The sequence below is a fragment of the Streptomyces sp. NPDC001070 genome, assembly GCF_053598835.1.
Map to the genome: position 1 here is coordinate 56,420 of NZ_JBSFLB010000025.1, position 57,671 is coordinate 114,090.

Consider the following 57,671-nt stretch of genomic DNA (forward strand, 5'->3'; position numbering starts at 1 on the left):
GTACCCCAGTCCCGGACCGCAGCCGAACCCGCGGAGGAGACCTCCGCCCGCCCCACGGGCGGCCGCCGCAGCCTCGTCGCCGCCCTGTCGAGCGGTGTGCTCGGCGCCGCCGTCGTGCTGCTCGCCGCGGGCAGGACCTGGCAGAAGGGCACCGCCCCGTTCGCCGGCGGCGGGCCGGTCGGCGTCTCCGGCAACCAGGTCACCGGGGTGCCGGGCGCGCTCGCGCTGGTGGGGCTCGCCGCCCTGGTGGCGGTCTTCGCCGTACGCGGCGCGTCCCGGCTGGTCGTCGGCGTGCTGCTGGCGCTGTGCGGGGCCGGGGCCCTGGCGGCGGCGCTGACGGCGCTCGGCGACACCACGGCCCTGGACGCCGCCGCGGCGGCCGCCAGCGGCCTGAAGCACACCACCGTCACGGCGGTCTCCACCAGCGCCTGGCCGCTGGTCTCGGCGGCCGGCGGCGCGCTGATCCTGCTCGCCGGCGTCGTCGCCGTCCTGCGCGCGCGGACCTGGCCGGGCATGTCGAGCCGGTACGACCGCGACACCCCCAGGGCGGCGCGCCCCGGCTCCGCCCCCCGCGTCACGGCGGAGGAGCGCCCCGAGGAGCTGTGGAAGGCGCTGGACCGCGGGGAGGACCCCACCGAGGCGCTCTGACGCGCCGGGCCACCCCCCGCGCGCGGAGCGTGAGCGCAACGGGGGAGAATGGCGCGTGACGCGCGCCATCGCGCGGGCGAACGACCTAACGAACCTTTTGTAGAACGACTTGGGAGCACTCATGGCGGGCAACAGCCACGGACACACCCCTGCCGCCTGGACCGGCGTGATCATCGCCTTCATCGGCTTCTGCGTCGCGGCTGCCTTCGTCGTCCTGGCGGAGCCGATCGGTATGTTCGCCGGCCTGGCCGTCGCCGCCCTGGGCGGTCTGGTCGGTCTCGGCATGCGCGCCGCGGGCCTGGGCAAGCCGATGCCGGAGAAGCAGCGCGCCTGACGCCTGCACGCAACGGGCCCCGGAGCCGCCCCGGCACACGCGCCGGCGGCGGCTCCGCCTTTTCCGCCCACCCCGGCTGTCCCCCGCGGGCGCGGCGCGGGACAATCACCCCGTGACCGAGACCGCCACCAGGCCGAAGCCGAGTGCTCTCGCCGCCCCGCTGGGCGTACTCGGCGGTGTCGCCGCCGCGTTCGCGTACGTGGGCACCTTCGACCCGAACCAGGCCGGGCACTACCCGGTCTGCCCCCTGCTGCACTACACGGGCCTGTACTGCCCGGGCTGCGGCGGGCTGCGGAGCGCGTACGCGGTCGTGCACGGCGACTTCGGCGCGGCGCTCGGGCTGAACGCGCTGGCCGTCGTGGGCTATGTGCTCTTCGCCGTGCTGTGGACCCTCTGGCTCACGCGGGCGCTGCGCGGCAGGCCCTTCGCGCTGCAGTTGCGGGCCGTCCACTGGTGGGCGATCGCGGGCGTCGTCCTGCTCTTCACCGTTGTCCGGAACCTTCCGTTCGGGGCCGCGCTGGCGCCCTGACCGGCACCGGGAGGGTGCCCGGAGTGTCCATCTGGTGAGCGTACGTTCCGCCGGATGCGGGTCCTCCGGCCCCCGGCGGTTACCATCGCAGTGCTGGTGGAACATCTCACTGGCTTGATCGTTTCGCTTTGGGAAGGGGTCCTCTCGCGTGAGTGTGCTCGACGAGATCATCGACGGAGTCCGCGAGGACCTCGCCGAGCGGCAGGCCCGGGTCTCCCTCGACGAGCTCAAGGAGCGGGCTGCGAAGGCGCGCGACGCCAAGGACGGCGTGGCCGCCCTCCGGGGGGACAGCGTCAAGGTCATCTGCGAGGTCAAGCGGTCCAGCCCTTCCAAGGGCGCCCTCGCCGCCATCGCGGACCCCGCGGGCCTGGCCGCGGACTACGAGGCGGGCGGCGCCGCCGTCATCTCGGTCCTGACCGAGCAGCGCCGCTTCGGCGGATCGCTCGCCGACCTGGAGGCCGTCCGGGCCAAGGTCGACATCCCCGTGCTGCGCAAGGACTTCATCGTCACCGCCTACCAGCTCTGGGAGGCCCGCGCCTACGGCGCCGACCTGGCGCTGCTGATCGTCGCGGCGCTGGAGCAGGACGCGCTGGTCTCCCTCATCGAGCGGGCCGAGTCCATCGGGCTGACCCCGCTGGTCGAGGTGCACGACGAGGAGGAGGCGGCCCGGGCCGTCGACGCGGGCGCCCGGATCATCGGCGTCAACGCGCGCAACCTCAAGACCCTCGAGGTCGACCGGGGCAACTTCGCGCGCGTCGCCCCGGAGATCCCGGACCACATCGTCAAGATCGCCGAGTCCGGTGTCCGCGGCCCGCACGACCTCATCGCCTACGCCAACGACGGTGCCGACGCGGTCCTCGTCGGCGAGTCCCTGGTGACCGGCCGCGACCCCAAGGCCGCCGTGGCCGACCTCGTCGCCGCCGGCGCGCACCCCGCGCTGCGGCACGGACGGGGCTGACCGGCGCCATGACCACGTACGCGCGACTGGCCCGGGGCTGCCGTCCCCGTGGCTGCCGCGCGCCCGCGCGGCGCGTTCTCGGGCGCCGCGTGCGGTACCACATCGGCTGCGAGCCGGGTCAGATCAACGGGCGCCGATGGCGCCGGGCGCCTGCCGTCGCATAGCCGCTCCCGGCCTCCGGCCGGAGGTGACCGCACGGTGTCGTCGAATCGTCCGAGCAGTCGCTCACCGGCGTCACTCGCCGATTCGCCGACTCGCCACGCAGTCGTGCACCGCATCCGGAGGCCCCGCGCGACCCGCACCGCGGGTGGTGGGGGAGTACGTGACGACAGGGACCCGGCCGCGCCGTCCGCATGACCGGGGCGCGGGTGCGCCCACCGGCGTCCCGCCGGTGACCCCACCGCGCCCCATCCCGGTCGCTGACGCGCGCGCCTGCAGCGGGCGGCGCCGAGCGCGTCGCCGGCGCCGTAACGTGACCATTGGTACGCGAGATTCTGGGGGCCGCCGACGCGCCCCCGAAGGAGCCGAGAACGTCATGTCCGAAGACTTCTTCATTCCCGATCCCGAGGGCCGGGTGCCCAGCGCCGAGGGCTACTTCGGCCGGTTCGGCGGCAAGTTCATCCCGGAGGCGCTGGTCGCCGCCGTGGACGAGGTCGCCGTGGAGTACGACAAGGCGAAGTCCGATCCCGCCTTCGCCGCCGAGCTGAACGACCTGCTGGTGCACTACACCGGCCGTCCGAGCCCGCTCACCGAGGTGCCGCGGTTCGCGGAGCACGCCGGCGGGGCACGGGTCTTCCTCAAGCGCGAGGACCTCAACCACACCGGCTCGCACAAGATCAACAACGTGCTGGGCCAGGCGCTGCTCACCAAGCGCATGGGCAAGACCCGGGTCATCGCCGAGACCGGTGCCGGCCAGCACGGGGTGGCCACGGCCACCGCCTGCGCCCTGTTCGGCCTGGAGTGCACCATCTACATGGGCGAGATCGACACCGAGCGCCAGGCGCTCAACGTCGCCCGCATGCGCATCCTCGGTGCCGAGGTCATCCCCGTGAAGTCCGGCAGCCGCACCCTGAAGGACGCGATCAACGAGGCGTTCCGCGACTGGGTCGCCAACGTGGACCGCACGCACTACCTCTTCGGCACGGTCGCCGGCCCGCACCCCTTCCCCGCGATGGTGCGCGACTTCCACCGCGTGATCGGTGTCGAGGCGCGCCGCCAGATCCTGGAGCGCGCGGGCCGGCTGCCCGACGCGGTCGCCGCCTGCGTGGGCGGCGGGTCCAACGCGATCGGCCTGTTCCACGCCTTCATCCCGGACGAGGGGGTGCGCCTGGTGGGCCTTGAGGCGGCCGGCCACGGTGTGGAGTCCGGCGAGCACGCGGCGACGCTCACCGTCGGCGAGCCCGGCATCCTGCACGGCTCCCGTTCCTACGTCCTGCAGGACGACGAGGGCCAGATCACCGAGCCCTACTCGATCTCGGCCGGCCTGGACTACCCCGGCATCGGCCCCGAGCACGCCTACCTCAAGGAGACCGGACGCGCCGAGTACCGCCCGGTCACCGACGACGAGGCGATGCAGGCGCTGCGCCTGCTCTCCCGCACCGAGGGCATCATCCCGGCCATCGAGAGCGCCCACGCCCTCGCCGGCGCGCTGGAGCTCGGCCGGGAGCTCGGCGAGGACGGCCTGATCCTGGTCAACCTCTCCGGGCGCGGCGACAAGGACATGGACACGGCCGCCCGCTACTTCGGGCTGTACGACGAGGCTGAAGGAGCGCAGCGGTGAGCGGGCAGATCGAGCTGCTGGACCGGACCCTGGCCGGTGCCAGGGCCGAGGGCCGCGCCGCCCTGGTGGCGTACCTCCCGGCGGGCTTCCCGACCGTCGAGGGCGGCATCGAGGCCGCCAAGGCGGCCCTGGAGGGCGGCGCCGACGTCGTCGAGATCGGCCTGCCGCACAGCGACCCCGTGCTGGACGGCCCGGTCATCCAGACCGCGGACGACATCGCGCTGCGCGGCGGTGTGCGCATCAAGGACGTGCTGCGCACCGTGCGGGAGGCGCACGCCGCGACCGGGAAGCCGATCCTGGTCATGACGTACTGGAACCCGGTCGACCGGTACGGCACCGAGCGCTTCGCCGCCGAGCTGGCCGAGGCCGGCGGCGCGGGCTGCATCCTGCCGGACCTTCCGGTGGAGGAGTCCGAGGTGTGGCGGAAGGCCGCCGAGCAGCACGGCCTGGCCACGGTCTTCGTGGTCGCCCCGAGCAGCAGGGACGAGCGGCTGGCGAAGATCACGGCGGCGGGCTCCGGCTTCGTCTACGCGGCCTCGCTGATGGGCGTCACCGGCACTCGCGAGAGCGTCGGCGCCGAGGCTGCCGACCTCGTGCGGCGCACCCGCGCCACCACCGCGCTGCCGGTCTGCGTCGGCCTGGGCGTCTCCAACGCCGCGCAGGCGGCCGAGGTGGCGGGCTTCGCGGACGGGGTGATCGTCGGCTCGGCCTTCGTCAAGCGGCTGCTGGACGCGCCGGACCTGGAGCAGGGTCTCGCAGGGGTGCGGGAGCTGGCGGCGGACCTCGCCGAGGGCGTCCGCCGGTAGGAACCGCTCACTCTTACGGGGGAATCACAGGCCGGGGGTACGCGCGAGCGTGCCCCCGGTTCGTTGTCCCAGGGTGTGAGCGAGAAGAACCGTGAAGGAAAGTCCAACGCCCGGGAGCGGCTGCAGCAGCAGCGCGCGCAGGAGCAGCGCCGGCAGAAACGCAAGAGGACGCTGATCGTCGCGGGCTCCGTGGTCGGCGTCCTGGTGATCGGCGCCGTCATCGGGGTCGTGGTCTCCAACAGCGGCGGCGGTTCCGGCGCCCCCTCCGCCGCCCCGGCGGGCGCGACCGGCAAGGACAAGCTGGCTCTCCCGAACGGCGCGAGCGACGCCCCCTCCACGCTGACGGTGTACGAGGACTTCCGCTGCCCGGCCTGCGCGGCCTACGAGCGCGAGCTCCGCGACACCGTCCACAGCCTCCAGGACCAGGGCCAGCTCAAGGTCGACTACCACCTCGTCCGGCTCATCGACGGGAACCTGGGCGGCACCGGCTCCCTCCGCGCCGGGAACGCCGCGGCCTGCGCCCAGGACGAGGGCAAGTTCCGCGACTACCACGACGTCCTGTACCGGAACCAGCCGCAGGAGAACGACGACCGGTTCGCCGACAACGCCTACCTGCTGGAGCTGGCGGGCAAGGTGCCGGGCCTGAAGACGCCCGCCTTCACCGCCTGCGTGAACGACGGGAAGTACGACGACTGGGTGAACGCCAACAACGAGGCCTTCAACGCCGCGGGCTTCAACTCCACGCCGACCTTCCTGCTCAACGGCGGTGAGAGCCTCCTGCGGAAGGGGCAGCCCAACCTGACGGCGGACCGGCTGAAGCAGCTGGTCGCCGAGGCCAACAAGGGCAAGAAGCCGGGCACCGCCACACCGGGGGCCACACCGCCGGGCACTTCGGGGTCCGCGAGCGTACCCGGATCGGCGGGCGGATCCGCCTCCGCGGGGGGCTCCCCGGCGGTCTCGCCGAGCAGCTGAGACCCGCGCCCGTTATCCAGCCGTTGCCGGGCGGGTGCCCGTCGTACCCGCCCGGCACGGTAGCGTCGGGAGTGCCATGGAACTCGCATTCATTCCCAGCCCGTCGCGCGGGGTCATCCACCTCGGCCCCATTCCTCTGCGCGGCTATGCCTTCTGCATCATCATCGGTGTCTTCGTGGCCGTGTGGCTCGGCGGCAGGCGATGGGTCGCCCGCGGCGGACTGAAGACCACGGTCGCGGACATCGCCGTATGGGCGGTGCCCTTCGGCCTGGTCGGCGGACGCCTCTATCACGTGATCACCAGTTACGAGCTCTACTTCGGGGAGGGCAAGAACTGGGTCAACGCGTTCAAGATCTGGGAGGGCGGCCTCGGCATCTGGGGCGCCATCGCCCTCGGTGCCCTCGGCGCCTGGATCGGCTGCCGCCGCCGCGGGATCTCGCTGCCCGCGTACGCCGACGCCGTGGCACCCGGCATCGCCTTCGCCCAGGCCATCGGCCGCTGGGGCAACTGGTTCAACCAGGAGCTGTACGGGCGCCCGACCGATCTGCCCTGGGGCCTGAAGATCGACAGCGCCCACCGGCCGGCCGACAGCCTGGACGTCGCGACGTACCACCCGACGTTCCTGTACGAGTCCCTGTGGTGCGTCGGGGTGGCCCTGCTGGTCATCTGGGCCGACCGGCGCTTCAAGCTCGGCCACGGCCGCGCCTTCGCGCTCTATGTCGCGGCGTACACCGTCGGGCGCTTCTGGATCGAGTACCTGCGGGTCGACGACGCCCACCACTTCCTCGGCCTCCGTCTCAACGACTGGACGTCGATCCTGGTCTTCGTCGCCGCCGTGGCCTACATCGTCGTCTCGGCGAAGCTGCGGCCGGGCCGTGAGGAGGTCGTGGAACCCGCGGCCGCCGAGGCCGCCGCGGAGGCGGACCAGGACACGTCCGACGAGGACGCGGGCACCGGGACCGACAGCGGGACGAAGTCCGGGACGGAGACCGAGCCCGCGGCCGGGGAAGAGGAACCCGAGCCGGAGGAGGACGAGGCCGGCGTGCCCGTCGACGCCGAGGCCAAGTCCGCCAAGAACCTCTGACGCGCTCGTCGCGCAGCCCCGCGGCCGCCGTTCACCACCCCGGTGACGGCGGCCGCGGGCGTTGTGGCGTGGGCGCGTTTTCGCAGGTAGGGCAGGCTTTCCTTGCTGGAAACGCAGGGAATTCGGGCGTACGGTCGAGGCGTTCGAGGGAGGGACGCGGGGAAGTCCCCCCGGGGGAAGGAGCACGTGGATCATGCCGGCAGCCGTGGAGCGAGGCGCACTGGGCACACCTGCGGGCGAAGCTCTGGTGGAGGAGGAGCAGGGCGCGCCCTACCACGTGGCGCATCACTCCCACCGGGACGTGAGCGGCGGCTGGCTGCGACCGGCGGTGTTCGGGGCGATGGACGGCCTTGTGTCGAATCTCGCACTGATGACCGGCGTCGCGGGCGGCAATGTCGCCCCGTCCACCATAGTGATCACCGGTTTGGCCGGTCTGGCCGCCGGGGCGTTCTCGATGGCCGCCGGTGAGTACACCTCCGTCGCCTCCCAGCGGGAGCTGGTCCAGGCGGAGCTGGACATCGAGCGGCTGGAACTGCGCCGCAACCCGAAGGACGAGCTGCGCGAACTGGCGGCGCTGTACGTCGCCCGCGGGGTGGAGCCGGAGCTGGCCATGGAGGTGGCCCGGCAGATGTCCAAGGACCCGGACCAGGCCCTGGAGATCCACGCCCGCGAGGAGCTGGGCGTCGACCCCACCGATCTGCCGTCGCCGCTGGTCGCGGCCGGTTCCTCGTTCCTGTCCTTCGCCGTCGGCGCCCTGCTGCCGGTGCTCCCGTACCTGTTCGGCGCGACCGTGGTCTGGCCCGCGGTGATCGTCGCGCTGATCGGTCTCTTCCTCTGCGGTGCCGCTGTGGCGCGTGTGACGGCTCGCAGCTGGTGGTTCAGCGGACTTCGGCAGCTCGTCTTGGGCGGAGCCGCCGCCGGGGTTACCTTCGTTCTGGGCGCGCTTTTCGGTACCGCCGTCGGTTGAGCCGGGTAAGGGCCACAAGCCACTTGTTACTCGCTCGTTTCAGCGCGGCCAACACAGGGCATCAGTCTGTGGCGCCGTGGGCAGTGTCGCCTGCGTCTCACGTGAGCGATGCTGGCCCATACTGCCTGCTCGTAGCGCTGTTCAGTCCACATGATGGAATCCGCTATCCACTTTTCGGCCATCGGGCCATCATGTAACCTGCACGAAATCGCAGAGGGCCAACGTCGTCCCTAGTGCGCATGTCATATGCCAGATGACGACGACGGGAGAGCCGATGCGTTCCGCGTCCACGCACCCCCAGGCCACCTCCTCCCGGTGGGCCCACATGGACGGGCGTCCCGCCCGTCAGGGGATGTACGACCCTCGCGACGAGCACGACGCCTGTGGCGTCGGTTTCGTGGCCACCCTCACCGGCGAGGCGGACCACGCGCTCGTGGAGCAGGCCCTGACCGTGCTGCGCAACCTGGAGCACCGCGGGGCCACCGGCTCCGAGCCGGACTCCGGCGACGGCGCGGGCATCCTGATGCAGGTCCCGGACGCGTTCCTGAGGGCGGTCGCCGGCTTCGAGCTCCCCGCCGCGGGCCACTACGCCGTCGGCACGGCCTTCCTGCCCGTCGAGGACGAGGACCGCAAGAAGGCCGTCGAGTCCATCGAGCGGCTCGCCGCCGAGGAGGGCCTCACCGTCCTGGGCTGGCGCGAGGTGCCGATCGGCCCCGACATCCTGGGCGCCACCGCGCGCTCGACGATGCCGTACTTCTCCCAGCTCTTCGTCGCGGACGCCGCGATCACCGGTGGGACGAGGTCCGGGATCGACCTCGACCGCCCGGCCTTCGTGCTCCGCAAGCGCGCCGAGCGCGAGGCCGACGTCTACTTCCCGTCGCTGTCGGCCCGGACGATCGTCTACAAGGGCATGCTGACCACCGGCCAGCTGGAGCCCTTCTTCCCGGACCTGTCGGACGACCGCATCGCCACCGCGATCGCCCTGGTGCACTCCCGGTTCTCCACCAACACCTTCCCGAGCTGGCCGCTGGCGCACCCCTACCGCTTCGTCGCCCACAACGGTGAGATCAACACCGTCAGGGGCAACCGCAACTGGATGCGCGCCCGCGAGTCGCAGCTCGCCTCGGGCCTCTTCGGCGGCGACCTGGAGCGGATCTTCCCGGTCTGCACGCCGGACGCCTCCGACACGGCGACCTTCGACGAGGTGCTGGAGCTGCTCCACCTCGGCGGCCGCTCGCTGCCGCACAGCGTGCTGATGATGATCCCCGAGGCGTGGGAGAACCACGACTCGATGGATCCGGCCCGGCGCGCCTTCTACCAGTACCACTCCACCCTGATGGAGCCCTGGGACGGCCCGGCCTGCGTCACCTTCACCGACGGCTCCGTCGTCGGCGCGGTCCTGGACCGCAACGGTCTGCGCCCGGGCCGCTACTGGGTCACCGACGACGGCCTGGTCGTGCTCGCCTCCGAGTCCGGGGTGCTGGACGACATCCCCGCCGACAAGGTGGTCCGCAAGGGCCGGCTGCAGCCGGGCAGGATGTTCCTGGTCGACACGGTCGAGCACCGGATCATCGAGGACGACGAGATCAAGGCGCAGCTCGCCGCCGAGCACCCGTACGCGGAGTGGCTGGACGCGGGCCTGATCCATCTCAACGACCTGCCCGAGCGCGAGCACATCGTGCACACCCACGCCTCGGTCACCCGCCGCCAGCAGACCTTCGGTTACACCGAGGAGGAGCTGCGGATCATCCTGGCGCCGATGGCCAAGACCGGCGGCGAGCCGCTCGGCTCCATGGGCACCGACTCGCCGATCGCGGCGCTGTCCGAGCGGCCCCGGCTGCTCTTCGACTACTTCACCCAGCTGTTCGCCCAGGTCACCAACCCGCCGCTGGACGCCATCCGGGAGGAGCTGGTCACCTCGCTGATCAGCGCCGTCGGCCCGTCCGGCAACCTGCTGGAGCCCTCCCCGGCGTCCTGTCGCAACATCACCCTGCCCTTCCCGGTGATCGACAACGACGAGCTGGCCAAGCTCATCCACATCAACGCCGACGGCGACCTGCCCGGCCTGAAGGCGGCGACGCTGTCCGGTCTCTACCGGGTCTCCGGCGGCGGCGAGGCCCTGGCCGCACGGCTCACCGAGATCTGCGCCGAGGCCGACGCCGCCATAGAGGACGGCGCCCGCCTGATCGTGCTCTCCGACCGGCACTCGGACGCCGAGCACGCGCCGATCCCGTCGCTGCTGCTCACCTCGGCCGTCCACCACCACCTGATCCGCACCAAGCAGCGCACCCAGGTGGGCCTGCTGGTCGAGGCGGGCGACGTCCGCGAGGTGCACCACGTCGCGCTGCTCATCGGCTACGGCGCCGCGGCCGTCAACCCGTACCTGGCGATGGAGTCGGTCGAGGACCTGCTCCGCGCCGGCACCTTCATCGAGGGCCTGGAGCCCGAGACGGCCATCAAGAACCTGATCAAGGCGCTGGGCAAGGGCGTGCTCAAGGTGATGTCCAAGATGGGCATCTCCACCGTCGCCTCCTACCGCGGCGCGCAGGTCTTCGAGGCCATCGGCCTGGACACCGACTTCGTCGACACCTACTTCCACGGCACCACGACCAAGATCGGCGGCGCCGGCATCGACGTGGTCGCCAAGGAGGTCGCCGCCCGGCACGCCAAGGCCTACCCCGCCTCCGGCATCGCCCCGGCGCACCGGCGGCTGGAGATCGGCGGGGAGTACCAGTGGCGCCGCGAGGGCGAGCCGCACCTGTTCGACCCCGAGACGGTCTTCCGGCTGCAGCACGCCACCCGCTCCCGCCGCTACGACATCTTCAAGCAGTACACGGACCGGGTGAACGAGCAGTCCGAGCGTCTGATGACGCTCCGCGGCCTGTTCGCCTTCAGGGACGGCGCACGCGCGCCGATCCCCGTCGACGAGGTCGAGCCGGTCTCCGAGATCGTCAAGCGCTTCTCCACCGGCGCGATGTCGTACGGCTCCATCTCGCGCGAGGCGCACGAGACGCTGGCCATCGCCATGAACCAGCTGGGCGGCAAGTCCAACACCGGCGAGGGCGGCGAGGACCCGGACCGCCTGTACGACCCGGCGCGCCGCTCCGCGATCAAGCAGGTCGCCTCCGGCCGCTTCGGCGTGACCTCCGAGTACCTGGTCAACGCGGACGACATCCAGATCAAGATGGCCCAGGGCGCCAAGCCCGGCGAGGGCGGCCAGCTGCCCGGCCACAAGGTCTATCCGTGGATCGGCAGGACCCGGCACAGCACCCCCGGTGTCGGCCTGATCTCGCCGCCGCCGCACCACGACATCTACTCGATCGAGGACCTGGCGCAGCTGATCCACGACCTCAAGAACGCCAACCCGGTCGCCCGCATCCACGTGAAGCTGGTCTCCGAGGTCGGCGTCGGCACGGTCGCGGCGGGCGTCTCCAAGGCCCACGCCGACGTCGTCCTGATCTCCGGACACGACGGCGGCACCGGCGCCTCCCCGCTGACCTCGCTGAAGCACGCGGGCGGCCCCTGGGAGCTGGGTCTGGCCGAGACGCAGCAGACGCTGCTGCTCAACGGTCTGCGCGACCGCATCGTCGTGCAGACCGACGGCCAGCTGAAGACCGGCCGCGACGTCGTCATCGCCGCCCTGCTGGGCGCCGAGGAGTTCGGCTTCGCGACCGCCCCGCTGGTGGTCTCCGGCTGCGTGATGATGCGCGTCTGCCACCTGGACACCTGCCCGGTCGGCATCGCCACCCAGAACCCGGTGCTGCGCGACCGCTTCTCCGGCAAGGCCGAGTACGTGGTGAACTTCTTCGAGTTCATCGCCCAGGAGGTCCGCGAGATCCTGGCCGAGCTGGGCTTCCGCTCGATCGAGGAGGCCGTCGGCCACGCCGAGCTGATCGACACCACCGCGGCCGTCGACCACTGGAAGGCGCAGGGCCTCGACCTGACCCCGCTCTTCCACGTGCCGGAGCTGCCCGAGGGCGCGGCCATGCACCGCACCACCGACCAGGACCACGGCCTGGAGAAGGCGCTCGACAACGAGCTCATCGCGCTCGCCAAGGACGCCCTCGACAACGGCGACCCGGTCCGCGCCCAGGTCAGGATCCGCAACGTCAACCGCACGGTCGGCACGATGCTCGGCCACGAGGTGACCAAGAAGTACGGTGGCGCCGGGCTCCCCGACGACACCGTCGACATCACCCTGACCGGTTCCGCGGGCCAGTCGTTCGGCGCCTTCCTCCCCAAGGGCATCACGCTCCGCCTGGAGGGCGACGCCAACGACTACGTCGGCAAGGGCCTGTCCGGCGGCCGGGTGATCGTCCGTCCCGACCGGGGCGCCGACCACCTCGCCGAGTACTCGACCATCGCCGGCAACACCATCGCGTACGGGGCCACCGGCGGTGAGCTCTTCCTGCGCGGCACCACCGGCGAGCGCTTCTGCGTCCGCAACTCCGGCGCCACCGTGGTGTCCGAGGGCGTGGGCGACCACGGCTGCGAGTACATGACCGGCGGCCGGGCGCTGGTACTCGGCCCGACCGGCCGCAACTTCGCGGCCGGCATGTCCGGAGGCATCGCGTACGTCCTCGACCTCGACCCGGACAACGTCAACACCGGCATGGTGAACGTCGAGGAGCTGGACGCCGACGACATCAAGTGGCTGCACGACGTGGTGCGCCGCCACCAGGAGGAGACCGGCTCGACCGTCGCCGAGAAGCTCCTCGCCGACTGGGGCCACACCCTCACCCGCTTCGGCAAGGTCATGCCGAGGGACTACAAGGCAGTGCTCGCCGCCAAGAACGCCGCCGAGCAGGCCGGGCTCTCCGAGTCCGAGACCACCGCGAAGATGATGGAGGCGGCAAATGGCTGACCCGAAGGGCTTCCTCACCACGCCCCGCGAGACCGCTCCGACCCGCCCGGTCGAGGAGCGCAAGCGGGACTGGAACGAGGTCTACGTTCCGGGCGGGCTGCTGCCGATCATCACCAAGCAGGCCGGGCGCTGCATGGACTGCGGCATCCCCTTCTGCCACAACGGCTGTCCGCTGGGGAACCTGATCCCCGAGTGGAACGACTACGCCTACCGCGAGGACTGGAAGGCCGCCAGCGAGCGCCTGCACGCGACCAACAACTTCCCGGAGTTCACCGGGCGCCTCTGCCCCGCGCCCTGCGAGTCCGCCTGCGTGCTCGGCATCAACCAGCCGGCGGTGACCATCAAGAACGTCGAGGTCACCATCATCGACAAGGCCTGGGACAGCGGCGACGTCACCCCGCAGCCCCCGGACCGGCTCTCCGGCAAGACCGTGGCCGTGATCGGCTCCGGCCCGGCGGGCCTGGCCGCCGCCCAGCAGCTGACCCGGGCCGGCCACACGGTCGCGGTGTACGAGCGGGCCGACCGCATCGGCGGTCTGCTGCGCTACGGCATCCCCGAGTTCAAGATGGAGAAGCGGCACATCAACCGCCGCATCGAGCAGATGCGCGCGGAGGGCACCAAGTTCCGCACCGGTGTCGAGATCGGCCGCGACCTGGACGGCGCCAAGCTGCGCAAGCGGTACGACGCGGTGGTCATCGCCGCGGGCGCCACCCAGTGGCGCGACCTGCCGGTCGAGGGGCGCGAGCTCAAGGGCATCTACCAGGCCATGGAGTACCTGCCGCTGGCCAACAAGGTGCAGGAGGGCGACTTCGTCACCCCGCCGGTCTCCGCCGAGGGCAAGCACGTGGTCGTCATCGGCGGCGGCGACACCGGCGCGGACTGCGTGGGCACCGCCCACCGCCAGGGCGCCCTGTCGGTCACCCAGCTGGAGATCATGCCGCGGCCCTCCGACGACCGTCCGGCGCACCAGCCCTGGCCGACCATGCCGATGACGTACAAGGTCACCTCGGCCCACGAGGAGGGCGGCGAGCGGGTCTACGCCGTCAACACCGTGAAGTTCGAGGGCACCGCCCCCGAAGAGGGGGAGACGGTCGGCCACGTCAAGGCGCTGCACCTGGTCGAGGTGAGGTTCGAGGACGGCAAGTTCGTCCCCCAGCCGGGCACCGAGAAGGTCATCCCGGCCGACCTGGTCACCCTCGCCATGGGCTTCACCGGCACCGACCAGAACAACGGCCTGGTCGAGCAGCTGGGCCTGGAGCTGGACGCCCGCGGCAACGTCGCGCGCGACAAGGACTTCACCACCAACGTGGACGGTGTCTTCGTCGCCGGTGACGCGGGCCGCGGCCAGTCGCTGATCGTGTGGGCCATCGCCGAGGGCCGCTCCGCGGCCCGCGCCGTGGACCGCTACCTCACCGGCACCAGCATCCTGCCGGCCCCGATCCGCCCGACGGACCGCCCGCTGACTGTCTGACGGGCCGTCACCACCCCGGAGCGTTCCCGTACAAGGGCGTACGGAACGGAACGCGGCGCCTGCCCTCACCCGACCGGGGGCAGGCGCCGCACTGCCATGTCGCGGAATTCTCCCCGCGCGTCCTCGGTGCAGGCGCCCACCAAGCCCCGCGTGCAGGGGCGTTCGGCGTCCCTGAACGAGGTCGGGAAGCGACCGTCGACCGTGATTGTCAGCGCCGCGCTGCACCACCTCGATCCGGTACCCGCGCCCGGTGGGGGACGGCGCCGGGCCGGTGGCCAGGAAGCGCTGTCCGCCCCGGTACGCCGGGTCGCGCCGCCCACCAGCAGCAGAAGGGCCGGCGCGAGCCCGGCAGGCCGCGGGCCCCTCCGCCGCACGGGGCGGAGGGGCCGGGCATCACGCGGCCGACGCCCGACGGCTGTGCGCCGCCTGGCGCCCCATCACCCGGGAACTGGCGGCGTACTCCGCCCGGCACCACCGCCGCATCCGCCCTGGACGGGGAGCACTGGTGGGCGGGGTGTGCTGGTGGATGTGGGGCGACTGGCCCGGGCAGCGGGGAGACCCCGGCCCGGCTCGCGTACAGCCCGCACGGCGAACCCGCGGGGGAGGTGCTGCGCCGCTGGTGGCGCACGTGAACGTGGCAATTGGGTCGAAACGCTGACATTGTGTCGTCATGACGGCTCTCGCCCCCGGCGCATCCGAGGACACGATGGATTTCGCCGACGCCGACCGGGGATTCCTCGGTGCCCTCACCCCCGGCCGCGTCACCGACGGCGACGGCCGGGTGGTCTGGGACGGCGACGCGTACTCCTTCCTGCACGGCCCGTGCCCCGACACGGCGCACCCCGGCCTGTGGCGGCAGAGCCGGCTCGCCGCCAAACAGGGACTGTTCGAGGTCGTTGAAGGGGTCTACCAGGTACGCGGCCTGGACCTGTCGAACATGACCCTCGTCGAGGGGGACCGCGGAGTCGTCGTGATCGACCCCCTCCGCTCCGCCGAGTGCGCGGCCGCCGCCCTCGCCCTCTACCGCGAGCACCGCGGGGACCGGCCCGTCACCGCCCTCATCTACACCCACTCGCATGTCGACCACTTCGGCGGCGCCCGCGGCGTCCTGCCGCACGGCCACGACCCGGTACCGGTCCTCGCGCCGGCCGGCTTCCTCGACCACGCCGCCAGCGAGAACGTCGACGCCGGGGTGGCGATGGCCCGTCGCTCCGTCTACATGTACGGCTCCGAACTGCCCAAGGGCCCGGCCGGGCAGATCGGCTGCGGCCTCGGCCAGACCGTCTCCACCGGCAGCGTCACCCTGATCCGCCCCACCGTCCACGTCACCCGTACCGGCCAGGACGAGACGATCGACGGGGTCAGGATCATCTTCCAGCTCACCCCCGGGGCCGAGGCGCCCGCCGAGATGAACTTCCACTTCCCCGCCAAGCGGGTCCTGTGCATGGCCGAGAACGCCACCCACACCATGCACAACATCCTCACCCTGCGCGGCGCCCAGGTCCGCGACGCCCGGCTGTGGGCCCACTACCTCAACGAGGCCCTCGTCCTCTTCGGCAACGCCTCCGACGTCGTCATCGCCTCCCACCACTGGCCCACCTGGGGGCGGGAGAACATCCACCGGCTGCTGTCGCACCAGCGCGACCTGTACGCCTACCTCCACGACCAGACCCTGCGGCTGATCAACCGGGGCCTCACAGGCAACGAGATCGCCGAGGAGCTGACCCTGCCGCCCGCACTGGAACGGCTCAACTCCAACCGCGGCTACTACGGCTCCCTCAGCCACAATGTGAAGGCCGTCTACCAGCGCTACATGGGCTGGTTCGACGGCAATCCGGCCCACCTGTGGCCGCACCCCCCGGTGGAGGAGGCCCGCCGCTACGTGGACTGCCTCGGCGGCACCGACGCCACCGTCGCCAAGGCCCGGGAGTACGCCGACAGCGGCGACCTGCGGTTCGCCGTCACGCTGCTCAACCACGCCGTCTTCGCCGACCCCGGCCACGCCCCCGCGGCGGAGGAACTGGCGGTCCTGTACGAACGCCTGGGGCACGGCTGCGAGAACGGACCCTGGCGCAACTTCTACCTGATGGGCGCGCAGGAGCTGCGGCAGGGCGTCACCCGGACCCCGGTCGTGATCGGCAACCCCGAACTGACCGCCGCCCTGACGGTCGATCAGCTCATCGACGCCCTCGCCATCCGCGTCAACGGCCCCAAGGCCTGGGACACCCACCTCACCATCGACTGGCGCCTCACCGACGAGCACCGCACCTGGCACCTGACCCTCTCCAACGGCGCCCTCACCTACTTCTCCACCCAGGACGGGCGCCCCGCGGTCCGGCACGCCGACCTGACGCTCACCCTCACTCGGCCCGAGCTGCACCGTCTCCTCGCCGGGGGGCGCTTCGAGGGCGTCGAGCACGAGGGGGACCTCAAGGTGGTCGCCATCCTCGTCGGGCTGCTGGACGGCGCCGTCCAGGACTTCCCGATCGTCACCCCGTGAAGGGCCGTGGAAGGCATTGACGGGGTGACGGGCGTGAAGGCGCGCGCCGTGATGCTCCGTTTGGCCTGATCCGCGCGTTGGCCGGCCCTCCCGCTCCGCGCCCCGCATAGCCTGACCGCCATGGTCGAACACCGCACTGTAGAAGCGAACGGGATCCGGCTCCACATCGCGGAGGAGGGCCGGGGGCCGCTCGTCCTGCTGCTGCACGGCTTCCCCGAGTGCTGGTACTCCTGGCGGCACCAGTTCGCGCCGCTGGCCGCCGCCGGCTACCGCGTCGCCGCACCCGACCAGCGCGGCTACGCCCGTAGCGAGCGGCCCGGGGCCGTCGACGCGTACACCGTCCTCGATCTGGTCGGCGACGTCATCGGGCTGATCCACGCCCTCGGCGAGAGCCGGGCCGTCGTCGTCGGTCACGACTGGGGCGCCCCCGTCGCCTGGCACACCGCGCTGCTGAGGCCCGACGTCGTGCGCGCGGTCGCGGGCCTCAGCGTCCCGCCGGCGCCGCGCAGCGGCGACACCCCGCCCCTGCGGTCCATGCGGGAGCTGTACGACGGGCGGTTCTACTGGAACTACTTCGAGCGGCCCGGCGTCGCCGACGCCGAGTTCACCGCCGACCCGCGCACCACTTTCCGCCGATTCCTGTACGGCGCCTCCGGCGACAACCCGGCCAACGACCCGGTCCCGGCCCAGCCCCTCGTCCCGCCCGGCGGCGGCTTCCTCGACCTGGTCGACGAACCCAAGGAACTGCCCGGCTGGCTGACCGAGGAGGACCTCGACACCTTCGCCGCCGAGTACGCCGAGGCCGGATTCACCGGCGGCCTCAACTGGTACCGCAACCTCGACCGCAACTGGCGGCTGACCGCTCCCTGGGCCGGCGCCGCCCTCCAGGTTCCCGGCCTGTACGTCACCGGCGACCGCGACCTGGTCTACGCCTTCCCGGGGATGTCCGAGCTGATCCCGGTACTGCGGCAGCTCCACCCGGCGCTGCGCGAACCGGTCGTGCTGCCCGGCTGCGGCCACTGGACCCAGCAGGAGCGCCCGGCGGAGGTCAATGCGGTGCTGCTGGAGTTCCTGAGCGAGGTCGCGCCCGCCACCGGCTGATCACGTGTCGCACTCCAGCACGGTGCGGCACAGTCCGCACCGTGCCTTCACCCGGCCCCGCACCGGCACCCGGATCCGCTGGTGGCACGTGGGGCAGGGGAAGGAGACGCGTTGCGGGTCGCCGCCCTCGAAGGCGTAGCCGGCGGCCGGGTACGCGATGCCGCGCCGCCGGTCGTGGGCGTAGCGTCGGCGGCCCGCCCAGCCGCAGCCGACCATCGGCGGATGGCGCAGATCGGCCTCGGCGACGGTGAGCCCGGCCCGGTACGCCTCGCGTGCCCGGGGACTGGTGAGCCACGGCTCGATGTCGTCACCGAAGGCCTGCGCGCGCTTCGCCAGGACGTAGCCGAACTCCTCCGGGGTGAGATAGCCCAGCTTGGATGCGGCCATCGTCAGCCGCTCGCCGCGCAACGCGGGCTCCTCCCGGTACGAGTCCAGCAGCAGCCAGCCCGCGCCCAGGTAGGTCGTGGCGGTGTCGGTGAGGATCTCGTTCTCCCGCACCCCGGGGAACTCCAGGCCGAGCCGGTGCAGATAGACGTGCATGACCTCGTGCGCCAGCACCGCGCCCACATCCCGCCGATCGTCGCGGAAGCGCGCGTGCAGTTCCACGAAGTACTCGGGTCCGGCGGCCAGTTCGACATTGCCCGCGTGCACCATGTCCCGGAAGCTGACCACCATGCGGGCCTCCGGCAGGCGGAAGTGCTGCACGATGGCGCGGGCCACCCGCTGGGCGCCCAGATGGAGGTCCTCGTCCGGCGGGAACTCGACCGCCTCCGGACGCACGCTCGCCGGGAACCGGCTCACCGTGTCGTACGACATCCGCCGGTAGAGCGCGGTCAGGGCGGCCCGGACCTTCTCCAGGTGCGGGAAGCCGTGCTCGATCGGGCTGGACGACGGCTCGGTCACGGCGACTCCCCCAAGCGGTGCGACGCCTTCGAGCCTACGCGTCGACCCACGCCGTTGTCGCCGTGCGTTCCGGCCCCGTGCCGCTCGCCGCCCCGGCCACCGGCACGCCCAGCGCGCCCAGCCGCTCCGCTGCCCCCGGCGCGGTGCCGCCCTCCGGCTGGTACACGCTGACCAGCAGCCGCCCACCGGGCTCCACGAGCTCTGCGAGCAGCCTGCGGACCAGGTCGCCCAGTCGTCGCCCGGGCACGCAGTCGACGAGAACGTGCACGAAGGTGAACCGCCTCCCGTCGGCCGGCCGCCAGTCCACCGCGTTGCCCACGGATATGCGCTCCGCCCACCGCGGCAGCCGGTGCCGGGCCAGTTCCACCAGCCGCGGGGCGAAGTCCACACCGTAGGGCTCGATCACCCTGCCCCGCTCCGCCGCCCACTCCCGCACCGACTCCATCAGCAGCCCGTTGGCACAGCCGACGTCGAGGAACGTGCCGTCCTTGTGCAGTGCCTCGACCACCATCGAGCGCCGCGCCCGCCACTCATCGGGCCGCCTGCCGAAGCCCGAGCCTCCCTCCGCGGTGGTCGCCCGCAGGTAGGCGGGTTCCAGCAGCCGCAGATTGTCCGCGTAGTACGAGGCGTCGTCCTGCTCGCGGAAGGAGCGGGCCGCGTCCAGCACGGCCTGCCGTTCGAGGCCGTACGGGAGCATCCCGGCGATCGCGTCGGCGTCGGCCGCGATCAGGTCCGCGTCGGCGGCGTGCGGGCGCCGGCCGCGGTAGCGGTCGCCGTCCAGCCACACGTACAGCCGCTGTTCCCGCGGTTCGTACGCGAAGGGGTGCACGCGTTGCCGGTAGTACCCCGCGGTCTCCAGCGGCACCCGCGCGCTGGTGTCGAGCACCCAGTCCTCCCCGGGCAGGACCTCGCCGGACGGCAGGCGCATCACGTCGTCCTCACAGAGCACCGCGCCGGGCCGACCGCCCGGCAGGAACGGCACGAAAGTGACCCGCCGCACGGAAGCGGGGTCGGGGTCCTCGTCGATCAGGTCGTACGTCTTCAGCCAGGCGTCCCTCGGCGCGGTCGACTGCCAGGCCGTGAACAGGGGCGTCGCACCGTCGCCGTCGAGGACCACCACCCCGAAGGGGCGGTCGAAGGCGATCCGCTCGATCCGTTCGGGTCCGGCGGACAGGAACACCGGCGACGCGGTCGCCGAGGCGGCCTCCACGCCCTCCTCGGCGATCCTCAGCACCGTCTCCTGCACGACCTCGCCGAGGGCCAGTGGAGCGCCGCCGGAGATCCCCGACAGGTCCGCGGGGCCGCCGGACCCGATGGCGAGGCCCAGCCGCGCGAGCTGCGGCGTCACGTCGATCCGGGTGCGCAGCGACAACCGGGGGAGCAGCAGCCTCACCTCGTCGGCGTCGACCGGCAGCCGTTCCGCCTCCGGCGCCCACGCGGCCGGCAGGACGGACACGGGCTCGCGCCCCGGCTCGCCGAGCACGAACCGCACCCGGACCGCCGGGCCGGCCCCCTCCGCGCGGCAGCGCAGCTCGACCACTCGCGTCCGGCCGCCGGAGGCGTCGGGCACGGTCCACGCGTCGGCGGCCGGCACCTCCGCGGACATCGTGGCCACCGGACGCGTGCGACCGGAGGCGTCGGTGAACGGCAGATCCCGGGTCGCGACGCCGTCGAAGGGCTTCTCCCAGCGGGCCTTGAGCGCCAGGGCGCTGACGAGCAGCAGCGCCGTGCGCGCCGTCGGCCCGACGGGCAACCGGTCGATCAGCCCGCCGGTGGCCTCGCGCACCCACGCATCGATCCCGGCACCGTCGAGGTCACCGAAGCCGACGTCCGGCAACGACGAGCGGTACGCCTGCGCCACCGGCACGCGCGACCACACGCCCGTGGCCACCGTCAGCGCGTCCGTCCCCGCCAGCTCCGCCGCCGCGTCCGAGAAGACCGCGGCCGCCTCCGGCCCCGCGACCCCCAGCAGTCCGCGAAGCTCTTCCGCCGTGCCGCCGCGCGCCCCCGCCGCGAGCGCGGTCAGCGCCAGCCACAGACCGGCCGGCGAGCACGTGAAGTCGCCGCCCTCGTCACCCGCGTCCTTCCCGGCCTCGTGCAGCCACCGCGCCGCGAGGGCCCGGATCGCCGCGGCATGCCCCGTCAAGGCGGTCCCCACCATGCCGTCCCCCCGCCTCGGCCGGATCCGTTCGCCCCCGGAACGACGGCCCGGGCGCGGCGTCGCGGCACACCCCGCGCCGACTGATGAAGACCGTACAAGTGACCACCGACATCCGGCTCCTGCCTTTCCCATGGGACAGGTCCGCATCGTGCGTGCCGGGCCGCGCACCGCGCGTTGTCGCGCTCCGCCCGGACGGCGCTCATTCCGCGACGGCCGGCCCCAGGTGCTGTCCGTAGCAGAGGCAGAACGGATGCCCGGCCGGGTCGGCGAAGACCCGGAAGCCGCTGCGCTTCCCGCCGCTGTCGTGGAGGAAGGTCGCGCCGAGCGCGACGACCTCCTCGTGGGCCCGTTCCACGTCGGTGCGGGTGGGGACGTCGAAGTCGAGGTGGAACTGCTGGGGGTGCTCGGGATCGGGCCAGCGCGGCTGCCGGTGGAAGGGCACCTCCTGGAAGGCGATCCGGGTGCCGTTCGGGGCCGTCAGGGTCACCCACGAGGGATCCGCGGCATCGAGCTCCCAGCCGAGGATCCCCTGGTAGAAGGCGCCCAGCGCCGTCGGGTCAGGGCAGTCGATCACGGTGCACTGCAAGGTGGCGATCATCCGCCGAGCCTGCCCGGTGTCCTCCTCGGGACGCAAGGCACACCGCCCGGACCATACTTTCGGCTGATACGGAACCGGACGGCCGGGGGAGGCCCGGGCACCCCCGGACTCCGTAGCGTGGACACGTGGCCGGACCGCCCGTCGCCGGCGTTCCGGCCACGGCATCCGTCCCGTCCCGCCCGAAGGACCCCCGCCCATGTCCGGCGCCTGTGCCGCCTCAGCCGCAACCATTCGGACCGCCTCCGTCCGGACCGCCGCCGTCGTCGCCTGCTGTGCGGCGTTCGCGATCGTCCTCGCGGTGCTCGCGGCCCGGGCGGCCGGTGCCCCCGGTATCTTCGGCGTCCCCGGGCCCGCGCTGACCGGCGCGCTCCTCCTGGCGGCGGGAGTCGGCGGCGTCCGCTACGCCGTCCGCCCCCGGTGAGGGCGATGAGGATGACCCACCGCCGCATCAACGTCCTGGCCCTCGTCCTCCTCGCCATGGCCGCCGCCGCGACGGTCTGGGCGGTCACCCACGCGGGGCAGGGCGACGCCGCCGCCATCGTTTACGGCAGCACGCCCGCACGCGCCGCCGACCCGGCGGGGCACACCCCCGTGCGCATCGACATCCCGAGCGCCGGCGTCCACGCCCGCGTCGTCGACCTCGGACTCACCGACGACGCCACCGTCCAGACGCCCGCGACCGAGCAGGGCCGCTACGCCGGGTGGTACGACCGCAGTGCCGCGCCCGGCGACACCGGCACCTCCGTGATCCTCGGCCACAGCGACGGACGGCACGACCGCGCGGTCTTCCACGACCTCGACGAGGTGCGCCCCGAGGACACCGTCGTCGTCACCCGCCGCGACGGCAGCCGCGCCCGCTTCACCGTCACGCGGGTCGAGAAGGCGCCGCGGCACACCTCCCCCACCGAAGCCCCGGGCATGGGCGGCGACACGCCCACCCTGCGGCTGGTCACCTGCGCGGCCGACCGGCACCACGGCGGCCGGGCCGCCGGGACGCTGATCGTGCACGCGGCCGCCGCCCGCGTCTCCTGAGTTGCGACCCCCGGACCTCCGAACGGGACGCATGCGACGCTGCGTTCGCCCCGGCGGAGTGCGTCCGGGCCCGCTCGCGCAGCGCCGTCCGCACCACCAGGCGGGTCGTCCACGCCGCCCGGGGCGGGGAACCCCCGTGCGCCGGGCGAGGGGCATGGGGCAGCATGAACCGCATGCCTGCTCTCACGCGTGCCGAGGCCGAGACCCGCGCCCGGCAGATCGCCGTCCAGCACTACGCCGTCGACCTGGACCTCACCCGCGGCGACGAGGTGTTCGGCTCGACCACCGTCATCCGGTTCACCGCCCTCGCCGACGGCGACACCTTCGTCGAGCTGAAGCCCGCCGTACTCCACAGCGCCGTCCTCGACGGGCGGCCGCTGGACCCCGCGGCCCTGGACGGGAACCGGCTGCCGCTCACCGGGCTCGCGGCCGGCCGCCACGAGCTGCGGGTCGAGGCGGACATGCGGTACTCCCGCACCGGTGAGGGCATGCACCGCTTCACGGACCCGGCGGACGGCGAGACGTATCTGTACACCCAGCTCTTCCTGGACGACGTGCAGCGCGTCATCGCCGCCTTCGACCAGCCCGACCTCAAGGCCGTCTTCGAGGTGGCCGTCACCGCGCCCCCCACGTGGACCGTCCTCGGCAACGGCGTCGCCGAGCGCACCGGTGAGGCCGAGGGCCGCTGGCGGATCGCGGCGACTCCGCTGATCAGCACCTACCTGCTCGCCGTCGCCGCGGGCCCCTGGCACTCGGTGCGCACCGAGCACGCGGGCCTGCCCTTCGGGCTGCACTGCCGCCGCTCCCTCGCCCCGTACCTGGACGCCGACGTCGAGGAGCTCTTCGACATCACACGGCGCTGCTTCGACCGCTACCACGAGCTGTTCGAGGAGGCGTACCCCTTCGACTCCTACGACCAGGCCTTCGTCCCCGAGTTCAACGCGGGCGCGATGGAGAACCCCGGCCTGGTCACCTTCCGCGACGAGATGGTCTTCCGCTCCGCCGTCACCGACACCGAACGGCAGACCCGCGGCATGGTCGTCGCCCACGAGATGGCCCACATGTGGTTCGGCGACCTCGTCACCCTGCGCTGGTGGGACGACATCTGGCTGAACGAGTCCTTCGCCGAGTACATGGGCTACCAGGTGCTCTCCGAGGCGACCCGGTTCACCGACACCTGGACCGACTTCGCCGTCGCCCGCAAGGGCTGGGGCTACGACGCCGACCAGCGGCCCTCCACGCACCCCGTCGCGCCCGCCCCGGAGGCCGTCCCCGACACGGACTCGGCGCTGCTCAACTTCGACGGCATCTCCTACGCCAAGGGCGCCTCCGCGCTGCGTCAGCTGGTCACGTGGCTCGGCCGCAAGGACTTCCTCGCCGGCATCAACGACCACTTCGCGCGGCACCGCTTCGGCAACGCCGCCCTGGCCGACTTCATCGACTCCCTGGCCCGCGCCACCGACCGCGACGTCCACGCCTGGGCCGACCGCTGGCTGCGCACGACAGGCGTCGACACGCTCACCCCCGTGCCCGTGGCGGCCGACGGCGGCTGGCGGCTCGACGTGACCCACGAGGGCGGCCGTCCGCACCGCATCGCCGTCGCCGCGTACGACCGTGCCGACGCCGACCCGGTGCAGCTGGTGCTGCGCGAGCGCTTCGAGACAGACGTGCCCGCGGGCGGCGAGGTCCCGGGGCCCCGTCCGGGCCCGCGTCCCGACCTGGTGCTGCTCAACGACCAGGACCTCACGTACGCCAAGATCCGCTTCGACGCGCAGTCCTGGGACACCCTTGTCGCGGCGTTGCGCGGCCTGCCGGACCCGCTCAGCCGCGCCCTGGTCTGGAACGCCGCCCGCGACCTCGTCCGGGACGGCGAACTGCCGCCCGCCGCCTATCTCGACGTCGCCCGCGCCCACCTGCCGTACGAGACCGACATCGCCGTCGTGCAGGGCGTGCTCGGCTTCGCCCGCGGGCAGATCACCGACCGCTACCTCCCGGCGGCCGAACGCCCCGGCGCCCTCGCCACGCTGGAGGAGCTCGCCCGCGACCTGCTGCGCCGAGAGGACCCCGGCCTGCGGCTGGCCGCGGCCCGCGAGCTCATCGCCACCACGGCCGACACCGCCGCACTGCGCGGCTGGCTCGTCGAGGGGACGCTGCCCGGCGGGCCCGGGCTCGACCCCGAACTGCGCTGGCAGATCCTCACCCGGCTCAGCGTCCTCGGCGCGGCCACGGCCGACGACATCGCGGCCGAACTGGCCCGGGACCCCAGCGCCACCGGCCAGGAGGGTGCCGCCCGCTGCCGGGCCGCGCTGCCCGACCCGGAGGCGAAGCGGGCCGCCTGGGCGCTGATGTTCGAGGGGGACACCCTGTCCAACTACCTCTTCACCGCCACCGCCCAGGGCTTCTGGCAGCCCGAACAGCTCGACCTCGTCCGGGAGTACGTGCCCCGCTACTTCCCGGCCGCCGTCGCGGTCGCCGCCCGCCGCGGCCCCGCCCTCGCCGACGCCGTGGGCCGCTGGGCCTTCCCCGTCCCCGTCGTCGAGGCAGGCGTGCTCGAACTGGGCGAGGACTGCCTGCGCTCCGGCGACCCGGCACCGACCCCCGCGCTGCGGCGCAGGCTGGCCGACCAGCTCGACGACCTGTCCCGGGCCCTGCGCGTACGCGGCGCCTGACCGAGGGGCCGCCGGGAACCTCCCGGCGGCCCCGGCCTCCCTTCCCGCCGCACGCCGGCACAGCGTCGACGGTCGCCCCGGCGTGCCGCTGGGTGCTGCTCGCGCCCTGCTCGCCGGGGCGTATCGGGGCGCTCGTGCGTAGGTCGGGGCGGCGGTGGCCGGCAGCGTCCCGGCTTCGTCTGGGGTGGTGACCGGCCCTGTACCGGCGCGCTGTTGGCGGGGTGGCCGCGGCGCTCGCTTCTCGTGCCAGGGGCGGAAGGGGCTTCGCCGGGGCGGTCGTCGTGCCACCGGGGCGCCCGTGTGCGCGCCGGGGCGGCGCCCGTTCCGGTCGTCCGGGCAACACCCCCGGCGGGGCCGCGTCGTTACGCAGGTCGCCCAGCGCACACGCGCCGGTGACCCGCGACCACGGAGGGCGCCACCCGATGCCATCCCACCTCGCCGGCGGCAGTGAAGGGCCGGACCGGCTGCGGCCGTTGCTCGAGGCCGCGCTCCGCGCGCTCGAGGCGGGCGCGGCCGCCCGCGGGGGCCCGCTTCCCGCGGGCGGCCCCGAGGCCGTCGCGCTCCGGGTGCGGGAGGTGCTGGGGCAGGTCCTGCCGGAGGACGGCACCGGGGCGGCGGAGGCGCTGTGCGCGCTGGTCGGGGTCGTCACCGAGGGCGCGGCCGATCCGGCGGATCCGCTGTGCGCCGCCCACCTCCACTGCCCGCCGCTGGGGGCCGCGGTCGCGGCCGACCTGGCCGCGAGCGCGCTCAACCCGTCGTTGGACTCCTGGGACCAGGCCCCGGCCGCGTCCGTCCTGGAGGCGGCGGTGACCGGCGCGCTGGCGCGCCTGGTCCATCCGGGTGCCGCCGCACCCGACGCGCTGATCACGACCGGTGGCACGGAGTCCAACCAGCTCGCGCTGCTCCTCGCCCGAGAGGGCGCCCCGGGCGTACGGGTCGTCGCCGGGGCCAACGGCCACCACAGCGTCGCGCGGGCCGCCTGGCTGCTCGGGATGCCCGCGCCGGTCGTCGTGGCCACCCCCCGCGGGGTGCTCGCCCCGGACCGGGTACGCGCCGCGCTCGCCGCCGTCGAAGGCCCCGCCCTGCTGGTCGCCACCGCGGGCACCACGGACTCAGGCGACATCGACCCGCTCCCCGAACTCGCCCTCGCCGCCCGGGAGTACGGCGCCCGCCTGCACGTCGACGCGGCGTACGGCGGGCCGCTGCTGTTCAGTGACCTGGAGGCGGCGAAGCTCACCGGGCTGGGGGAGGCCGACACCGTCACCCTCGACCTGCACAAACTCGGCTGGCAGCCGGTCGCGGCCGGGGTGCTGGCGGTGCGCGAGGCGGCACTGCTGCGCCCGCTGGACCACCGCGCCGACTATCTGAACGCCGCCGACGACACCGAGGCGGGCTTCCCCGATCTGCTCGGCCGTTCGCTGCGCACCACCCGCCGCCCCGACGTGCTGAAGATCGCCGTGACGCTGCGCGCCCTGGGCCGCCGCGGACTGGCCGGGCTCGTCGACGCGGTCTGCGACCACGCCCGGCACCTCGCGGACCTGGTGGACCGGCATCCCGAACTGACCCTGCGGGCCCGACCGGCCGTCAGCACGGTGCTCTTCCGCCCCACCGGCGCCACCGACGACGACGTCGCCGCGGTCCGCCGCCGCCTCATGCTCGACGGCCGCGCCGTGCTCGGCCGGGCCCGCGCCGACGGCCGGCTGTGGCTCAAGGCCACCCTGCTCAACCCGACCACCACGCCCAACGACCTCGAGGCACTGCTCACGCTCGTATGCGCGACCCACCAGGAAGGCAGCACCCCCCGATGATCGCCACCGACGACCACGACCCCCACCGGGACCAGCCCTTCGACCTGCTCGGCATCGGCATCGGCCCGTGCAACCTGTCCCTGGCCGCCCTCGCCGACGGCGTCCCCTACCTGAGCGCCGCCTTCTACGAGCAGGAGCGCTCCTTCCGCTGGCACCCCGGGCTGCTCCTGGACGACGCCACCCTCCAGGTGCCGTTCCTCGCCGATCTGGTGAGCCTGGTCGACCCCACCAGCCGGTGGAGCTTCCTGAACTACCTCAGGACCCGCGAGCGGCTGTTCCCCTTCTACTTCGCCGAGCGCTTCCACGTGCACCGCGCCGAGTACGACGCCTACTGCCGCTGGGTCGCGGAATCGCTGCCCAGCACGTACTTCGGCCACCAGGTCGACACCGTCCGCTGGAACCCCGGACGCGCCGTCTTCGAGGTGGACCACACCCGCCTCGACGCGGACGGCCAGGCGGAGGCCCTCGGCCGCACGTACGCCCGCAACCTGGTGGTCGGCGTCGGCAGCGCGCCGTACGTCCCCGAGCCGCTGCGGCCGCTCGCCGAGTCGCCCGCCGTCCCCGTCGTGCACTCGGCGCACTACCTGGAGCACCGGGACCGGCTGCTCGCGGCCGACCACGTCACCGTCGTCGGCTCGGGGCAGTCCGGCGCCGAGGTCTTCCTGGACCTGCTGCGGGCCCGGCCCGCCGGGCGCGAGCGGCTGACCTGGATCGCCCGCAGCCCCGCCTTCGCCCCCATGGAGTACAGCAAGCTCGGCCTGGAGCAGTTCACCCCCGACTACACGCGCTTCTTCCACGGACTCTCCGAGCCGGTCCGCGACCGCCTCCTGCCGCGGCAGTGGCAGCTGCACCGGGCCATCGACCACGGCACGATCGGCGCCATCCACGACGAGCTGTACCGCCGCACGCTCGGCGGCGGCTGGCCGGACGCCGTGCTCACCCCCGGCGTCACGGTCTGCACGGCCGGCCGGATGGGCATGGGCGCCGTCGAACTCCACCTGGAGCACGAGCAGCAGGGCACCCGCACCCGGCTGATCACCAACGCGGTCGTCCTCGCCACCGGCTACCGGGAGCGTTCCCTGGACGCGCTGCTCGCCCCGATCCACCCGTACGTCCGCCGCGACGCCGCCGGCCGGCCCAGGATCGACGAGTCCCACCGGCTGGAACTGGACCCGGCCGTCGCGAGCACGGGGGCCGCCGTCCACGTGCAGAACGCCGAGCGCCACACCCACGGCGTCGGCGCCCCCGACCTGGGGCTGGCCGCGTGGCGCTCGGCGGTCGTCCTCAACTCCGTGACCGGCAAGGAGCCCTACCCGCTGCCCTCCCGGACGGCCTTCACGACCTTCGGGCTCAGCACGGCCACCGTGCCGATCAGCCCTTGGACCGCGACTTCTCCTTCCGCAAGGCCCGCAGGTATTCGCGGTTCATAGCGGCGATCGACGGCAGCGGGATGCCCTTGGGGCAGGCCGTCGCGCACTCGCCGGTGTTGGTGCAGCCGCCGAAGCCCTGGTCGTCCATGGCCGCGACCATGTCCAGCACCCGGGTCTCGCGTTCGGGCTGCCCCTGCGGCAGCACATTGAGGTGGTTGACCTTGGCCGAGGTGAACAGCATCGCCGAGCCGTTGGGGCAGGCCGCCACGCACGCTCCGCAGCCGATGCACTCCGCGTGCTCGAAGGCGAAGTCGGCGGCCTCCTTCGGGACGGCCGTCGCGTGCGCCTCGGGCGCGCTGCCGGTCGGAACGGAGATGTAGCCGCCGGCCTGGATCACCCGGTCGAAGGCCGAGCGGTCCACGACCAGGTCCCTCACCACCGGGAAGGCGGCGGCCCGCCATGGCTCGATGTCGACGGTGTCGCCGTCCTTGAAGTGCCGCATGTGCAGCTGGCAGGTGGTGGTCCGCTCCGGGCCGTGCGCCTGCCCGTTGATGACCATGCCGCACGCGCCGCAGATGCCCTCGCGGCAGTCGTGGTCGAAGGCGACGGGCTCGTCGCCCGCGAGGATCAGCTCCTCGTTGAGGACGTCGAGCATCTCCAGGAACGACATGTCGGGGCTGATGTCCTCGACGCGGTAGGTGACCATGGCGCCGTCCTCCTCGGAGGACCGCTGGCGCCAGATGCGCAGGGTGAGGTTCACGCGTAGCTCCGCTGGGTGGGGTGTACGTACTCGAAGTCGAGGGTCTCCTTGTGGAGCACCGGGTCCTGGCCGGAGCCGGTGAACTCCCAGGCGGCGGCGTACGAGAAGTTCTCGTCGTCGCGCAGCGCCTCGCCGTCCGGGGTCTGGCTCTCCTCGCGGAAGTGGCCGCCGCAGGACTCGGCGCGGTGCAGGGCGTCCAGGCACATCAGCTCGGCCAGTTCCAGGAAGTCGGCGACCCGGTTGGCCTTCTCCAGCGACTGGTTGAGCTCCTCGCCGCTGCCGGGCACCTTGATGCGGCGCCAGAACTCCTCGCGCAGCGCCGGGATCCGCTCCAGCGCCTTGCGCAGCCCGGACTCGGTGCGGGCCATGCCGCACTCGTCCCACAGCAGCTCGCCGAGCTCGCGGTGGAAGGAGTCGGGGGTGCGGTCGCCGTCCACGGCGAGCAGCAGGTTCAGCCGGTCCTCGACTTCTGCCACGGCTTCGGCGACCGCGGGGTGGTCGGGGGCCACGGTGTCATGAGGGCCGCGTGCCAGGTAGTCGTTGATCGTCGCGGGCAGGACGAAGTAGCCGTCGGCCAGGCCCTGCATCAGGGCGCTGGCGCCGAGCCGGTTGGCGCCGTGGTCGGAGAAGTTGGCCTCACCGATCGCGAACAGGCCAGGGATCGTGGTCTGCAGGTCGTAGTCCACCCACAGGCCGCCCATCGTGTAGTGCACGGCGGGGTAGATCCGCATAGGCCGGGTGTACGGGTCCTCGGCGGTGATCCGCTCGTACATCTCGAAGAGGTTGCCGTACTTCTCCTCCACCTTGGCGCGGCCCATGCGGGCGATCGCGTCGGCGAAGTCCAGGTAGACGCCCTGGCCGCCGGGGCCGACGCCGCGGCCCTCGTCGCAGACGTTCTTGGCGGCGCGGGAGGCGATGTCGCGGGGCACGAGGTTGCCGAAGGCGGGGTAGATCCGCTCCAGGTAGTAGTCGCGCTCGTCCTCGGGGATCTCGTGCGGCGGGCGGTCGTCGCCCTTGGCCTTGGGCACCCAGATGCGGCCGTCGTTGCGCAGCGACTCGCTCATCAGGGTGAGCTTGGACTGGTGGTCGCCGGAGCGCGGGATACAGGTGGGGTGGATCTGCGTGAAGCAGGGGTTGGCGAAGTAGGCGCCGCGCCGGTGCGCCCGCCAGATCGCGGTGGCGTTGGAGCCCTTGGCGTTGGTCGACAGGTAGAAGACGTTGCCGTAGCCGCCGGTGGCCAGCACCACGGCGTCGCCCATGTGGACCGAGACCTTGCCCGTCACCAGGTCGCGGGCCACGATGCCGCGGGCGCGGCCGTCCACCACGATCAGGTCGAGCATCTCGGTGCGCGGGTGCAGCTCCACATTGCCCGCGTCGATCTGCCGGGACAGCGCCTGGTAGGCGCCGAGCAGCAGCTGCTGGCCCGTCTGGCCGCGGGCGTAGAAGGTCCGGGAGACCTGGACGCCGCCGAAGGAGCGGGTGTCCAGCAGTCCGCCGTACTCGCGGGCGAAGGGCACGCCCTGGGCGACGCACTGGTCGATGATCTGCACCGACACCTCGGCGAGGCGGTGCACATTGGACTCGCGGGCGCGGAAGTCGCCGCCCTTGACGGTGTCGTAGAACAGGCGGTGCACGCTGTCGCCGTCGTTGCGGTAGTTCTTGGCCGCGTTGATGCCGCCCTGGGCGGCGATGGAGTGCGCCCGGCGCGGTGAGTCCTGGTAGCAGAACTGCACGACGTGGTAGCCCTGTTCGGCCAGCGTGGCGCCCGCGGAGCCGCCCGCCAGGCCCGTGCCGACCACGATCACGGTGTGCTTGCGGCGGTTGGCCGGGTTGACCAGCTTCGCCTCGAACCTGCGGCGGTCCCAGCGCTCCGCGATCGGCACGTCCGGCGCCTTGGTGTCGGCGATCGGCTCGCCCAGTCGGTAATCCACGGTCAGTCCACCAATCCGGTCATCACGGAGACGGGTACGACGAGGAAGCCGGCGGTCAGCGCCGCCGCCAGCACATTCGCCGTGATCTTCAGCGCGCGGTCGCGGCGCTTGTTCACCGCCCCCAGGGTCTGCGCGGCGCTCCAGAAGCCGTGCCTGATGTGCAGGCCGAGGGCGAGCATCGCGACGATGTAGACGATGTCCACGTACCAGAGCCGGAAGTCGGCGACCAGGTTCTCGTACGGGTGGCCCTCCTGGCCCCGCGGGTTCACGGTGAGTGTGGTCAGGTCCAGGATGTGCCAGACGATGTAGAGGCCCAGGATCACCCCGCCCCACCGCATCGTCCGGGTCGCGTAGCTCGTCCGCTGCCGCTTGTGCTCGTACTTCGCCGGGCGCGCCTTGATGTCGCGCTTGCTGAGCTGGTAGGCGGCGACGCCGTGCAGCACCACGGCCACGACCAGGCCGGTGCGCTGGATGTAGAGGTACCAGCCGTTGTGCAGCGCGGGCTCGCCGATGGTGCGCAGCCACGCCGCGTACCCGTTGAACTCCTCCGCGCCGAAGAAGATCTTCAGATTGCCCGCCATGTGCGCGACCAGGAACAGCAGCATGATCACGCCGGTCCCGGCCATGACCGCCTTCTTGCCCACGGTCGAGCCCCACAGTGCCCGCAGGAGCGACGGGCGGCGGTCCGCCCTCGTCCTCGTCGTCGCCAAAGCCATGGGCTTGACGCTAAGCCTGCCTGCAACGACAGGTCCAAGACATCTTGCGGCTCGTTTCGATAGGCCATGTCTATGGTGGGTTAAGGTGCGGGTATGCAGCTGCAGCAGCTCGTGTACTTCCTGGCGGTCGCCGACACCCTCCACTTCACCCGCGCCGCCGAACGCGTCCACGTCGCGCAGCCGTCCCTGTCGCAGCAGATCAAGGCCCTGGAGCGCGAGCTGGGCGCGGAGTTGTTCAGCCGGGCGCGCGGCAACATCGCGCTCACCGACGCCGGCGAGGCCCTGCTGCCCCTGGCGCGCCGCATCATCGCCGACACCGAGACCGCCACCCAGGAGGTCCAGGAACTCGTGCACCTGCGCCGCGGCCGGGTGCGCCTCGGCGCGACCCCCAGCCTGGCCACGGGCCTGCTGCCGGACGTGCTGCGCGACTTCCACGACCGGTACCCCGGCATCCGGCTGATCATCGAGGAGGGCGGTTCCCGCGACCTGGTGCGCGAGCTCGCCTCCGGCAGCCTCGACCTCGCGCTGATCGTGCTGCCGCTGCAGAGCCACGACCCCGCGCTGGACGCCACGCCGCTGCTCCACGAGGACCTGGTCGTGGTGACCGCCGCCGACGCGCCACCGCCCTCCGACCGCCCGGACATCCGGGTCGCGGACCTCCGCGACCGGCCGCTGGTGATGTTCCGTCGCGGGTACGACCTGCGGGAACTCACCGTAGCCGCGTGCCGGGCGGCGGGCTTCGAGCCGCGGTTCGCGATCGAGGGCGGCGAGATGGACGCCGTGCTGGGCTTCGTGGAGGCCGGTCTGGGCCCCGCCGTCGTCCCGAGCATGGTCGCCGGGCGCCGCCCGAGGCTGCGGACCACCCGCTTCGAGGCCCCCGGGCTGCAGCGCACGGTCGCCCTGGCCCACCGCAAGGACGCCGAGCCGCCGCGCGCCGCCCGGGAACTGCGCAGCGTGCTCCTGGAGCACGTCCCGGGGTGAGACTCCCGCGAACCGGAGTGAACGACCTGGGATCCGGCCCTTCACGGCGTGGTGCGGCCGGTCCCCGCCTGCCTGCCCACTGCCGGGCGACCACGTCGGCCGCGGGGCCGCGCAGTGCGCTGCGGGGAGTCCGAGCGCGATCCGTCAGCGGGACCGGCGGGCGTTGAGCCGGGCGGCCTGGCGCGTCAGGTGGTCGCGCTCGGCGAGGACGGTTGCCTTCCGGGCCGCCTCGGCGTACAGCCGTGCCGCCGTCGCCAGATCGCCGTCGCGCTCGTGGAGGTACGCAGCCACCGCGGCGTGGCGGGGCAGGGAGTCGCCCAGCGCCGAGAGCGCCGCCAGCCCGGCGCGCGGTCCGTCGGCCTCGCCGACGGCCACCGCGCGGTTGAGCCGGACGACCGGGCTGTCGGTCAGGCGCGCGAGCTCGTCGTACCACTCGACGATCTGCACCCAGTCGGTCTCCTCGGCGGTGCGCGCGTCGGCGTGGAGCGCCGCGATGGCGGCCTGGGCCTGGAACTCGCCCAGCCGGTCGCGGGCGAGGGCCGCCTGAAGGATCCCGACGCCCTCGGAGATCGCCTCGGTGTCCCACCGGCCGCGGTCCTGCTCGGCGAGCGGCACCAGGCTGCCGTCGGACGCGGTCCGGGTGGCGCGCCGGGCGTGGTGGAGCAGCATCAGGGCGAGCAGCCCCGCCGCCTCGGGGTGGTCGATCGCGGCCGCGAGCTGCCGGGTGAGCCGGATGGCCTCGGCGGCGAGGTCGACGTCGCCGGAGTAGCCCTCGTTGAAGACCAGGTACAGGACGCGCAGCACGGTGGCGACGTCGCCGGGCTGGTCGAACCGCACGCCGGAGACGGTGCGCTTGGCACGGCTGATGCGCTGCGCCATGGTCGCCTCGGGCACCAGGTAGGCCTGGGCGATCTGGCGGGTGGTGAGTCCGCCGACGGCGCGCAGTGTGAGCGCGACCGCGGACGACGGCGTCAGCGAAGGGTGCGCGCACAGGAAGTACAGCTGGAGCGTGTCGTCCATCCCGGGCGCGGGCCCGGGCGCCGGCTCCTTGTCGACGACGTCCTCGCGCCGGCGGCGGGCCGCGTCCGCCCGGGTCGCGTCGAGGAACCGGCGCCAGGCCACGGTGACCAGCCAGCCCTTCGGGTCCCGCGGAGCGCCGGCCGGCCAGACGCGGACCGCCTCGACCAGTGCGTCCTGCACGGCGTCCTCGGCCGCCGCGAAGTCTGCTCCGCGGCGGACGAGGATGCCGAGCACGCTCGGCGTCAGGCTCCGGAGCAGTGCCTCGTTCATCCGGGACGTCACTCAGTGGTGGTGGGCGGGGCGGTCAGGAACGGGCGCACCTCGAGCCACTCGTGGATCGGCTTCCCGCCCGCCCCGGGGGCGGCCGACAGCTCCCCGGCCAGCTCGACGGCGCGCTCGCGGCTGTCGACGTCGATCACCATCCAGCCGGCGATGAGGTCCTTGGTCTCGGCGAACGGACCGTCGGTGACCGGCGGGCGGCCCTCGCCGTCGTACCGGACCCATGTTCCCTCGGGGGCGAGCGCCTGACCGTCGACGAACTCGCCGGTCTTCTCCAGCCGGGCCGCGAAGTCCTCCATGTACTGGATGTGCGCGGAGACCTCCTGCGGCGTCCACTGGTCCATCGGCACGTCGTTCACCGCGGCCGGAGCGCCCCGGTAGTGCTTGAGCAGCAGGTACTTGGCCATCGTGGTTCTCCTCGGTGCTGGTGCGACCCATTGTCGTCACGTTCACCGCCGGGACGGAGCCGGTCACGGATTCTCGACATCGACGTCGGATTCTTTTCGGGCCGGGCGCGGGCTGCCTCGGAGGACCAGGCGTGGTTCGGGGCGCGACCGCCCGGCATGCGCCCGTACCTGCGCGAGGGCGCCCTGCTGTGGCAGGGCGTGGGTACCGCCGCCCGCCGGGCTTCCCCGGGCAGCCCCGCGCGCGGACATCAGCTGTGCCGGGGGCGGCACAGCTTCGTGATCACCGACCTCGGGTCCCGGTACGAGACGCTGCTGCACCGCCTGCGCACCGTCGCCGCCTCGCCGGAGCCCCGAGACCGGCCGGGCGGCGCCCCGAAGGCCCGGCGAACGCCCGGAGGGCATGTGCGCGTCCCGTGCATGCCCTCCGGACGGTGTCCCGGCACGGATCCGCCGCCCCGCGACAAGCTAGAAGACCGGCACGCCGCCGCGGGTGAGCTTCCAGTCCTGCGAGCCGAACGTCGCCGGGTCGATGGAGCCGTTCGCCTTCACCCAGGCGATGATGGTGTTCCTGATCTCCTCGGAGTTCGCCCACACCTGCTGCGCCGCCGCGACACCGGGGAAGTTGCCGCCGCCGTTGGCCCGGTAGTTGTTCACGGCCAGGACGAAGCGTGCCGACTCGTCGATCGGCGCACCCTGGAAGAGCACGTTCGACACACGGGAGCCGGCCGGCCGCGCGATGTCGATGTCGTAGGTGACCCCGCTGACGACGTCGTAGTTGTAGTCGGGCGTGCCGTTGGCGTTCGTCAGCTTCGACACGTCGACGACCGCGTCGGGCGCCGTCTGCACGAAGTAGTTCGCCGAGAACTCGATGTACGCCTTGATCTGGGCACCGGTCAGGATCCGGGCCTCCAGGGTGTTCTCGAAGACGTACAGGCCGGCGACGTCGCGGATGGTGACCCGGCCCGCCGGGATGGCGGCGGTCCGCGAGAAGCACGCCGCCTGCGACAGCACCGGCAGCGAGGCGTACTCGGTGCCCGCGAGCGCCGCCTTGACCGTCTCGGCCTGGACGAAGTTGATGAAGTCGATGATCGGCGTGTCCTTGTAGGGGGACTCGGTCGCCGACATCGCGGCGGACGAGCTGCCGATCACCTGGTTGACGTACGCGACGACCTCCTTGTGCTCGTCCGAGAGCAGCCGGACGATCTGCGGGTCCTCCTCGACGGTGTTCGAGTTGAGGACGGACGCGCCGACCGTGACGACCTCCCACTTGCCCCGGACCAGCTCCAGGGCGAAGTCGAAGACGGTCAGCCGCTGGCCCCACTTCAGGGGCTCGGAGAGCACCACGCCCTGGCCGGTCTGCTTGTTGGCCACCACGTACTCCGGGATCTCGGAGTGGGCGTGGCCGACCAGGATCGCGTCGATGCCCGGCACCTGCTCGGCGACGAGCGCAGCGGCGTTCTCGACGTACGGCAGCTGGTCACCGTAGGAGGAGGTGCCCGAGGAACCGCTGTGGGCCGAGACGATGACCACGTCGGCGCCCATCGCGCGCAGCCGCGGCACGTACTTCGCGGCCTGCTCCTCCAGGCCCGGGAAGGTCATCTTTCCCTGGACGTTGGCCTTGTCCCAGATCGCGATGCCGGGGTTGGTCAGACCGAGGACGGCCACCTTCACGTCGGGCGCGCCGTTCACGCACAGCCGGTGGAAGGAGTACGGCGGGAAGGCCGGCCGGCCCGTCCTCGCGTCCAGCGCGTTGGCGCCCAGCAGCGGGAAGTCGCACTGCTCCTCGAACTTGCGCAGCACCGGGATGCCGTAGTTGAACTCGTGGTTCCCCAGCGCCGCCGCGTCGTAGCCGATGGCGTTCATGGCCTGCGCCATCGGGTGCACCGGACCGTGCTCGGCGGTGATCGGGTCGATCTTGGCGTAGTAGTACGACAGCTGGGTGCCCTGGATGGTGTCGCCCGCGTCGATCAGCAGGGTGTTGCGGCGGCCCTTCGCCGCGCGCTGCTGCTTGACCAAGGTGGAGATCTTGGCGAGGCCGACGTCGTTGTGCGCCTTGTCGTCGAACTCGGCGTCGGTGAAGTAGTCCCAGTTGAAGACGTTGCCGTGCAGGTCGGTGGTGCCGAGGACGCTGAAGGAGTACGTCTTCGGGTGGTGCCCGTCGCCGCCCGCGGCCTGGGCCGGAGCCGCGCCGGCCACCGTGCCCGCCGTGCCTGCCAGCGCGATGCCCGCCCCCGTGGCGGCAGAGCGGTTGAGGAAGTCCCTGCGGTTCAGCGGCATACGTCGGCTCCGGGTTCTCGGGCGCGCCCCCGGCGGTCACCGGGGGCGGAATGATGGTCTGCTTTTGGTGTTAACGCGCGTAGATTCTGGCGTAAGGGCGCTGCGGACAACACCCCCGCCAGGTTGCGAACAGATGACTCGTCACGGCCCCACCGGGCTGGCAGGGTGGAACACATGACCACAGAACCGGCCAGGACGTACCCGACACCCGAGACACCGCACGTGGGGGTCCGGGGTGAGGCGACCATCGAGGTCGAGCCCGAACTCGCCCGGATCGCCGTCACCGTCAGCGCGCGCGGCACCGACCGGCGCGCCACCCTGGACGACCTCAGCCGGCGCAACGCGCACGTGCTCGACCTGGTCAAGGGATACGCCGACGCCGTCGAGAAACTGGAGACCGGCGCCTTCGTGATCACCCCCGAGCTGCGCGAGCGGGGCCGTGGCGAGCGCATCCGCGCGTACCACGGCAGTGTGCGCGTCGGCGCCACCCTCACCGACTTCACCGCCTTGGGGGAACTCACCACCCGACTGGCCGATCTCGACCTCACCCGTGTCGACGGCCCCTGGTGGTCCCTGCGGCCCGACTCCCCGGCCTACAGCAGCGCACGCCGGCAGGCCGTGCGTGACGCGGTGCAGCGCGCCCGCGAGTACGCCGAGGCGCTGGGCGCGCGGCTGGTCGCGCTGGTCGAGCTGGCCGACGAGGGAGTCCAGCAGTCCGCGCCGTTCCGCGCCCGCCCGGCCATGCGGACGGCCGCCTTCGCGGCACCCGGCGGCGCCGAGGACATGGCACAGGCCCTTGACATGGAGCCGGAGCGACAGAGCGTGTACGCGCAGGTCACCGCCCACTTCACGATGACGGCGCCCGATCTGTCGGCGTGACGGCGCCGTACCGCGGTGTGCTCATCCGAGCGGACCCCGGCTCACTTCATCACTTGTCAACAACCGTTAATCGGGCCGACGTTGGACAGTCGCCTTCCGCGAGGCACCTACTGTGAAGTAGGTCATAGGCTCACCTCATGCGCCGAGCAAAAATCGTCTGCACCCTCGGGCCCGCCACCGATGGCTACGACCAGATCAAGTCCCTGGTCGAGGCCGGTATGGACGTCGCCCGCCTGAACATGAGCCATGGCTGCCACGCCGATCACGAAGAGCGGTACCGGCGCGTGCGCAAGGCCGCCGACGAGAGTGGCCGCAGCGTCGGGATCCTCGCGGACCTTCAAGGCCCGAAGATCCGGCTGGGCCGCTTCGCGGAGGGCCCCGTACTCCTTGAACGCGGTGACGAGTTCACGATCACCACCGAGGAGATCGAGGGCGACCGCCTGATCTGCGGCACCACGTACAAGGGTCTCGCCGCCGACGTCACGCGCGGTGAGCGGATCCTCGTCGACGACGGCCGTGTCACCCTCGAGGTCACGGGCGTCGAGGGCCCCCGGGTCCGCACCCTGTGCATCGAGGGCGGGCTGATCTCCGACAGCAAGGGCCTCAACCTCCCCGGTGTCGCCGTCTCCGTGCCCGCCCTGTCCGAGAAGGACATCGAGGACCTCCGCTGGGCGCTGCGCATCGGTGTCGACATCATCGCGCTGTCCTTCGTCCGCAGCGGCCGGGACGCCGAGGACGTCCTGCGGATCATGCGCGAGGAGGACCGCCGGATCCCCGTGATCGCCAAGATCGAGAAGCCGCAGGCGGTCGACAACCTCGAGGAGATCGTCGCCGCCTTCGACGGCATCATGGTGGCCCGCGGCGACCTCGGGGTCGAGATGCCGCTGGAGGCCGTGCCTATGGTCCAGAAGCGCGCGGTCAAGCTCGCCCGGCGCAACGCCAAGCCCGTGATCGTCGCGACCCAGATGCTGGAGTCGATGATCGACTCCTCGCGCCCCACCCGCGCCGAGGCCTCCGACGTCGCCAACGCCGTCGTGGACGGCGCCGACGCGGTCATGCTCTCCGGAGAGACCAGCGTCGGCAAGCACCCCGTCGAGACGGTCAGGACCATGGGCCGGATCGTCGCCGCCGCCGAGGCGGACATGCTGGCGGCCGGTCTGCCGCCGCTGACCGAGCAGAACAAGCCCCGCACCCAGGGCGGTGCCGTCGCCCGCGCGGCCGCCGAGATGGGCGACTTCCTCGACGCCAAGTACCTGGTGGCCTTCACCAAGTCCGGTGACACCGCCCGCCGGCTCTCCCGCTACCGGTCGCCGATCCCCGTGCTCGCCTTCAGCCCCGAGCCGGCCACCCGCTCCCAGCTGAGCCTGACCTGGGGTGTGGAGACCTTCCTCGGGCCGATGGTGCAGACGACCGACGAGATGGTCGAGCAGGTCGACGAGCAACTGCTGCGCATCGGCCGCTGCGAGAAGGGCGACATCGTCGTCATCACGGCCGGCTCGCCGCCCGGCGTGTCGGGTGCCACCAACCTCGTGCGGGTGCACCGGATCGGCGAGGACGACGCCCCTTCGAACCGTTGACGCCGCCGGAACCGGCGCCGGAACCGGCCTCGGCACGGCCCGCCGCCGGTCGCCGGGCGCGTGCCTCCAGGACGAGGGAGAGGGACAGCAGCGCGGCGCCGAGCAGGAGGAAGCCCCACGGCAGGTAGCTGGTCATCAGCAGGACCAGCTGCCGCTGGGACTTCACCAGGGCGACGGTGTGCCGTATGTAGTCCTCGCGCATCCTCACGTGCCCGGCGAAGGCCGTGATCGGCTGCTGCTTGCCGTCGGTGAAGCGCATCTCCTCCCGGTGGATCTCCTCCCCGTTGACCGGGGCCCCGGTGACGGGGTCCACCCAGAACATGCGTTTGGTGGTGTACCAGCGCTCCATGCCCATGGCCGCGACGGTCTGCGGGGTGACGCCCTCGACCGGCATCTTCTTCGGCAGGGGGACCTTGGTCCAGGGGACGGTCTGCTCGAAGTAGTAGACCTCCAGACCGCGGAACCGCTGCGTGCCGCGGTAGTGGATGGGCGCGGAGGTCCGCGCCTGCGCGTCGAAGTAGTAGTAGTCCCGCTTCTCGGTGAGGAACGGGAACTTGAACTCGACGCCCCTGCGTTCGACGGGATCGCCGTCGACGCTCTCGCCCGCGAAGTGGACGGGGGCCTGCGTGTGCGCGTCGAAGATGTACCGCTCGGGGACCTGGGAGACCATCGCGCCGTCCGGCCCCACCACATGGGCCAGCCCGTCCCAGACGACGACGTCGCGGCCGGTGGCCCGGCCGACCTTGCGTGCCTCCTCCACGTTGCCCTTGAGGGTCTGCACGATGCTCACCTTGGAGACCTTCTTCGGCCGCATCGTGCCGTAGTCGAGCAGCGTCGCGTCCCGCGCCTCCAGGACGACCGACTGGTACTGGCCCGCGGGGATCTTCGCCAGGCGCGGGAAGGCGTACCAGCGGATCAGCGGTGACAGCGCGGCGAAGAACACCGCGAGGGCGAGAAGGACCAGGCTGGACCTGCGGCGCATGGGGACCGCCCTCCTACGGGTGCGCCGGGACGGTGGTGAGCAGCGGCTCGGGGGAGGTGCTGCCGTCCGGCGCGCCGACCGCGGTCATGAGGAGCACGAGTCCGAACGCGGCGACGAGTCCGATGGCCGCGGCGATCACTGCGCGCATGGCCGTACCTCCCGGTCGTACGGCTACGTCGGCTGGGCCGGTGCACCGTAGCAACCGGGAGTTGAAATGAGAACAGGTTCTACGTCGTCACTTCACCCGGCCGGAGGCGGTGGCCCCCTCGGTCTCCGATGCGGACGGCGACGGGCTGTCGCTGGGCGAGGCCGTCGCGCACGGGTCGGTGGAGTCGGACGGCGACGGGGAAGCCGAGTCGGTCGGGGTCGCCGTGGGTGACGCGGAGTCCGTCGGGCACGTCGGGGTCACCGTCGGGCTCGTGGTGGGGCTCGCCGTCCCGGAGTCGGAAGGGGAGGGCGTCGCGGTGGGCGAGGGGCTGCCCGTGGGGGTGCCGATGGTGCCGCTGGCCGTCGCGGTCGGCGTGGGCTTCTTCGTCGGCCGGGGCGAGGCGGAGGTGGTCGCGCTCGGGGACCTCGACGGCGAGGGGGAGGCGGAGGGGGACGTGGTGGACGGCACGTGCTCGTTCGTGTCGCTGCCCGCGCCGCCGACGTCCGGGACGGAGACGACGTCGCCCTTCCTGAAGTGCTCGTACCAGGCCAGGACCGTGTTCAGATAGGCCTGGGAGTGGTTGTAGCCGAGGATCGCCTGGTGCAGATTGCTCTCGATCGACAGGTCGCGGTTGCCCGCGCACAGGTACCGGCCGGCGGCGAGCGCCGCGTCGAATATGTTGTTCGGGTCGCTCACCCCGTCGTCGTTGCCGTCGGCGCCCCAGGTCTGCCAGGTCGACGGGATGAACTGCATCGGGCCGACCGCGCGGTCGTGGACGGCGTCCCCGTCCCACTTGCCGCCGTCGGTGTCCGTGATGTTCGCGAAGCCGTCGCCGTTCAGGACCGGGCCGAGGATCGGGGAGATCGTGGTTCCCCCGGAGTCGACGTTGCCGCCGCGCGCCTGGTTGGACTCGACCTGGCCGATCGCGGCCAGCAGCTCCCAGCGCATGTTGCACCCGGGGTCGCTGGCGGCGAGCGCCGTCTCGGCCCTGCGGTAGGCCTCCAGGACGGACGCCGGCAGACCGGTGCCGTCTGTGGTCACCGTGCCGGTGGCGGTGCCCGGGGTGGCGGAGGTGCCGGGGGAGGGCGTGTTCAGCGGCGGGAGTTCGGTGTAGTAGTCCGACGAGCCGCCGTCGATGGGGTCGCCCGGCGGGGGCGCGACCGGTGCGCCCGTGCTGGTGTTGAGGAGGCCCGGCAGCAGCCCTGGCGCCTGGGAGCCCGTCAGCGCCGCCATGGCCGCGGCGGCCACCGCGGTGCCCGCGACTCCCCTGCGGATCCGCCGTCCGTACCGCGCTCGCATACCCGGTGCCCCTCCCGAAGCCGTGTTGCGCGTCTCCCTGCGCGACAACCCTGGTGACCCTACGGCAACTTCCTGAACGGAGCTACCGTCCGGGGCGTCGCATACTGATCAGACAGATGTGTTCCGGAAGAGGTTGCATGCCGTTCACGATCAGTCATGCGTTGGCCGTTCTGCCGGGCCTGCGGCAGGACCGCGCCGGCACCGTGCGGGGACGCGGCCCGCTTGTCGCGGCCGCGCTCGTCGCCGGGTCCTTCGCCCCCGACGTGCCCTTCTTCGCCGATTCGCTGGTGCCGGGCCTCTTCGGCTACGGGCAGGTGACCCACGCCCCGCTGGGCGTCGCACTCGTGGATCCGGTCGTCGCCGCCGGGCTGGTGGGCGGCTGGGCGGTGCTGCGCGGCCCGCTCGTGGCGCTGCTGCCCGAGCGCCGGCGGGGCCGGATCGCCGCGCTGACGGGCTGCGGCGACCGGTGGCGGCCCTCGGTGCGCTCCGCCGCGGCCTTCTGGGCGTCCACAGTGGCCGGGGCGACGACCCACGTGGTCTGGGACGCCTTCACCCACCCCGGCCGGTGGGGCGTCCGCCTGCTGCCCGTGCTCGACCACGACGTGCACGGCACGGCACTGCACAAATACGCGCAATACGGAAGCTCGGCCGTGGCCCTGGCCCTGCTGACCTGGTACGGGCTGCGCGCCCTGCGGACCACCCCGGAACCGGCCGAAAAGCGCCCTGCCCCACTGCCCCGGCTGACCCGCCGCACCCGCCGGCTCGCCCTGGCCGTCATCGGCGTCACCACGGCCGCCGGAGCCGCCGTACGGGCCGGACAGTGGTACGAGGCGACAGGGGACGCCCCCGGGATCATCCCGGCCGGGCTCTTCGGCGCCGGCGCGGGACTCGCCCTGGCCGCCGCGGCCTGCGCCGGCGCGGTGCACCTCACGCACCGCACCGCGCGCCGCGACGGCCGGGGAACGGCCGGTCAGTGGGCGGCCGACTCCCAGTCCGGCCCGACGCCCACGGAGACGTCCAACGGCGCCCGCAACGGGTAGGCCGCGGCCATCTCGCGACGGACCAGCTCCTCCACCGCCGCCCGCTCGCCGGGGGCGACCTCGACCACGATTTCGTCGTGCACCTGGAGCAGCAGCCGGGACCGCAGCCCCGCCTCCGCCAGCGCCGCGTCCACCTTCAGCATCGCGATCTTGACGATGTCGGCGGCCGAGCCCTGGATCGGCGCGTTGAGCGCCATCCGCTCGGCCATCTCGCGGCGCTGGCGGTTGTCGCTGTTGAGGTCCGGAAGATAGCGGCGGCGGCCCATCAGCGTCTCGGTGTAGCCCGTGACCCGGGCCTCCTCCACCACGCGCTGCAGATAGTCCCGCACCCCGCCGAACCGCTCGAAGTACGTCTCCATCAGACCGCGTGCCTCGGCCGCCTCGATGCCCAACTGCTGCGACAGCCCGAACGCGGACAGCCCGTACGCCAGCCCGTACGACATGGCCTTGATCTTCCGGCGCATCTCGGCGTCCACCTGCTCCGGCGGCACCGAGAAGACGTAACTGCCGACGGTGGTGTGCAGATCCTCGCCCGAGTCGAAGGCCGCGATCAGCCCCTCGTCCTCCGACAGGTGGGCCATCACCCGCAGTTCGATCTGGCTGTAGTCGGCGGTGAGCAGCGACTCGTACCCCTCGCCGACGACGAAGCCGCGGCGGATCGCCCGGCCCTCGTCGGTGCGCACCGGCACGTTCTGCAGATTGGGGTCGGTCGACGACAGCCGTCCGGTGGCCGCCACGATCTGGCTGAACGTGGTGTGGATCCGGCCGTCGGGAGCGACCGTCTTGATCAGGCCCTCCACCGTCACCCGCAGCTTCGCCTGCTCCCGGTGCCGCAGCATGATCACCGGCAGCTCGTGCTCGGTCTGCGCCGCCAGCCACGCCAGGGCGTCGGCGTCGGTGGTGTAACCCGTCTTGGTCTTCTTCGTCTTGGGCAGTCCCAGCTCGCCGAAGAGGACCTCCTGCAGCTGCTTGGGTGAGCCCAGGTTGAACTCGTGTCCGACCGCGGCGTGCGCCTCCTTCACCGCCAGCTGCACCTCGCCGGCGAACCGCTGCTCCAGGCGCTCCAGATGCTCGCGATCCGCGGCGATGCCCGCGCGCTCCATCCGCGCCAGCAGCGCGGAGGTCGGCAGCTCCACCTCGCGCAGCAGTCGCAGCGCGCCGTCCTGCTCCAGCCGCCCCGCGAACGCCTCCCCCAGGTCAAGCACGGTGCGCGCCTGCACCATCAGGGCGTCCGCCTCGGCCTCCTCGTCGGCGCCGAAGGCCAACTGGCCGTCCTCGCCGCCCGCCGGGGCCAGTTCCCGGCCCAGGTACTCCACGGACAGCGCGTCGAGGTCGAACGAGCGGCGGCCGGGCTTCACCAGATACGCCGCGAGCGCCGTGCACATGGTGACGCCGTCCACGCTCCAGCCGTGCTCGGCGAAGACGCGCATCACGTTCTTGGCGTTGTGCAGCACCTTCGGCCGGGCGGCGTCCGCGAGCCACGCCGCGAAGGCCCGCTCGTCCTTCTCGTCCAGCACGGACGGGGCGAACCACGCCGCGGGACCCTGCGCCGTCGCCAGCGCCACCTCGGACACGCTGCCCGCGCCCAGAGCCCACGCGTCGACCGTCGCCACGCCCAGCGGACCGCCGGCGTGCTCGGCGAGCCAGCCCGCCAGCTCGCCCGCGGCCAGCACCCGGCCCTCGACGGCCACGCCGCCGGCGACCTCCGGCTCGCCCTGCTCCGCCCCCGGGTCGGCCGCGAACAGCCGCTCCCGGAAGTTGGGGTGGCGGAACTCCAGGGTGTCCAGCACCACGTTCAGCGCGTCCCGGTCGTACGGCTGCCGCGCCAGCTCCGGCGGCCCGCACGGCAGCTCCACGTCCCGCACCAGCTCCGTCAGCCGGCGGTTCAGCTTGACCGACTCCAGGTGGGCGCGGAGGTTCTCGCCCGCCTTGCCCTTCACCTCGTCCGCGCGCTCGGCGAGTTCCGCGAACGACCCGAACTGGTTGATCCACTTCGCCGCGGTCTTCTCCCCGACGCCGGGGATGCCCGGGAGATTGTCCGACGGGTCGCCGCGCAGCGCCGCGAAGTCCGGATACTGCACCGGGGTCAGCCCGTACTTCTCCACGACCTTCTCCGGGGTGAACCGGGTCAGCTCGGAGACGCCCTTCGTCGGGTACAGCACCGTGACGTGGTCCGAGACCAGCTGGAAGGAGTCGCGGTCGCCGGTGACGATCAGCACCTCGTACCCCAGCGCCTCCGCCTGCGTCGCCAGCGTGGCGATCACGTCGTCCGCCTCGTAGCCCTCGGTGGCGAAGCGCTGCACGTGCATCGTGTCCAGCAGCTCGCCGATCAGCGCCACCTGGCTGCGGAACTCGTCCGGCGTCGAGGACCGGGTCGCCTTGTACTCCGGGAACTCCTCCAGGCGCCACGTGCGCCGCGAGACGTCGAACGCGACCGCCAGATGCGTCGGCTGCTCGTCACGCAACGTGTTCGCCAGCATCGACGCGAAGCCGTACACCGCGTTCGTCGGCTGACCGGTGGTGGTGTTGAAGTTCTCCACCGGCAGCGCGTAGAACGCCCGGTACGCCAGCGAATGCCCGTCCAGCAGGAGCAACCGGGGCCGCTCACCCCCCTGGGGTGCCGTGCCGGTCGCTGCGCTCGTCTTCTCTGCCTTTGCTGCCACGTCCCCGATCCTCCCACGCCCCACCGACACTGCCGGTCCGTAGTCGTCCCGTGGCAGGATCGGATCCATGGCAGGCAAAGCACCCGTAGGCGATCCCGTCCAGGACGCACCCGAGGTCGGCTCCCCGCAGCAGGCCGCTGCCGGGGTCCTGGCCGTCGGCCACACCCTCCGCATCGCGCAGCAGCAGATGGGCGTGCGCCGCACCGCCCTCACCCTCCTCAAGGTCAACCAGAAGGACGGCTTCGACTGCCCCGGCTGCGCCTGGCCCGAGCCCGAGCGCCGGCACACCGCCGAGTTCTGCGAGAACGGCGCGAAGGCCGTCGCCGAGGAAGCCACGCTGCGCCGCGTCACCCCGGACTTCTTCGCCGCGCACTCCGTCGCCGACCTCGCCCGCCGCAGCGGCTACTGGCTCGGCCAGCAGGGCCGCCTCACCCAGCCCATGTACCTGCCCGACGGCGCCGAGCACTACGAGCCCGTCCCCTGGGAGCGCGCCTTCGAGATCGTCGCCGACGAGCTGACCGGTCTGGCGGGTCCCGACGAGGCCCTGTTCTACACCTCCGGACGCACCAGCAACGAGGCCGCCTTCCTCTACCAGCTCTTCGCCCGTGAGTTCGGCACCAACAACCTGCCCGACTGCTCCAACATGTGCCACGAGTCGTCGGGCTCCGCGCTCGCGGAGACCATAGGCATCGGCAAGGGCAGCGTCCTGCTGGAGGACCTCCACCGCGCCGACCTGATCATCGTCGCCGGGCAGAACCCCGGCACCAACCATCCGCGCATGCTCGCCGCCCTGGAGAAGGCCAAGTCGAGCGGGGCGCGGATCGTCACGATCAACCCGCTTCCCGAGGCCGGCCTGCAGCGGTTCAAGAACCCGCAGACCCCCAAGGGCCTCGCCGGCGGCGGCACCCCGCTGGCCGACCTCTTCCTGCAGATCCGGCTCGGCGGCGACCAGGCCCTCTTCCGCGCCCTCAACAAGGCCCTGCTGGAGGCCGAGGACGAGGCCCCCGACACCGTCCTCGACCACGCCTTCATCGACGAGCACACCCACGGCTTCCAGGACTTCGCCACCGCCGCCCGCGCCACCGACACCGACGAGGTGCTGCGCGCGACCGGGCTGCCGCAGTCCGACATCGACCGGCTGATCGCCATGGTGCTCGAGGCCAAGAGCGTCATCGTCTGCTGGGCCATGGGCCTCACCCAGCACAAGCACTCCGTGCCCACCATCAAGGAGGTCGTCAACTTCCTCCTGCTGCGCGGCAACATCGGCCGTCCCGGCGCCGGCGTGTGCCCCGTGCGCGGGCACAGCAACGTCCAGGGCGACCGCACCATGGGCATCTACGAGAAGCCAGCCCCCGCCTTCCTCGACGCCCTGGAGAAGGAGTTCGGCTTCGCCCCGCCCCGCGAGCACGGCCTGGACACCGTCGCCGCCATCCGCGCACTCCGCGACGGCGACGCCAAGGTCTTCTTCGCCATGGGCGGCAACTTCGTCGCCGCCTCACCCGACACCGACGTCACAGAGGCCGCCATGCGCCGTGCCCGCCTCACCGTCCACGTGTCCACCAAGCTCAACCGCTCCCACGTGGTCACCGGGGCCCGCGCCCTGATCCTGCCCACCCTCGGCCGCACCGAGAAGGACGTCCAGGCGACCGGCGAGCAGTTCGTCACCGTCGAGGACTCCATGGGCATGGTCCACGCATCCCGCGGCGGCCTGGAGCCCGCGAGCCCCCTGCTGCTGTCCGAGCCGGCCATCATCTGCCGCCTCGCCCGCGCCGTCCTCGGCCCCGGCAGCCGCGTGCCCTGGCAGGAGCTCGAGGGCGACTACGACGCGATCCGCGACCGCATCTCCCGGGTGATCCCCGGCTTCGACGACTTCAACGCCAAGGTGCGCCGCCCGGGCGGCTTCACCCTCCCGCACGCCCCCCGCGACTCCCGCAGCTTCCCCACCGCCACCGGGCTGGCCAACTTCACCGACGCCCCCCTGGAGTACCCCCGCGTGCCCGAGGGCCGGCTGCTGCTGCAGACGCTGCGCTCGCACGACCAGTACAACACCACCATCTACGGCCTCGACGACCGCTACCGCGGCATCAAGGGCGGCCGCCGCGTCGTCCTGGTCAACCCCGACGACGGCGCCGCCCTCGGTCTCCCCGACGGCTCCTACGCCGACCTCGTCAGCGAATGGACCGACGGCAGCGAACGCCGCGCCGACGGCTTCCGGGTGGTCCACTACCCGACCGCCCGCGGCTGCGCCGCCGCCTACTACCCCGAGACCAATGTGCTGGTCCCGCTCGACCACACCGCCGACACCAGCAACACCCCGGCGTCCAAGTCCGTCGTCGTCAGGCTGGAACAGACCACCCCGCCCGGCGGTTCCCAGTGACCGTCCGGTAGAAAACGGGCCAGTACACCGAACGACGACGATCGGAGCCACCGTCCATGGGCGAGCCCACCACCACCACCAGCCTTTTCTCCCCCGAGGTCATCGAGCAGTACGCGGGACTCGGCGTCGACCTGGTGGCGCTGTTCTCCGCCGGTCACCTCGGTTCCCGCATGGGCATCGAGATCGTCGAGGCGTCCGCGGAGCGCGTCGTGGGCACCATGCCCGTCGAGGGCAACACCCAGCCGTACGGGCTCCTCCACGGCGGCGCCTCCGCCGTCCTGGCGGAGACCATCGGCTCCATCGGCGCCATGCTGCACGGCGGTCCCAGCAAGATCGCCGTCGGCGTCGACCTCAACTGCACCCACCACCGCGGCCTGCGCTCCGGCCAGGTGACCGGGGTCGCCACCCCCGTCCACCGCGGCCGGTCCTCCGCGACCTACGAGATCGTCATCAGCGACGAGCAGGACCGCCGCGTCTGCTCCGCCCGCCTCACCTGCATGCTGCGCCCCGCCACCCCGGGCACCGCCGCCCCCTGACGGGCACGCACGGCGCATGCGGCACTCACACGAAGAACCGCCCCCGGAATCCTCCGGGGGCGGTTCTTCGTGTCAGGTGACGCCGGACGCTATGCCGCGCCCTCACCGAGGTAGGCGGCACGCACGCGCGGGTCGGACAGCAGACGCGACGCCTCGTCCTCCATGACGATCTCGCCCGTCTCCAGGACGTAGCCGCGGTCGGCCAGCTGCAGCGCCTGGGAGGCGTTCTGCTCGACCAGCAGCACGGTGGTGCCCTGGTCGTTGATCTCCTTGATGATCTCGAAGATCTGCTGGACGATCAGCGGCGCCAGACCCATCGACGGCTCGTCGAGCAGCAGCAGGTTCGGGCGGCCCATCAGTGCCCGGCCGATGGCCAGCATCTGCTGCTCACCGCCGGACAGGGTGCCCGCCAGCTGCGAACGCCGCTCCGCCAGGCGCGGGAAGAGGGTGAGCACGCGGTCCAGGTCGTCCTTCGGGACTCCCTTGAACCGGTAAGCGCCCATCTCCAGGTTCTCCAGCACGGTCATCACCGGGAAGACCCGGCGGCCCTCCGGGGACTGCCCGATGCCGAGCTCCACGACCTTGTGCGCGGGAACGCCGTCGATCCGCTCCCCGCCCAGCCGCACCTCGCCGTGGCGGGGCTGCAGCAGACCGGAGATCGTGCGCAGGGTGGTGGTCTTGCCGGCGCCGTTCGCGCCGAGCAGGGCCACGACCTCACCCTGCCGGACCGTCACATTGATGCCCTTGAGCGCCTGGATGGCGCCGTAGAACACCTGCAGGTCGACCAGCTCCAGCATCGCCGGCGCCTCGGCGACGGAACCACCCGTCGCCTTCTCGAAGTTGGCGGCCTCGGTCATCGGCCCTCCTCCTCGGACTCACGCGGGGCGGGGACCTCATGTGCGTCGGCCGCGTGGTGCGCCTCGGCGATCTCCACCATCTCCGCGACGGCCTCCACGGCCTCCTCGTCGGCCGAACCCAGGTACGCCTCGATCACCGCGGGATCGCGCTGCACCTCCTCGGGCAGACCCTCGGCGATCACCTTGCCGAAGTTCAGCACCATGACGCGGTCCGCGACCGACATGACGAGCTTCATGTCGTGCTCGATCAGCAGCACGCTGATGCCCAGCTCCCGGTTGATCCGGCGGATCAGCTGCTCCAGCTCCAGCTTCTCCGTCGGGTTCGTACCGGCCGCCGGCTCGTCGAGCAGCAGCACCTTCGGGTCGGTCGCCAGTGCGCGGGCGATCTCCAGACGCCGCTGGTCGCCGTAGGACAGGCTGGCGGCGAGCTCGTTGTGCTTGCCCGCCATGCCCACGTACGCCAGCAGCTCCTGGGCCCGCTTGTCACTCGCCTTCTCGTCCCGGCGTGCCCACGGCAGGCCCAGCATGATCGAGATCGGTCCCGACTTCTGCCGCGACTCCGCCGCGATCTTGATGTTCTCCAGCGCCGTCAGCGCGCCGAAGAGCCGGATGTTCTGGTACGTGCGGGCCACACCGTAACGGTTCACCAGGTACGGCTTGGTACCCAGCAGCTTGCGCTCCGCGCCGCCCTCCTCGTGGAAGGTGATCACGCCTTCCTGCGGGACGTACACGCCCGTCAGGGAGTTGAACAGCGAGGTCTTGCCCGCGCCGTTCGGGCCGATCACCGCGAGGATCTCGCCGCGCCGCATCGTCACGCTGACGTCCGACAGGCTGGTGAGACCACCGAACCGCAGTGTTACACCACGGGCCTGCAGCACCGTGTCACCGGTCTGAGCGGGCCGTGCGCCCGCGTCCTTCACCGCGTTCACGACTTCACGCCTCCCGTCGGCTCGGTCATCGCATCGGCGTCACCGATGCCCGCCTCCGCCATGTGCAGCTCGCGCTGCCTGCGGCGGGAGGGGATCACACCCTGCGGACGGAAGATCATCATGATGACGAGCAGCGCACCCAGGTAGATGAAGCGGTCGGCCGGAGGCACGTAGTCCTTCAGCGCGTTCGGCAGCCACACCAGCAGGGCCGCGCCGAAGAGCACACCCGAGATCGAGCCCATGCCGCCGAAGACCACGTAGGCCAGCGCGAGCACCGACCACACGATGGTGAAGTTCTCCGGGTTGATGAAGCCGACCTTGCTGGCGTACACCACGCCGGCCAGACCCGAGGTGGACGCACCGATCGCGAACGCCAGCAGCTTGTAGCGCACCGTGTTGATGCCGGTCGCGGCCGCCGCCACCTCGTCCTCGCGGATCGCCGTCCAGGTGCGGCCGATGCGCGAGTGCTCCAGCCGGTTGTACAGGAAGACCAGCACCGCCAGGAAGAACAGCAGCAGGTACCAGTACGGCAGCGGGTCGAACGTGTGCCACACGTAGTCGATCGGGCCGATGTGGATCTCGGGGCTCGGGATGCCGAAGACACCGCGCGTGCCGCCGGTGAAGCCGTCCGAGTTCTTCGCGACGAGGTACACGATCTCGTGGAAGCCCAGGGTCACGATCGCGAGGTAGTCGCCGCGCAGCCGCAGCGTCGGACCGCCCAGCAGCACACCCGCGACCAGGCAGGTGGCGATCGCGAACGGGATCGACTCCAGGGCGCTCACCGTGAACGGCGGCTTCACCGGCATGTGGCCGGTCCAGTAGGCGCAGGAGTACGCGCCGATCGCGTAGAAGGCGATGAAGCCCAGGTCCAGCAGACCGGCCCAGCCGACCACCACGTTCAGGCCGACCGCGATGATCATGTAGATGCCCATCTGGCTGACCAGGATCTCCTGCCACTCCACGCTGGCGTTGGCGGGGATCACGATCGCGGCCACCAGCAGGAGGACAAGGGCGGCCAGCTTCAGCCAGCGGTTGGACGCGTACGCCTTCTTCACCGGGGCGGTCGCCCGGGAGACACCCGCCGTCGCCTTGCGCGCGACGTCGCGGACCGGGGCGCCGAACTCGGCCACCGCCCACACGACGACCATGACGACCAGGCAGATCCACAGCCGCGCCGACTCGAACGCCCCCGTGAACGCCGAGAGCTTCTCGGCCGGGTTGCCGTCGTCACCCGTCATCAGGGCCAGGCCGAAGCCCAGCACCAGCATGCCGAACAGGCGCACCCAGCGGGGCTCCTGGTACCAGGCCCGGCGGCGCAGCTTCGCCACGTCCACCGAGAAGGACTTGGCAGCGGTCGCGTTGCTCATGCCGACCTCCCCAGACGCTCGCCCATGATGCCCGTCGGACGGAACATCAGCACCAGGATGAGGACCACGAACGCGGTCACGTCGATCCACTCGGTGCCGAAGACCGGAGAACTCAGGTTCTCGACGATGCCCAGCAGCAGACCGCCCAGCATCGCACCACGGATGTTGCCGATGCCGCCCAGCACCGCCGCCGCGAAGGCCTTGATGCCCGGCAGGAAGCCCACCGTGAACCAGACCTGGCCGGCGATGCCGAAGCCGTACAGGAAGCCGGCCGCGCCACCCAGCAGACCGCCGATGATGAAGGTACGGGAGATGATCTTGTCGATGTCGACGCCCATCAGGCCGGCCGTCTCCGCGTCCTGCGCGACGGCCCGGATGCCCGCACCCATCTTCGTACGGTTGACCACCAGGTCCAGGCCGATCATCATCGCCACCGCGGAACCGATGATGATCAGCTGAGTGATCTTCACCGGAGTGCCGAAGACGCTGAAGACCTCACCGTTGGTGTACAGGTCCGGCATCGGCACAGGGTTGCGGCCCCACAGCTTGCCCGCCAGGTTGTACAGGAAGAACGACGCACCGATGGCGCTGATCAGGAAGACCAGCTTCGGGGCATTGCGCTTGCGGAGCGGCTTGTAGGCCGCCTTCTCCAGCCCGAACGCGGTCAGCGCTCCGACCAGAGCGCCGGCGATCATGCCGACGATCACCCAGGTCACGGAGGTGAAGCCGTGAGGATTCTGGGGAGCGAGCTCGGAGAGAACGACGAGCGAGCCGAAGCCGCCCATCATGAAGACCTCGCTGTGCGCGAAGTTGATGAGCTGGAGGACGCCGTAGACCAGGGTGTACCCGATCGCGATGACGGCGTACATGGAGCCCGTCGTCAAGCCTGGGATGAAGTAGTCCCAGAAGTTGTGGAAGAGATTCATGGTGCGTGGGAATCCTTGCTGAAGCCGGTGAAGGGCGGCGAAGTCGCGTTCGACACAGCGATGGGGAGCGCGGGGCGGCGGCCGGATTCCGTGCCGCGCCCCACGCCCCCCACCTCAGGTGTCAGTTGCCGTATCAGCCGTTGCTGAGGGTGGCCACGTCACCCAGGTAGCCGATCTTGCCGTCGGCGACCTGGTACAGGTACACGTTCTTGGTCTTCAGCTCGCCCTTGTCGTCGAAGGCGAACTCCTTGGTCAGACCCTTGTAGTTGACGACCTTCAGGGCCGCCAGCAGCTTGTCGCGGGTGACGTCCTTACCGAGCTTCTTCATCTCGGAGATGATCAGGTTCCCGATGTCGTACGACTCGGCCGAGTAGGTGCCCGGGGCCGTGTTGAACTTCTTGGTGTACGCCTCGGTGAACGCCTTGGTGTTGGTGTTCTTCGTCGCGTCGGTGCACGGGCAGGTCAGGAACCACTTGTCGGCGGCGGGGCCGGCCAGCTCGACGAACTTCGCGTCGTTGGAGCCGTCACCCGAGATGCCGATGCCCTTGAAGCCGCCGTCGACCAGCTTCTTGGCGAACGGCGCCAGGTCGGCGTAGTAACCCGCGTAAATCAGCGCGTCGGCCTTGGAGTTGACGACCTTGGTGGCAGCCGCGGTGTAGTCCGGGGTCTTGGCCGGGACGCTGTCGGTCACGACCGTGACGCCCGCGTCCTTGAGGCTCTTGATGGCGACCTCGGCCAGGCCGACGCCGTACTCGCTCTTGTCGTCGATGACGAAGACCTTCTTGGCCTTCTCCTTCTTCGACAGGTACTCGGCCATGCCGGCACCCTGCTCGTTGTCGTTCGGCGCGCCGCGCAGGAACGAGGAGAAGCCGAGCGAGGTCAGACCCGGGTTGGTCGCCGACGGCGTGACCGCGGCGAGCTGCGCCTGGGCGTACAGCTGACCCGAGGCCTTGGTCGGACCCGAGAAGGCGGGGCCGACCACCGCGACGACGCTCTTGTCGCCGATGAGCTTCTGAGCGGCGGCGGGCGCCTGGTCCGGCAGACCCTGGTCGTCGCCGTCCGCGACCTTCAGCGTGAAGGGCAGGTCGCCCTTCGCGTTGGCCTCGTCCACGGCCAGCTTCAGGCCGTTGTCCTCGTTGATGCCCAGCGCGCTGTTGTCGCCGGACAGCGGACCCTGGAAGCCGATGGAGAACGTCGGCTTGCCGCCGCCATTGCCGCTGTCGTCCTTGCTGCCACCGCACGCGGTGAGCGCAAGAGCGCCAACGGCCACCGGAATAGCAAGCTTGACGAGCTTCTTGTTGAGCACTACGACCCCCTGGAGCCGCCCAATGAGATTACTGTCGGCGGGCCGTAGGCCCTCCGGATTGCGACCGCGTGAACGCCACGCGGGTTGGCGGGAATGTAATCCGCTGATCAGGCGCACAGATAGGTCGTCGGAAGATATGTGATCGGACGGTGACCTCGGTCATGTGCCGGAAACAGAACGGTCCTTACCGGTAACCGGACGACCCGAGGGGGAGAGATGGAGACAATAGTCCGATTTGGCGCTCTTGTGTGGCGGTTGGCCCGCCGGCCGGTCGTGGCCGCGCTGGCCGGAGCGCTGGCCGGAATCACGGTAGCCGCCCTCACCGCCGCGGCGATATGGCCCTCCCCTTCCCCGCCCGCGGCCGGGCAAGCCCTCCGGCAGCTCGAAATCCCCCTCGACGCACCCCCCGTGCACACCGGGAACCTCGAATTCCGCGCCCTCGCGCTCCGTTGCGGCATCGCCGTCATCGTCGGCACGCACGCCGAGCACCCCGCCAAGGGCCGCCTGTGCCGCATCCGCGTCACCGTCACGGTCGACGACTCCGTCAGCGCGCGCCTCGACAACGACCTGCAGAGGCTCGCCCTCACCGACGGCAGCCGGCACTCCATGGACTGGGAGGCCATGCAGATCAAGCGCCAGCCCCTGACCGTCGACATCGGCGCGCACGACAGCGCCGAGTACGACCTCTGGTTCGACATCCCCAGGGGCGCCGCCGTCGACCGCCTCGTCGTCACCAACGACAAGGGGATGCCCACAGCGGACATCCCCTTGCCACGGCGTGATTGGCCGGACCACTCGGCCTGACCCGGCCGACGCGATCCCGGCGGCGCTACTTGGCGGCGCCGTCCACCTCGTCCAGCACGGCCTGCGCCACCGCCTGCATCGTCATGCGACGGTCCATCGACGTCTTCTGGATCCAGCGGAACGCGGCCGGCTCCGTCAGCCCGTACTTCGTCTGCAGAACGCTCTTCGCGCGGTCCACCAGCTTCCGCGTCTCCAGCCGCAGACTCAGGTCCGCGATCTCGTCCTCCAGCGCCCGCAGCTCCGTGAACCGCGACACCGCCATCTCGATCGCCGGCACGACGTCGCTCTTGCTGAACGGCTTCACCAGGTAGGCCATGGCGCCCGCGTCCCGGGCCCGCTCCACCAGCTCGCGCTGCGAGAAGGCGGTCAGCATGAGCACCGGCGCGATCTTCTCCTTGGCGATCCGCTCGGCGGCGGAGATCCCGTCGAGCACGGGCATCTTCACATCGAGGATCACGAGGTCGGGCCGGAGTTCCTCGGCGAGCTTCACGGCCGTCTCGCCGTCCCCCGCCTCCCCGACGACGGAGTAGCCCTCCTCCTCGAGCATCTCCTTGAGGTCGAGCCTGATCAGAGCCTCGTCCTCGGCGATCACCACACGGGTGGTCTGCGGCGGTACGTGCGACTGCTCGTCAACGGGCTCGGCGGCGCTCACGGGACTCCTCGTTCCAAGGCAGGTGCTGCCCCAAGAGCCTACCTATCTCCGGTATGGTTGGAGCACGGAGGGGAGGCGGCGGCCTTCACTTCCAAGGCCCCGGTAGCCCAATTGGCATGAGGCAGCGCTCTCAAACAGCGTACAGTGTGGGTTCGAGTCCCACCCGGGGCACATTCCCTTCGAAACGAAGGCCATCCGCCTTCGCGGCGATCTTCATCGGCCCGGGCTGAGCAAAACTTCGCAGCTCATCCGCGAGCCTTCACCGCGTATTCGAGCCGTGCGCCTGTTTCCGGTCCGCTTGCCCGAATGTCGCTGGAATACCGAGATGTCCCGCCGCTCGGGAGACGCCCGCTCCTCATCGGCCCGGCGTATCGAGCCGCGCTGTGGTGTGCCGGGTGGCGACCGCCGTCGTGGGGTCCTCCGGCCAGGGGTGCTTGGGGTAGCGGCCGCGCAGTTCCGCGCGGACGGCGCGGTAGCCGTCGCGCCAGAACGAGGCCAGGTCGGCGGTGACGGCGGCAGGCCGGCCGGCGGGGGACAGCAGGTGGACGAGGAGGGGGACGCGGCCGCCGGCGATGCGCGGGGTGGCGGTCCAGCCGAAGAGTTCCTGGAGCTTGGCGGCGAGGACGGGACGGTCGCCGTCGTAGGAGACGCGGACCTTGGAGCCGGACGGGATCTCCACACGTTCGGGGGCGAGTTCGCCGAGGCGGGCGGCCTCGCCGGTGGCCCAGGGCAGGAGCCGGTTCAGCGCCGTGGCGGCGTCGGCGCGAGCGAGGTCGGCGCGGCGGCGGGCGCCCGCGAGCTCGGGGGCGAGCCAGTCGTCCGTACGGGACAGCAGGGCCTCGTCGGAGACATCGGGCCAGGGGGCGCCGAGTTCGCGGTGGAGGAAGGCGAGGCGCTGCCGGAGGGCGTCGGCGTCCCGGGTCCACTTCAGCAGGCCCAGTCCTTCGCGGCGCAGGCCGTCGAGGAGCGCGGCGCGCAGCAGCGCGGGATCGGGGTCGGCGATGGGGCGCGCGGTGATCTCGACCGCGCCGAGGCGTACGGCGTGGCGGGCGGCGATGTCGCCGTCCGCCCAGGTGACCTCGTCGGTTTCGGTGAGCAGCGGTGCCGCGGCGGCGCGGGCGGTGTCCTCGTCGATGACGGCGGCGAGGCGAACGCGGGCGGAGGGGGAGCCCGCCGGGCGGTCGGCGACGGCCACCGCGAGCCAGCCGGGGGCGCCGAGGCGGGTGCCGTCGGCGAGGTCGGCGGCGGTGCCGGAGACCATCAGATAGCCGGCGCCGGTGCCGCGGCGGCGGGCGACGCGTTCGGGGAAGGCCAGGGCGGTGACGAGGCCGGCGGCGGTGTCGTCGGTGAGGCCGGTGACCGGATGGCCGGGGGCCGCGGCGGACAGGCGGCGGGCTTCGCGGCGCCAGCGGTCGGCGTAGCCGTCGTGGGCGCGGCGGGCGGTGCGCCAGGCCGCGGTGAGGTCGTCGCCGTAGTCGCGCGGGGGCTGCTCGGCGATGAGGGCGACGATGTCGGCGGCGCGCCGGGTGCCGACCCGGGGGGCGCCGTCGAGGAGGGCGCGGGCGAGACGCGGGTGGAGGCCGATGCGGGCCATGCGGCCGCCGCGGTCGGTGGTGCGGCCGTCGGGGCGGGTGGCGCCGACGGCGGTGAGGACGTCACGGGCGGCGGCGAGGGCGCCGGGCGGAGGCGGGTCGAGGAGAGCGAGTCCGGTGGCGTCCGGGTCCCCCCAGGCGGCGGTCTGCAGGGCGAATCCGGTGAGGTCGGCGACGGCGATCTCGGGTGAGGGGAAGCGCGGTCGGGCGGTGTCCTCGGCTTCGCTCCAGCAGCGGTAGGCGGCGCCGGGGGCTTCCCGTCCGGCGCGTCCGGCGCGCTGTGCGGCGGTGGCGAGCGAGGCCCGCACGGTGGTGAGGGAGCCGAGTCCGCGGGCGTGGTCGGTGCGGGATTCGCGGGCCAGGCCGGAGTCGACGACGACACGGACGCCGGGCACGGTGAGGCTGGACTCGGCGACGGAGGTGGAGAGCACCACACGGCGCCGGCTGCCGTCGCCGCCGCGGAGCACGGCGTCCTGGACGGCGGCGGGCGCCTGGCCGTGGAGCTGGAGGACGTCGGCGTCGACCCCGCCGAGCACCCCGGCGACCCGGGCGATCTCGCCGGTGCCGGGGAGGAAGCAGAGGACGTCGCCGTCCGCCGTGCGCAGGGCGGTGCGGACGGTGGCGGCGACGTGGTCGAGGAAGGCGGGGTCGACGCGCATGCCGTGCGGCGGGCGGATGCCGTGCGGCGGGGGTACGTGGGTGACGGTGACGGGGTGGGTGCGGCCTTCGGCGTGGACGACGGGTGCGTCGCCGAGCAGCCGGGACCAGGCGCCGGCGTCGGTGGTGGCGGAGGCGGCGACGATGCGCAGGT

Annotated in this window: 46 protein-coding genes and 1 tRNA gene (2 of these 47 running past the window's edge); 27 read left to right on the forward strand and 20 right to left on the reverse strand. The window is 72.2% G+C overall.

Features of this window, described 5'->3' with window-relative positions; all coding sequences use genetic code 11:
- The 14 genes from ACWDAS_RS27900 to ACWDAS_RS27965 form a co-directional block, all read left to right on the forward strand.
- Window positions 1-648: the 3' portion of a TIGR02234 family membrane protein gene (locus tag ACWDAS_RS27900; protein ID WP_450396215.1), read on the forward strand. The gene continues 12 nt to the left of window position 1, outside the view; 648 of the gene's 660 nt are visible here — the last part of the coding sequence; its start codon lies off the left edge, out of view; the stop codon is at window positions 646-648.
- A gap of 121 nt (window positions 649-769) precedes the next feature.
- Window positions 770-982, forward strand: coding sequence for an HGxxPAAW family protein (locus tag ACWDAS_RS27905; RefSeq protein WP_450396217.1), 213 nt, complete (start codon window positions 770-772; stop codon window positions 980-982).
- Between the two features lie 112 nt (window positions 983-1,094).
- Window positions 1,095-1,511, forward strand: coding sequence for a DUF2752 domain-containing protein (locus ACWDAS_RS27910; RefSeq protein ID WP_450396219.1), 417 nt, complete (start codon window positions 1,095-1,097; stop codon window positions 1,509-1,511).
- A 148-nt stretch (window positions 1,512-1,659) separates the two neighbouring features.
- Window positions 1,660-2,469, forward strand: coding sequence for an indole-3-glycerol phosphate synthase TrpC (gene trpC / locus ACWDAS_RS27915; protein WP_450396222.1), 810 nt, complete (start codon window positions 1,660-1,662; stop codon window positions 2,467-2,469).
- Window positions 2,470-2,477: 8 nt separating this feature from the next.
- Window positions 2,478-2,633: a tryptophan biosynthesis modulator TrpM gene (gene trpM, locus ACWDAS_RS27920; RefSeq protein WP_450396224.1), complete on the forward strand. Its 156-nt coding sequence runs from the start codon at window positions 2,478-2,480 to the stop codon at window positions 2,631-2,633.
- Between the two features lie 371 nt (window positions 2,634-3,004).
- Window positions 3,005-4,249 (forward strand): tryptophan synthase subunit beta, encoded by a 1,245-nt coding sequence (trpB, locus tag ACWDAS_RS27925; RefSeq protein WP_450396226.1) that lies wholly within the window; start codon window positions 3,005-3,007, stop codon window positions 4,247-4,249.
- Window positions 4,246-5,055: a tryptophan synthase subunit alpha gene (trpA, locus tag ACWDAS_RS27930; protein WP_450396228.1), complete on the forward strand. Its 810-nt coding sequence runs from the start codon at window positions 4,246-4,248 to the stop codon at window positions 5,053-5,055. The genes trpB and trpA overlap by 4 nt, the downstream gene beginning before the upstream one ends.
- 75 nt (window positions 5,056-5,130) lie before the next feature.
- The gene (locus ACWDAS_RS27935; RefSeq protein WP_450396230.1) at window positions 5,131-6,027 is read left to right on the forward strand and encodes a DsbA family protein; all 897 of its coding nucleotides are present in this window, start codon (window positions 5,131-5,133) and stop codon (window positions 6,025-6,027) included.
- A 76-nt stretch (window positions 6,028-6,103) separates the two neighbouring features.
- On the forward strand, window positions 6,104-7,111 hold the full coding sequence (lgt, locus tag ACWDAS_RS27940) for a prolipoprotein diacylglyceryl transferase (protein WP_450396233.1): 1,008 nt from the start codon (window positions 6,104-6,106) through the stop codon (window positions 7,109-7,111).
- 193 nt (window positions 7,112-7,304) lie between these two features.
- Complete coding sequence (locus ACWDAS_RS27945; protein WP_450396236.1) at window positions 7,305-8,078, forward strand: VIT1/CCC1 transporter family protein; 774 nt, start codon at window positions 7,305-7,307, stop codon at window positions 8,076-8,078.
- A gap of 274 nt (window positions 8,079-8,352) precedes the next feature.
- Window positions 8,353-12,942, forward strand: a complete 4,590-nt coding sequence (gene gltB, locus ACWDAS_RS27950) for a glutamate synthase large subunit (RefSeq protein ID WP_450396432.1) — start codon at window positions 8,353-8,355, stop codon at window positions 12,940-12,942.
- Complete coding sequence (locus ACWDAS_RS27955; protein WP_450396238.1) at window positions 12,935-14,413, forward strand: glutamate synthase subunit beta; 1,479 nt, start codon at window positions 12,935-12,937, stop codon at window positions 14,411-14,413. Before gltB ends, ACWDAS_RS27955 begins: the two co-directional genes overlap by 8 nt.
- A 670-nt stretch (window positions 14,414-15,083) precedes the next feature.
- Window positions 15,084-16,913 (forward strand): alkyl/aryl-sulfatase, encoded by a 1,830-nt coding sequence (locus tag ACWDAS_RS27960; RefSeq protein WP_450396241.1) that lies wholly within the window; start codon window positions 15,084-15,086, stop codon window positions 16,911-16,913.
- A gap of 120 nt (window positions 16,914-17,033) precedes the next feature.
- Window positions 17,034-18,014 carry an alpha/beta fold hydrolase gene (locus ACWDAS_RS27965; protein WP_450396244.1) on the forward strand — a complete coding sequence of 327 codons (981 nt, stop codon included), beginning with the start codon at window positions 17,034-17,036 and terminating at the stop codon, window positions 18,012-18,014.
- Here ACWDAS_RS27965 and ACWDAS_RS27970 read toward each other — a convergent pair whose 3' ends face one another.
- The 3 genes from ACWDAS_RS27970 to ACWDAS_RS27980 all read right to left on the reverse strand — a co-directional run bounded on the left by ACWDAS_RS27970 (window position 18,015) and on the right by ACWDAS_RS27980 (window position 21,676).
- Window positions 18,015-18,917, reverse strand: a complete 903-nt coding sequence (locus ACWDAS_RS27970; protein ID WP_450396247.1) for a hypothetical protein — start codon at window positions 18,915-18,917, stop codon at window positions 18,015-18,017. It abuts the gene before it with no gap.
- A gap of 34 nt (window positions 18,918-18,951) precedes the next feature.
- Window positions 18,952-21,063, reverse strand: coding sequence for a serpin family protein (locus tag ACWDAS_RS27975; protein WP_450396249.1), 2,112 nt, complete (start codon window positions 21,061-21,063; stop codon window positions 18,952-18,954).
- A gap of 214 nt (window positions 21,064-21,277) precedes the next feature.
- Window positions 21,278-21,676, reverse strand: a complete 399-nt coding sequence (locus ACWDAS_RS27980) for a VOC family protein (protein ID WP_450396252.1) — start codon at window positions 21,674-21,676, stop codon at window positions 21,278-21,280.
- A 196-nt stretch (window positions 21,677-21,872) separates the two neighbouring features.
- Between ACWDAS_RS27980 and ACWDAS_RS27985 the strand changes: the two genes are divergently transcribed.
- The 5 genes from ACWDAS_RS27985 (at window position 21,873) to ACWDAS_RS28005 (ending at window position 28,615) form a co-directional block, all read left to right on the forward strand.
- A complete protein-coding gene (locus ACWDAS_RS27985; RefSeq protein WP_450396254.1) occupies window positions 21,873-22,097 on the forward strand; it encodes a hypothetical protein in 225 nt (74 codons plus the stop codon).
- A 5-nt stretch (window positions 22,098-22,102) separates the two neighbouring features.
- Window positions 22,103-22,708 carry a sortase domain-containing protein gene (locus tag ACWDAS_RS27990; protein WP_450396256.1) on the forward strand — a complete coding sequence of 202 codons (606 nt, stop codon included), beginning with the start codon at window positions 22,103-22,105 and terminating at the stop codon, window positions 22,706-22,708.
- Between the two features lie 173 nt (window positions 22,709-22,881).
- Window positions 22,882-25,377, forward strand: coding sequence for an aminopeptidase N (gene pepN, locus ACWDAS_RS27995; protein ID WP_450396259.1), 2,496 nt, complete (start codon window positions 22,882-22,884; stop codon window positions 25,375-25,377).
- Between the two features lie 422 nt (window positions 25,378-25,799).
- Complete coding sequence (locus tag ACWDAS_RS28000; protein WP_450396262.1) at window positions 25,800-27,185, forward strand: pyridoxal phosphate-dependent decarboxylase family protein; 1,386 nt, start codon at window positions 25,800-25,802, stop codon at window positions 27,183-27,185.
- Complete coding sequence (locus ACWDAS_RS28005) at window positions 27,182-28,615, forward strand: lysine N(6)-hydroxylase/L-ornithine N(5)-oxygenase family protein (RefSeq protein WP_450396265.1); 1,434 nt, start codon at window positions 27,182-27,184, stop codon at window positions 28,613-28,615. The genes ACWDAS_RS28000 and ACWDAS_RS28005 overlap by 4 nt, the downstream gene beginning before the upstream one ends.
- Here the strand turns inward: ACWDAS_RS28005 and ACWDAS_RS28010 are convergent.
- The 3 genes from ACWDAS_RS28010 to ACWDAS_RS28020 are packed head-to-tail and all read right to left on the reverse strand — an operon-like array spanning window position 28,557 to window position 31,962.
- Window positions 28,557-29,315, reverse strand: a complete 759-nt coding sequence (locus tag ACWDAS_RS28010) for a succinate dehydrogenase/fumarate reductase iron-sulfur subunit (RefSeq protein WP_450396267.1) — start codon at window positions 29,313-29,315, stop codon at window positions 28,557-28,559. The two genes, ACWDAS_RS28005 and ACWDAS_RS28010, sit on opposite strands and share 59 nt — an antisense overlap.
- Window positions 29,312-31,246 carry a fumarate reductase/succinate dehydrogenase flavoprotein subunit gene (locus ACWDAS_RS28015; RefSeq protein ID WP_450396270.1) on the reverse strand — a complete coding sequence of 645 codons (1,935 nt, stop codon included), beginning with the start codon at window positions 31,244-31,246 and terminating at the stop codon, window positions 29,312-29,314. Before ACWDAS_RS28015 ends, ACWDAS_RS28010 begins: the two co-directional genes overlap by 4 nt.
- 2 nt (window positions 31,247-31,248) lie before the next feature.
- On the reverse strand, window positions 31,249-31,962 hold the full coding sequence (locus ACWDAS_RS28020) for a succinate dehydrogenase cytochrome b subunit (RefSeq protein ID WP_450396272.1): 714 nt from the start codon (window positions 31,960-31,962) through the stop codon (window positions 31,249-31,251).
- A gap of 93 nt (window positions 31,963-32,055) precedes the next feature.
- On the opposite strand from ACWDAS_RS28020, the gene ACWDAS_RS28025 reads away from it, so the two are divergent.
- On the forward strand, window positions 32,056-32,943 hold the full coding sequence (locus ACWDAS_RS28025; protein WP_450396275.1) for a LysR family transcriptional regulator: 888 nt from the start codon (window positions 32,056-32,058) through the stop codon (window positions 32,941-32,943).
- A 144-nt stretch (window positions 32,944-33,087) separates the two neighbouring features.
- Here the strand turns inward: ACWDAS_RS28025 and ACWDAS_RS28030 are convergent, their stop codons facing one another.
- The 3 genes from ACWDAS_RS28030 to ACWDAS_RS28040 form a co-directional block, all read right to left on the reverse strand.
- Window positions 33,088-34,233 (reverse strand): RNA polymerase sigma factor, encoded by a 1,146-nt coding sequence (locus ACWDAS_RS28030; RefSeq protein WP_450396277.1) that lies wholly within the window; start codon window positions 34,231-34,233, stop codon window positions 33,088-33,090.
- A gap of 8 nt (window positions 34,234-34,241) precedes the next feature.
- The gene (locus ACWDAS_RS28035; protein WP_450396280.1) at window positions 34,242-34,649 is read right to left on the reverse strand and encodes a YciI family protein; all 408 of its coding nucleotides are present in this window, start codon (window positions 34,647-34,649) and stop codon (window positions 34,242-34,244) included.
- 465 nt (window positions 34,650-35,114) lie between these two features.
- Complete coding sequence (locus tag ACWDAS_RS28040) at window positions 35,115-36,926, reverse strand: 5'-nucleotidase C-terminal domain-containing protein (protein WP_450396283.1); 1,812 nt, start codon at window positions 36,924-36,926, stop codon at window positions 35,115-35,117.
- 174 nt (window positions 36,927-37,100) lie between these two features.
- Between ACWDAS_RS28040 and ACWDAS_RS28045 the strand changes: the two genes are divergently transcribed.
- Both ACWDAS_RS28045 and pyk read left to right on the forward strand, forming a co-directional pair.
- The gene (locus ACWDAS_RS28045; protein ID WP_450396285.1) at window positions 37,101-37,805 is read left to right on the forward strand and encodes an SIMPL domain-containing protein; all 705 of its coding nucleotides are present in this window, start codon (window positions 37,101-37,103) and stop codon (window positions 37,803-37,805) included.
- Window positions 37,806-37,942: 137 nt separating this feature from the next.
- The gene (gene pyk, locus ACWDAS_RS28050; RefSeq protein ID WP_450396288.1) at window positions 37,943-39,382 is read left to right on the forward strand and encodes a pyruvate kinase; all 1,440 of its coding nucleotides are present in this window, start codon (window positions 37,943-37,945) and stop codon (window positions 39,380-39,382) included.
- Here the strand turns inward: pyk and ACWDAS_RS28055 are convergent.
- The 3 genes from ACWDAS_RS28055 to ACWDAS_RS28065 form a co-directional block, all read right to left on the reverse strand.
- A complete protein-coding gene (locus ACWDAS_RS28055) occupies window positions 39,291-40,364 on the reverse strand; it encodes a DUF3068 domain-containing protein (RefSeq protein ID WP_450396291.1) in 1,074 nt (357 codons plus the stop codon). The genes pyk and ACWDAS_RS28055 overlap by 92 nt on opposite strands.
- A 13-nt stretch (window positions 40,365-40,377) precedes the next feature.
- Window positions 40,378-40,512, reverse strand: a complete 135-nt coding sequence (locus tag ACWDAS_RS28060) for an SPW_0924 family protein (RefSeq protein WP_450396293.1) — start codon at window positions 40,510-40,512, stop codon at window positions 40,378-40,380.
- A gap of 87 nt (window positions 40,513-40,599) precedes the next feature.
- On the reverse strand, window positions 40,600-41,811 hold the full coding sequence (locus ACWDAS_RS28065; RefSeq protein ID WP_450396296.1) for a lytic transglycosylase domain-containing protein: 1,212 nt from the start codon (window positions 41,809-41,811) through the stop codon (window positions 40,600-40,602).
- 137 nt (window positions 41,812-41,948) lie between these two features.
- Between ACWDAS_RS28065 and ACWDAS_RS28070 the strand changes: the two genes are divergently transcribed.
- A complete protein-coding gene (locus tag ACWDAS_RS28070) occupies window positions 41,949-42,851 on the forward strand; it encodes a DUF4184 family protein (RefSeq protein WP_450396297.1) in 903 nt (300 codons plus the stop codon).
- Here ACWDAS_RS28070 and polA read toward each other — a convergent pair.
- Window positions 42,782-45,514 carry a DNA polymerase I gene (gene polA, locus ACWDAS_RS28075; protein WP_450396300.1) on the reverse strand — a complete coding sequence of 911 codons (2,733 nt, stop codon included), beginning with the start codon at window positions 45,512-45,514 and terminating at the stop codon, window positions 42,782-42,784. The genes ACWDAS_RS28070 and polA overlap by 70 nt on opposite strands.
- A 67-nt stretch (window positions 45,515-45,581) precedes the next feature.
- Here polA and ACWDAS_RS28080 point away from each other — a divergent pair, with 67 nt between their 5' ends.
- Both ACWDAS_RS28080 and ACWDAS_RS28085 read left to right on the forward strand, forming a co-directional pair.
- A complete protein-coding gene (locus tag ACWDAS_RS28080; RefSeq protein WP_450396303.1) occupies window positions 45,582-47,891 on the forward strand; it encodes an FdhF/YdeP family oxidoreductase in 2,310 nt (769 codons plus the stop codon).
- A gap of 56 nt (window positions 47,892-47,947) precedes the next feature.
- Window positions 47,948-48,427, forward strand: coding sequence for a PaaI family thioesterase (locus ACWDAS_RS28085; protein ID WP_450396306.1), 480 nt, complete (start codon window positions 47,948-47,950; stop codon window positions 48,425-48,427).
- 89 nt (window positions 48,428-48,516) lie between these two features.
- Here ACWDAS_RS28085 and ACWDAS_RS28090 read toward each other — a convergent pair whose 3' ends face one another.
- The 5 genes from ACWDAS_RS28090 to ACWDAS_RS28110 all read right to left on the reverse strand — a co-directional run bounded on the left by ACWDAS_RS28090 (window position 48,517) and on the right by ACWDAS_RS28110 (window position 53,812).
- Entirely contained in the window at window positions 48,517-49,284 is a 768-nt protein-coding gene (locus ACWDAS_RS28090) for an ABC transporter ATP-binding protein (protein ID WP_450396308.1), read from the reverse strand.
- Complete coding sequence (locus ACWDAS_RS28095) at window positions 49,281-50,213, reverse strand: ABC transporter ATP-binding protein (RefSeq protein ID WP_450396311.1); 933 nt, start codon at window positions 50,211-50,213, stop codon at window positions 49,281-49,283. Before ACWDAS_RS28095 ends, ACWDAS_RS28090 begins: the two co-directional genes overlap by 4 nt.
- Complete coding sequence (locus ACWDAS_RS28100) at window positions 50,210-51,580, reverse strand: branched-chain amino acid ABC transporter permease (RefSeq protein WP_450396314.1); 1,371 nt, start codon at window positions 51,578-51,580, stop codon at window positions 50,210-50,212. The genes ACWDAS_RS28095 and ACWDAS_RS28100 overlap by 4 nt, the downstream gene beginning before the upstream one ends.
- Window positions 51,577-52,506: a branched-chain amino acid ABC transporter permease gene (locus tag ACWDAS_RS28105; protein WP_450396317.1), complete on the reverse strand. Its 930-nt coding sequence runs from the start codon at window positions 52,504-52,506 to the stop codon at window positions 51,577-51,579. Before ACWDAS_RS28105 ends, ACWDAS_RS28100 begins: the two co-directional genes overlap by 4 nt.
- Window positions 52,507-52,639: 133 nt before the next feature.
- Window positions 52,640-53,812, reverse strand: a complete 1,173-nt coding sequence (locus ACWDAS_RS28110) for a branched-chain amino acid ABC transporter substrate-binding protein (protein ID WP_450396320.1) — start codon at window positions 53,810-53,812, stop codon at window positions 52,640-52,642.
- Window positions 53,813-54,028: 216 nt separating this feature from the next.
- Here ACWDAS_RS28110 and ACWDAS_RS28115 point away from each other — a divergent pair, with 216 nt between their 5' ends.
- Entirely contained in the window at window positions 54,029-54,616 is a 588-nt protein-coding gene (locus ACWDAS_RS28115) for a hypothetical protein (protein WP_450396323.1), read from the forward strand.
- Window positions 54,617-54,641: 25 nt separating this feature from the next.
- On the opposite strand, the gene ACWDAS_RS28120 is transcribed toward ACWDAS_RS28115, so the two are convergent.
- Window positions 54,642-55,268, reverse strand: a complete 627-nt coding sequence (locus tag ACWDAS_RS28120) for an ANTAR domain-containing response regulator (protein WP_450396325.1) — start codon at window positions 55,266-55,268, stop codon at window positions 54,642-54,644.
- Window positions 55,269-55,364: 96 nt separating this feature from the next.
- Here ACWDAS_RS28120 and ACWDAS_RS28125 point away from each other — a divergent pair.
- Window positions 55,365-55,439 (forward strand) — tRNA-Leu (locus ACWDAS_RS28125).
- A 184-nt stretch (window positions 55,440-55,623) separates the two neighbouring features.
- On the opposite strand, the gene hrpB is transcribed toward ACWDAS_RS28125, so the two are convergent.
- Window positions 55,624-57,671: the 3' portion of an ATP-dependent helicase HrpB gene (gene hrpB / locus ACWDAS_RS28130; RefSeq protein WP_450396328.1), read on the reverse strand. Its footprint extends 490 nt past the window's final position; the window shows 2,048 of its 2,538 coding nt (coding positions 491-2,538); the start codon falls outside the window, past its right edge; it ends in the stop codon at window positions 55,624-55,626.

Bases quoted from the DNA above. Each gene is read 5' to 3' on its own strand.
- ACWDAS_RS28060 (WP_450396293.1), bottom strand. From the start codon at position 40,512: ATGCGCGCAGTGATCGCCGCGGCCATCGGACTCGTCGCCGCGTTCGGA.
- ACWDAS_RS27955 (WP_450396238.1), top strand. From the start codon at position 12,935: ATGGCTGACCCGAAGGGCTTCCTCACCACGCCCCGCGAGACCGCTCCG.
- ACWDAS_RS28065 (WP_450396296.1), bottom strand. From the start codon at position 41,811: ATGCGAGCGCGGTACGGACGGCGGATCCGCAGGGGAGTCGCGGGCACC.
- ACWDAS_RS28080 (WP_450396303.1), top strand. From the start codon at position 45,582: ATGGCAGGCAAAGCACCCGTAGGCGATCCCGTCCAGGACGCACCCGAG.
- ACWDAS_RS27960 (WP_450396241.1), top strand. From the start codon at position 15,084: ATGACGGCTCTCGCCCCCGGCGCATCCGAGGACACGATGGATTTCGCC.
- ACWDAS_RS27965 (WP_450396244.1), top strand. From the start codon at position 17,034: ATGGTCGAACACCGCACTGTAGAAGCGAACGGGATCCGGCTCCACATC.
- ACWDAS_RS28105 (WP_450396317.1), bottom strand. From the start codon at position 52,506: ATGAATCTCTTCCACAACTTCTGGGACTACTTCATCCCAGGCTTGACG.
- ACWDAS_RS28005 (WP_450396265.1), top strand. From the start codon at position 27,182: ATGATCGCCACCGACGACCACGACCCCCACCGGGACCAGCCCTTCGAC.
- ACWDAS_RS28045 (WP_450396285.1), top strand. From the start codon at position 37,101: ATGACCACAGAACCGGCCAGGACGTACCCGACACCCGAGACACCGCAC.
- ACWDAS_RS28035 (WP_450396280.1), bottom strand. From the start codon at position 34,649: ATGGCCAAGTACCTGCTGCTCAAGCACTACCGGGGCGCTCCGGCCGCG.
- ACWDAS_RS28030 (WP_450396277.1), bottom strand. From the start codon at position 34,233: ATGAACGAGGCACTGCTCCGGAGCCTGACGCCGAGCGTGCTCGGCATC.
- ACWDAS_RS27985 (WP_450396254.1), top strand. From the start codon at position 21,873: ATGTCCGGCGCCTGTGCCGCCTCAGCCGCAACCATTCGGACCGCCTCC.
- ACWDAS_RS27980 (WP_450396252.1), bottom strand. From the start codon at position 21,676: ATGATCGCCACCTTGCAGTGCACCGTGATCGACTGCCCTGACCCGACG.
- ACWDAS_RS27990 (WP_450396256.1), top strand. From the start codon at position 22,103: ATGAGGATGACCCACCGCCGCATCAACGTCCTGGCCCTCGTCCTCCTC.
- pepN (WP_450396259.1), top strand. From the start codon at position 22,882: ATGCCTGCTCTCACGCGTGCCGAGGCCGAGACCCGCGCCCGGCAGATC.
- trpB (WP_450396226.1), top strand. From the start codon at position 3,005: ATGTCCGAAGACTTCTTCATTCCCGATCCCGAGGGCCGGGTGCCCAGC.
- trpM (WP_450396224.1), top strand. From the start codon at position 2,478: ATGACCACGTACGCGCGACTGGCCCGGGGCTGCCGTCCCCGTGGCTGC.
- ACWDAS_RS27945 (WP_450396236.1), top strand. From the start codon at position 7,305: ATGCCGGCAGCCGTGGAGCGAGGCGCACTGGGCACACCTGCGGGCGAA.
- ACWDAS_RS28100 (WP_450396314.1), bottom strand. From the start codon at position 51,580: ATGAGCAACGCGACCGCTGCCAAGTCCTTCTCGGTGGACGTGGCGAAG.
- ACWDAS_RS28020 (WP_450396272.1), bottom strand. From the start codon at position 31,962: ATGGCTTTGGCGACGACGAGGACGAGGGCGGACCGCCGCCCGTCGCTC.
- lgt (WP_450396233.1), top strand. From the start codon at position 6,104: ATGGAACTCGCATTCATTCCCAGCCCGTCGCGCGGGGTCATCCACCTC.
- ACWDAS_RS28000 (WP_450396262.1), top strand. From the start codon at position 25,800: ATGCCATCCCACCTCGCCGGCGGCAGTGAAGGGCCGGACCGGCTGCGG.
- ACWDAS_RS27905 (WP_450396217.1), top strand. From the start codon at position 770: ATGGCGGGCAACAGCCACGGACACACCCCTGCCGCCTGGACCGGCGTG.
- ACWDAS_RS28040 (WP_450396283.1), bottom strand. From the start codon at position 36,926: ATGCCGCTGAACCGCAGGGACTTCCTCAACCGCTCTGCCGCCACGGGG.
- ACWDAS_RS28085 (WP_450396306.1), top strand. From the start codon at position 47,948: ATGGGCGAGCCCACCACCACCACCAGCCTTTTCTCCCCCGAGGTCATC.
- pyk (WP_450396288.1), top strand. From the start codon at position 37,943: ATGCGCCGAGCAAAAATCGTCTGCACCCTCGGGCCCGCCACCGATGGC.
- ACWDAS_RS28090 (WP_450396308.1), bottom strand. From the start codon at position 49,284: ATGACCGAGGCCGCCAACTTCGAGAAGGCGACGGGTGGTTCCGTCGCC.
- ACWDAS_RS28115 (WP_450396323.1), top strand. From the start codon at position 54,029: ATGGAGACAATAGTCCGATTTGGCGCTCTTGTGTGGCGGTTGGCCCGC.
- ACWDAS_RS28055 (WP_450396291.1), bottom strand. From the start codon at position 40,364: ATGCGCCGCAGGTCCAGCCTGGTCCTTCTCGCCCTCGCGGTGTTCTTC.
- ACWDAS_RS28025 (WP_450396275.1), top strand. From the start codon at position 32,056: ATGCAGCTGCAGCAGCTCGTGTACTTCCTGGCGGTCGCCGACACCCTC.
- ACWDAS_RS28070 (WP_450396297.1), top strand. From the start codon at position 41,949: ATGCCGTTCACGATCAGTCATGCGTTGGCCGTTCTGCCGGGCCTGCGG.
- gltB (WP_450396432.1), top strand. From the start codon at position 8,353: ATGCGTTCCGCGTCCACGCACCCCCAGGCCACCTCCTCCCGGTGGGCC.